This window comes from Cobetia sp. Ld8, assembly GCF_045066615.1.
GTDB lineage: Bacteria > Pseudomonadota > Gammaproteobacteria > Pseudomonadales > Halomonadaceae > Cobetia > Cobetia amphilecti.
Genome location: NZ_JBISHF010000009.1, coordinates 112,059 through 168,717, shown reverse-complemented (window position 1 = coordinate 168,717; position 56,659 = coordinate 112,059). Strand labels below are relative to the sequence as shown.

Here is a 56,659-nt window from a genome sequence, read left to right as displayed (position 1 = left end):
GACAGGGAGTGGGGTATGGCAGCACCCGTCGAATGGTGGGCAGGCAATCATAGCGTCACCGACCCGATCACCTATGTTCCGGTGACGCGGGTGCATCGCCGTGTGGTGGCATGGGGCGCGGCACTGGCCGTCCATGCCGTCATCGGCTGGTGGTTGCTGGGCAGCGGCCTGCTGACGCCGCCCGAGGTGCCGTCGATGCCAAAGCCCGTGATGCTCGATGTGACGCTGGTCAGTCAGGCCAGCGCCACTGCCGTCGACTCGCAGGTGGTGGCCGAGCAGGGCCAGCAGGCCAGTGGCAGCGGGCGCGAGGCAGCGGTGCAGGCCGGGCCAACCAATCAGGCGCCCCCGCAGCCTGGTGAGCAGAGTGCGTCCGAGGCCAGCGAGCCGGCCGTGGCGGAAGCCCAGACCCCGGCCACGCAGGCGCTGGTGCTGCCGGAGCGCATCCCCGAGGTCATCGCGACCCAGCAGGCGTCGCCACAGCAGGTGACGCGTTCCGAACTGCTGCCGGATACGCCGGACAACGAACAGCAGGCCAGCGAGCAGGACGTTCAGCGAATCCAGGCCTCCGGCCAGTCGCGTGAGGTGGTGGGTGACACCGCCTCACGCAAGGCGGCGCGTGCCTCGGCCCGCGCGCGCTATATCAATGACTGGACCGGCACGGTACAAGCATTCGGCAACCAGCACTATCCGGCACCTGCTCATCTGAGCGGCGAGCTGCGGATTCGCGCCGTCGTGCTGCCCAGCGGTCAGCTTGAGTTCGCGGAAGTGTTACAATCCTCGGGACATGCTGAACTCGACCAGGCGGCTCTGGATACGGTCTACGGCGCGGCTCCTTATGCGCCCTTTGATGAAAGTCTCAAGGGGATGAGCCAGCTGACCATCACCCGCATCTGGCGATTCGGCCCCGGCAACGATTCTGGCGCGCCCTGACGCCTCGGGAGGACCATGCAAAGTCTGCGAGACTATTTCCTGCTGGCGATGCCGCATCTCGATGATGACAATTTTTCCGGCTCGCTCAGTTACCTCTGTGATCATGATGACAAGGGCACCCTCGGTGTCATCGTCAACAAGCCGATCAAGCTGACCATGCGCGGTCTGTTCGAGCAGCTCGAGATCGCTGCTGACAGCTGTGAGCGCCTCGATGAGGTGGTCTATTACGGCGGCCCCGTCCACAAGGACCGCGGCTTCATCCTGCATCGCGGCAAGGCCAGCGAGTGGGATTCCAGCCTGCAGGTGACCGACGAACTGGCGCTGACCACCTCGTTGGACATCCTGAAGGCGATAGCCGGCAACGAAGGCCCTGATGACTTCATGGTCTGCCTCGGCTGCGCTGGCTGGGAGCCGGACCAGCTCACCAACGAGCTGAAGGAGAACAGCTGGCTGATCGTCGAAGGCGACAGCGGCATTCTCTTCGATGCCGACAGCGAGTCCCGTCTCGAAGCGGCTGCCAGCAAGCTGGGCGTCGACATGAATCTGATGTCGCGGGAGATCGGGCATGGCTGAGCGGCAAGTCAGCCGTACTGCGCTGGCATTCGACTTCGGCACGCGCCGCATCGGTGTCGCGGTGGGTACCGAGATGCTCGGCACCGCGACGCCCCTGGTGCCGCTGCATGTGCGGGACGGCATTCCGGACTGGAATGTCGTCAATCGCCTGATCGAGGAATGGCAGCCCGACCTGTTCGTGGTCGGCCTGCCCCTCGAGCTGGACGGCAGCGAGACACTGATGTGCAGCCGAGCCCGCAAGTTCGGCAAGCGCCTGTATGGCCGCTACGGCAAGCCGCTGGAAATGTGGGACGAGCGTGGCTCCACCAAGGCGGCCAAGGGCTTGGCGCGCGAGCGCGGCCACCGCGGCAATTATCGCGATGATGGCGTGGACGGCCTCGCCGCTCAGCTGATTCTCGAGAGCTGGTTTGCAAGCCAGCGAGGCGAGGGCGACCTTGTCGGTTACTGAATACTCCACCCGCTTCCTTTCCGGAAGCGGGTTTTTTTTGTCTGTTTGCCGCCATTCGGCAGGGAAGATAGGAAGCGATATCCATGCAAGAGTCTGAGATGCACGAAGAACATGAGGCACTGCCAGAGGTCGAGGCACTGCTCGAGGCCATGACCGAGGAGCTCGAATTGCTGTTCGAGCGCCGTGAAATCGACCGTGAACGTCTGATTCCGGTCGGCATTCATACCGGCGGTGTCTGGGTCGCCCAGGCACTGCGTGAGCGGCTGGGGCTGGAAGAGCCCCTCGCGACACTGGATATCGGTTTCTGGCGCGACGACTTCGGCCACAAGGGCCTGCCGGATGGCGGCCAGGGGTCACAGCTGCCGGATATCGAGAATCGCGATCTGCTGCTGGTGGACGACGTGCTGATGAGCGGACGTACCGTGCGCGCGGCGCTCAATGAGCTGTTCGACTATGGCCGTCCGCGCCGCGTGCTGCTGGCCTGCCTGGTAGAGCTGCCGGGGCGTGAGCTGCCGGTGCAGCCTGACGCCCTGGGCGCCAACCTGGCGCTGGCGCCCGGCAAGCGCATCAAGCTGGAAGGCCCCGACAACCTGCGCCTGACACTGGTCGATACCGGCGAGGTGACGGCATGAACCTGTTTGATCTCTCGCAGGCCAGCGCGGATGTGCGGGCTGCCTCGCCGGCTCAGGTCCAGCTGGATGAGCAGGGCCGGCTGCGCCACTTTCTGGATATCGAAGGCCTGCCGCGCAGCGTGCTGACCGAGATTCTCGATACCGCCGATCACTTCCGTGGCATCGGCGATGCCGAGGTCAAGAAGGTGCCGTTGCTGCGCGGGCGCACGGTGGCCAACCTGTTCTTCGAGAACTCGACCCGCACGCGTGCCACCTTCGAGCTGGCTGCCAAGCGTCTGTCGGCGGATGTGCTCAATCTGGACATCAAGACCTCGTCGGCCGCCAAGGGCGAGTCGCTGATGGATACCCTGGTCAATCTCGAGGCCATGCAGGCGGACGCCTTCGTGGTGCGTCATGGCGACTCCGGCGCGGCGCACTTCATCGCCAGTCAGATCACGCCGCATGTGGCGATCATCAATGCCGGCGACGGTCGTCATGCGCACCCGACCCAGGCGATGCTCGACATGCTGACCATTCGCCGCCACAAGGGCGAGTTCGCCAATCTGCGCGTCGCGATCGTCGGTGACATCCTGCATTCACGCGTCGCTCGCTCGCAGATTCAGGCGCTCAATACGCTGGGCGCAGCGGAGGTGCGGGTGGTCGCGCCGCAGACGCTGCTGCCCATCGGGGTCGAGACGCTGGGCTGCCAGGTTTTCACTGAGCTGGCAGCAGGGCTGAAGGATGTCGATGTCGTCATCATGCTGCGCCTGCAGAAGGAGCGCATGGATGGCGCGCTGCTGCCCTCGGAATCGGAATACTATCGCCGCTATGGCCTGACCCGCGAAAGCCTGGCACACGCGCACCCTGACGCCGTGGTGATGCATCCGGGGCCGATCAACCGGGGAGTCGAGATCGAATCCGCCGTCGCGGATGGCCCGCGCTCGCTGATACTCGATCAGGTCACCAACGGCATCGCGGTGCGCATGGCGGTGCTGTCGATGGCGGTCTCCGGACAGATGAAGGCGCGCGCCGAGCGCAGGGGTGAACGTTCACGAGGAGCTGGCGCATGAAACGCAGCCTGATCAATGCACGGGTGATCGACCCGACCAACGGCCGCGATGGCCAGTACGACCTCCATCTCGACGGCGGTCGCCTGATCGCGATCGGCGAGGCGCCGGCGGACTTCAGCGCCGAGCAGCGCGATGATCTGGCGGGCAAGCTGGTCACGCCGGCCTTCATCGATCTTGGCGCGCACTTGCGTGACCCGGGTCCGCGCTACAAGGGCAGCCTGGTCAGTGAGTCGGCTGCCGCACTGGCGGGTGGCTACGCGACCATCCTGCCGCGGCCCGACACCAGCCCGGTGCTCGACAGCGCCTCGCATATTCGTACGCTGCTGGACCGTGCGCGTGATGTGGCGGGGGTGCGTCTCGCGCCGCTGGGGGCACTGACGCAGGGGCTGGAAGGTGATCTGCTCGCCAATATGGCCGCGCTCAAATCCGCAGGCTGTGTGGCACTGACCAACCTGCGCCAGCCGATACGCGATCTCGGCGTACTGCGACGCTGTCTGGAGTACGCGCGGACCTTTGATATCACCGTCGTGTTCCAGGCCCAGGAGGCCGCCTTGGCCGGGCAGGGCTGCGCCCATGAGGGCGCCATTGCCTCGCGTCTCGGATTGGCCGGCATTCCGGAATCAGCCGAAACGGTCGCTCTGACCCAGTGGCTGCTGTTGATCGAGCAGACCGGTGTACGGGCGCATGTGTCGCTGCTCTCCAGTGCACGGGCCGTGGAGCTGGTACGTGATGCCAAGGCCAGAGGGCTGGATATCAGCGCGGATGTGTCGATGGCGCAACTGCACTGGACCGATGAGCAGCTGGAAGGCTTCAACGCCAACTTCCATCTGGAGTCGCCACTGCGCAGCGCGGCAGACCGTGATGCGCTGCGGGCCGGTGTGGTCGATGGCACCATCGACGCCATCGTCAGTGATCATCTGCCCCATGAAGCCGCTGCCAAGAGCGCGCCCTTTGCAGTATCCGAGCCCGGCATGACCAGCCTGGAAACCATGCTGCCGCTGGGACTGGCGCTGGTGAAGGCCGAGCTGCTCAGCCTGCCTCGCCTGATCGAGACATTGACGTTCAGTGCCAGACGCTTCGGGCTCAAGGGCGGCATGCTGGAAGTGGGTGAGTACTGTGATCTGGCGGTGATCGATATGGAACAGGAATGGCGTGTCTCAAGCGAGACGCTGGTCAGTGCCGGCCATAACACGCCGCTGCTTGGCATGCTGTTGAACGGTCGCGTCGAAGAGGTGTTGCTGGGTGATTCCTGCTACGCCTAAGCAGTGTTTCACGTGGAACATGATGCTTGAGATATTTGGCTAAAGCGCGCCAACAGACTGATAGACAAGCGATTTTTTGGATGACGTATGGGGAGAAATTGGCTGCTTTATCGTAAAGCAGCCAATTTCTTTACCAGCCTATGGCGCAGAGTGACATCGCTGGGCTGCGCTCTTTGCTGCCGGCAGATGTTTCACGTGGAACAATGGCTTCAGGAGCGATTTGCAAGAGCCCATTGGCCACAGCGCCTTAAAGCGGCTGTGGCAATAGTGAGCAAGGCAGCTGGCCAGGCTGATCTGGCATGCAGAAAAATAGATTTGAACAACAAGGAGAGAAAACCATGCCGATGATTCGTGCGGAATTTCTGACTGGCAAGACACAGGAACAGAAGCGGGAGCTGGTGGAGGCGTTGACGCGCGAGACGGCTCGCGTGCTGGGTGTGCGTGAGCAGTCCGTCTGGGTAGTGCTGCAGGAAGTGGAGCCGGAAAACTGGGCCGTCGCTGGCACGCCATTGTCAGAGCGCTAAGAGAAGAAGTTTCAACTGGGCACTTGTTCTCAACTATCTGATTAAGAGGGTGTTTAGCGAGGAATCAAGATGTTCCACGTGAAACACGCCCTTGGTCTTGGCCCGGCATTGCCAGTATATGGGAAACCGGCTGAGGCATGACAGAGGGGAGTGGGACGCAAGGCGCGGCGATCAACGTGCCTGGTACTCCGGAACAAAAAACGCCGCAGCCATTTCTGGCTGCGGCGTTTTCATTTGCCTGCCCTCTGCTCCACGGCCATGAAGCAGAGTACGGACTCAGTTCTCGAAATCAGCTTCCGAGTAGAGGGTCCGGATACGCAGGGTATGGTCGACGGTCTTGAGCGCTTCGAGCGCTTTCTTGCCGTAGGCCTTGTCGACATCGATGACCACATAGCCGACCGTGTTGTTGGTCTGCAGGTACTGGCCAGAGATGTTGATGCCTTCCTCGGACAGCACCTGGTTGATGCGTGACAGCACGCCCGGGACGTTGTCGTGGATATGCAGCAGACGGTGCTTTTCCGGGTGCGCCGGCAGGGCGACTTCCGGGAAGTTGACCGAGCCGATGGTGGTACCGTTGTCGGAGTAGGTCACCAGCTTCTCGGCGACTTCGACACCGATGTTTTCCTGGGCTTCCATGGTGGAGCCACCGACGTGCGGCGTCAGGATGACATTGTCGAACTCGCGCAGCGGAGACACGAACTCTTCGCCGTTGCCTTTCGGCTCTACCGGGAAGACGTCGATGGCGGCGCCCAGCAGCTTGCCGCTGGAGAGGGCTTCGGCCAGGTCTTCGATGACGACGGTGGTGCCGCGTGCCGCATTGATGAAGACGCTGTTCTGCTTCATCAGCGCGAACTGCTGCTTGCCCATCATCCACTTGGTGGAGGGGATTTCCGGCACATGCAGGGTGACGATGTCAGCGCGCGCCAGCAGCTCTTCCAGGCTTGCCACCTGACGGGCATTGCCCATGCCGAGCTTGGTGACGGCATCGTAGTAGATGACGTCCAGGCCCAGGGATTCGCTGAGCACGGACAGCTGGGAGCCGATGCTGCCGTAGCCCACGATGCCCAGCGTCTTGCCGCGGACCTCATGGCTGTTCTTGGCGGATTTCATCCACTGGCCACGATGTGCCTTGGCGCTCTTCTCCGGCACGCCGCGCATCAGCATGATGGCTTCGGCCAGTACCAGCTCGGCGACCGAGCGAGTGTTGGAGTAGGGCGCGTTGAACACGGGAATACCGCGCTTCAGTGCGGCTTCCAGGTCGACCTGGTTGGTGCCGATGCAGAAGCAGCCGATGGCGGTGAGCTTCTCGGCAGCGGAGATCACGCGCTCGTTGAGCTGAGTGCGGGAACGAATACCGATGAAGTGCACATCGCGGATCTTCTCGATCAGTTCTTCCTCGGCCAGCGAGGTCTGAAGCAGTTCGATGTTGGTGTAACCCGCGTTGAGGAAATTATCCACGGCGGATTGGTGGACACCCTCGAGCAATAGAATCTTGATCTTGCTCTTGTCCAGGGACGTCTTGGCCATTGTCGGATCAACCCTCTCGCCGGTCATGCCGGCGTTTCTGTTCGTTTGGTCTTTTTCATGACCTGCTGGCGTGTCACACCTCAAGAAAATGCCAGAGAAACAGCGGGGCGTGCTGTCAACAGGGGAGCAAAGAATATCACAGCCGACGGGGCCTCCGGATGAAATGTCCGCGTGCCGGGCATGAAAAATTCACAGCACAGCCGTTTGATGTGACTCTTCCTGCGTGCGCAGGGGGTGGGCAGCGTCGTGAAGCCCTTCGGGTTATACTGGCGCTCCACACAGAGACACCGGGCCCGCCCGGTCGGATGAGCGAGAGCACCCATGGCCGAAAAGGAAGTGCCACAGGATTTCGCCGCCACCCTGGCCCGTCTTGAAGGGTTGGTGACGCGGCTCGAGGCTGGCGACATGTCGCTGGAAGCGTCACTGGGCGCTTTTGAAGAGGGCGTGAGCCTGGCGCGTGAGGCGCAGCAGCGGCTCGACAGCGCCGAGTTGCGCCTGCAGGCATTGGTGGAAGGCCCGGAGGGAGCGCTGACGCCCACGGCGTTTACGGCGCCCGATGCCGCAGGCAGCATGGCGGGTGAAGCGGACGAGGAGAAGGACTGGTGATGTCAGGTGGATTGAATACGCAAGTCACGCCGACTGCATCGCAGGCCAGCGAGCTGATCCGCTCTGGACAGGCGCGCAGTGAGGCCGTGCTTGAGGCGTTGTTGACTCCCGGCAGTGCGGCGGTGAGTGAGCGTCTCGAGGACGCCATGCGCTACAGCGTGCTGGGTGGCGGCAAGCGTCTGCGTCCCGTGCTGCTGTATGCGGTGGGTCGTGCCCTGGGCTGCGATGAAGAGGCCGCTGACCGCGCTGCGCTGGACGCGGCGGCAGCGGCGCTCGAATTGGTGCATGCCTATTCGCTGGTCCATGATGACCTGCCGGCCATGGACGATGACGACCTGCGGCGTGGCCGTCCCACCGTGCATCGCGCCTTCGATGAGGCGACCGCCATTCTCGCGGGCGATGCCCTGTTGACGCTCTCCTTCGAAGTGATGGCGACGACCGGCCATGTACGGACACCTGCCCTGGTGCGTACCCTGGCCGAGGCCTCCGGGCGGCGCGGCATGGTGGCCGGTCAGGCGCTGGATCTCGAGGCGGTCGGGCAGTTCCGTGAGGTAGAGGCGCTGTCACGCATGCATGCCTACAAGACCGGCGCGCTGATTCGCGCTGCGGTCCGTCTGGGTGGATTGGTGGCAGTCGACGAGCAGGATTCGCGTCTTGCTGCCCTGGAGCGCTACGCTTCGGCTATCGGCCTGGCCTTCCAGATCCAGGATGACATCCTGGACGTGACGGGCGACACCGCAACGCTTGGCAAGACGGCCGGTGCTGACGCTGCGCGCGACAAGCCGACCTATCCCTCGCTGCTTGGACTCGAAGGTGCTCAAGAGCGAGCAGGTCAGCTACTGCAAGAGGCCCTGGATGCCCTGGCACCGTTGGGAGAGGCCGCAGAGCCACTCGCGGTGCTGGCGCGCTACATGATCGAGCGAGACCACTGATTCCTGACGCCTATGAAGCTGTTTGACGAGATACCTCAGGCGCGCCCCGCGACGCCACTGCTCGATGCGGTCGAGACACCTCAAGCGCTGCGCGCCATGAGCGCGGCACAGCTGCGCCAATTGGCTGACGAACTGCGCGCCTACCTGCTTTACAGCGTCGGCTGTACCGGCGGGCACTTCGGTGCCGGGCTCGGTGTGGTCGAGCTGACCGTGGCCCTCCATCATGCGCTGGAAACGCCCCATGACCGTCTGGTGTGGGACGTGGGTCATCAGGCCTATCCGCACAAGATTCTGACCGGCCGTCGTGAAGCCATGTACAGCATGCGCCAGTACAACGGCCTGTCTGCCTTCCCCAAGCGTGCCGAGAGCGAGTTCGACACCTTCGGGGTGGGCCATTCCAGCACCTCGATCAGTGCGGCGCTGGGCATGGCGCTCGGCGCCCGCACGGCGGGTGAGTCACGGCGCGCCTGTGCGGTGATCGGCGATGGTGCCCTGACGGCTGGCATGGCGTTCGAGGCACTGGCGCATGCCGGGCACGTGAAGGCCAATATGCTGGTCGTGCTCAACGACAACGAGATGTCGATCTCCGAGAACGTCGGCGGCCTGGCAAGCTATCTGGCACGTATTCTGGCCAGCAAGCCGTATACCCAGATGCGCGCCAACGGCAAGCGACTGCTGTCGCCCTTGCCGGGTGCGCTGGAGCTTGCCAAGCGTACCGAAGAGCACATGAAGGGCTTCATCAGCCCGGCGACGCTGTTCGAGGAGATGGGCTTCAACTACATCGGCCCCATCGACGGCCATGACCTGCCGGCGCTGGTGCAGACGTTGCGCAACATGCGTGATCTGGATGGCCCGCAGTTCCTGCATGTGGTGACGCGCAAGGGCAAGGGCTTCCTGCCGGCGGAGCGTGACCCGATCGGCTATCACGCCATCACCAAGCTCGAGAAGGCCGCGCCTCAGGCAGCCGAGCAGGCGCCTGCCGTCACCGACGCGCCGGCTCCCAAGCCGCAGAAATACTGCAGCGTCTTCGGCAACTGGCTGTGTGACGCCGCCGCCGCGGATGCGCGCGTCATCGGCATCACGCCGGCCATGCGGGAAGGCTCGGATCTGGTGCGCTTCTCGAAGGAATATCCTGATCGCTACTACGATGTCGCCATCGCGGAGCAGCACGCGGTAACAGTGGCAGCGGGCATGGCCTGTGAAGGCATGAAGCCGGTGGTGGCGATCTATTCCACCTTCCTGCAGCGTGGCTATGATCAGCTGATCCACGATGTCGCGGTGCAGAAACTGGACGTGACCTTTGCCATCGATCGTGCCGGTCTGGTCGGTGAAGACGGCCCGACGCATCACGGCAGCCTGGACATGTCATTCCTGCGCTGCGTGCCGGAGCTGGTGTTGATGGCGCCGGCCGATGAAGCCGAGTGCCGTGGCATGCTGAGCGCGGCACTGGCCCACCCCGGGCCGGCTGCGGTGCGCTATCCGCGCGGTACCGGGCCGGGGGTGGCCACCGATGCCGACCTGACGCCAATGGCCATCGGTCAGGGGGAATATCGCCGTCGTATCAGCGGCAGCCCCGAGGTGCGTGTCGCCATCGTCGCCGTGGGCAGCATGAGCACGCCGGTGGCTGAGGTCGCCGAGGCGCTGGACGCGACCCACTTCAATCTGCGCTCCATCAAGCCGCTGGACCGCGAGGCACTGCTCGAGATCGCCGCGGAGCACGACCTGGTCGTGACCGTCGAAGAGAATGCCATCGCGGGTGGCGCGGGAGCCGGCGTGGCCGAGCTCTACCTGAACGCGGGACTGGCTCAGCCCATGTTGCTGCTGGGGCTGCCGGATGGCTTCGTCGAGCATGGCAAGCCGGTCGAGCTGCTGCGTGACTGCGGTCTGGATGCCGCCGGCATCCGCGCCAGTATCGAGGCTCGCCTCGGCAGCTGATCCTGGTGGCATGCAATACCGAAACGCCTGTGGATGACTCGAGAGTTCGAGTTGTCCACAGGCGTTTTTCGTTGCGTGACTGCCTGCGGCGGGACGGCGAAGGATGCATGGAAACTCCGCGACTTCCCGCCCATGCTGGATGACCATCAAGCCCTCTGCTCAAGCAGCCAGGGCCTGGCTGGCGCGAAAGCCTTCACCTGCGCCAGTCACCACCGCAACGCCACGGAGTGCGCCCGACCATGTTGACTCTCTACAGCTATCCGAATTCCCGCTCGCTGCGGGTCGCCTGGACGCTCGAGGAACTGGGGCTCGATTACCGGATTCATAGTCTGGATCTGAAGGCCGGTGAGGGGCACAGCCCTGAATACCTGGCCATTCATCCCGATGGCAAGGCACCAGCCCTGGTGGATGGTGAGCTGGCCCTGTTCGAGTCCAGTGCCATCTGTCGCTACCTGGCGGCGCGAGAAGGGCGCCTGCTGCCACAATCGCTGGCCGGGCAGGCACAGATGGATCAATGGCTCAGTTTCCTGACCACCGAGCTTGAGCAGCCGCTGTGGACATTGGCCAAGCACACCTTCGCGCTGCCGGAGGACCAGCGCTGTGATGCCATCAAGCAGACAGCCCAATGGGAATTCCAGCGTGCTCTCAAGGCACTTCAGCGCCGCTTCGGTGGTCAGGGCTGGCTGGTGGCCGAGGAATTCAGTGTCGCCGATATCTTCCTCGCCCAGACCCTCAGTTGGGCGCAGATGGCCGGGCAACCTCTGCCGGCCGTGCTTGAGCAATGGGGCGAAGAGGTGCGGGCGCGTCCTGCCTGCGAGCGGGGCCGCCAGCGCGAGCAACAGGCCGCCGAGGAGTGCCAGCAACACTGAGCCCTGTTGCCGGAAACGTCATCGAACGCCGCCACAGGCCAAGCTGACGGGCTGACCTGTCCTGCATGTACTGCAATGACGTCATGAAAGCGCGCTGAGAGCGCGCACACGCCACGAGGCGCCATCCTGATATCAGGGTGGCGCCTTTTTCGTTTCTGGGTCTCAGGGGCGCTTGCAGGGCGCCTGACGAGGTTGAGAGGTCGGCTTGCTCGTTCAGCGGCGTCAATCGTCTGGGGTGCGCCCCAGGTTGTCTGGTGGCGGGCTACGCAGTTCAGTTCGAGACAGGTCAGTTCGAGGCAGGGCGGCGCGAGGCAGGGCGGCGCGAGGCAGGCCCTCGATCGAGGGCGGGTTTCAGGCATTCGGTGGTGAATGATGCGCTGTTGATTCTTTTGCGTATCTATTAATGATTCGGTAGTTGGTCTCTTTCGTCATGATGGTCAAGTGTTGATCGTGGTGAGGGCGAGGGCAGCACTCATGCGATGTGAGTGGCGACATATCCGATGAAAATCATGGAGTTGAGAGGTTTATTAGATTTTCATGACATGATAGTGATCAAATCGAGAGCGATGATCGCATCTTTCCTATTTTGCGCATCACCAAATGATTCGATATGTGGTTTATTGCGGATCTTTTTGATAAGATGTTGATGAAAATCTCAATGGGAATAACAACTTATGTGGATCTGGCAGCAGCCTGACTGGCCACGGGGGCGGTTGGAGGTTATGCCCTTGATGGGGCAGTTGGCGGCGACCCAGGCGGTGATGTCACCGCTGGTCGCTCAGGGACAGAATCTCTATCCCCGACAACGCCTGCGTCTCGAGGCGACGCTCCTCAGCGAAGAGATGGAAGCCAGTGCCCAGCTGTCTGGCGTGGTGCTCGGGCGGGCGGCGTTGCGTGATGCGCTGTATCAGGCGCTGGGGCTGGAGTCCGGCCATCAGGAGTCACCGCGCGGGCCGGCGCCTGGCGTCGACGTCTTCGTGGATGTGACGCTGGAAGTCGTGCGCACGGCATTCCAGCCGCTGACCCGCCAACAGGTGCTCGAGTGGCATCGGCGTCTGGGGCCTTTCCTGCCGCGCAGCAGTGGTCAGCCTCTCGGGGCATGGCGCGAGGCGCGCTACGAAGCAGTCAGCGGTCGTTACGGTCTCAAGCGCTTGCGCTATCGCGCCCCGGCGGAGAACCCCGATGCGCTGGACCGGGAGCTGGATGTCTTCTGGCAGCGTCTGGCGACGGAAGAACCGGATGTGGATAACTCAGGGGTGTTGAATGCCCTGCAGCTGCATGCGCACTGGCAGGCGCTCGCACCGCTGGCCTTGGGCAACGGCTTGATCGGGCGCTTGCTGCTGATGCGCTGGCTGACACGAATCGATGCCCTGGCCGCGTTGCAGCAGCAGGGCGAGTTTGTCGGCAAGGCCGCCGAGCGCTGGGAGCCGGAAGCGCTGGAGCAACTCTGCTGGCGCCGCCAGGCGCTGTTCTCGGTAGTGCTCGAGCATCAGGATGAATTGCGCGAGCTGGAGCAGCGTTATCTCGGCAAGCCCCAGACCTCGGCCAGCGGCCATCAGCTGCCGCCGCAGCTGGACCGCGCGCTCAATGGTGAGGTGGAGGACGCACCGCCCGGTGACATGAATGTCTGGGCCGAGTGGTGGCTTTTGCGTCTGCGCGACGCCGGTCGTCGGACGGCCTTCCATTACCAGCGCGTCCAGCGCGCCGAGCGACTGTGGCTGGAGCACGCGCGTACGCCGCTGAATGCCCGCCAGCGTGAGCTGGTACTGACATTGTTGGAGCGAGATGACGAAGAGGGCGTGGGGCGCGCCGAATACCGCGCCCTGGTCGATACCTCCGACCCTACCGCCGCCCGCGATCTCGCCGACCTGACCGCCAAGCAGGTACTGGAAAGTTACGGTGTCGGGCGTGGCACCCGGTATCGCTTGCCGATCTTCACGGCCAAGGAATAGGGAAGAATCGAGTTCAGGAAGTTCGCAAATGAAAAGGCGGGAAGGGTCGTGATGACCCTTCCCGCCTTTTCATGGTACGTCCAGCCGAGCGGCTGTCACGCGTATCGCGGTCTCACACCGTATAAGGCAATACGCCGGTATAGATGGCGAAGAAGTGACAGGTGCTGCCACCGAGCACGAACAGGTGCCAGATGGCATGGTGGTAGCGCAGACGTGTCATCAGGAAGAAGATCACCCCCAGGGTGTAGGTGATGCCACCGGCGACCAGCAAGGTGAGGCCATTCTCGGAGAGGTGTTCTACCAGCATCGGTGAGGCGAACACGATCAGCCAGCCCATCAGCAGATAGACGGTGACGCGCAAGGCACTGAAGCGCTCGGGCCAGCGCAGTTTCAGGAAGATGCCGCCCAGTGCAAGGGACCAGATGATGGCGAACAGCGTCCAGCCGGTCGGCCCGCGCAGATTGACCAGCAGAAAGGGCGTATAGGTGCCGGCGATCAATAGATAGATCGCACAGTGGTCCAGCAACTGGAAAGCATGTTTCAAGCGGGGATGGCGGACGCCATGGTAGAGGGTCGAGGCGGCATACAGCACCACCAGTGTCAGGCCATAGAGGCTGACGCTGACGATCTTCCATGGGTCGGCGTCGGCGGCGAGGCTGGCCATCACGATCAGCACGACCATGCCGATGAGCCCCATGACGGCACCGACGCCATGGCTGGCGCTGTGCAGCCATTCCTCCAGCTGGGTATAGAGCGCTGGAGTCTCAGGGCTGTGCGCATCGCTATCGGCGTGCGCCTGTCGCGCTGACAGCGATGTGCGTGATCTGGATGAGCTTGAGTCGTTGCGCATGGCGGTATCTCCGGCGCGGGTTCTCCTCAAGCCTACTCCCTGCGAGGTGACGTCGTCATTTCACGCAGTGTCGGGTTGTCCAGCTTGCAATGAGCTTGCGACTTGAACAGCGCGATGCAAGCTCGACCTTTCCCGCGGCAGTCGGTCAGGCTCTCCTGCGGGTGACTCGTCCCCTTTACTCGCTGCGCTCGATATCCACGTCGCTGGCCTGGGTGAAGTCATCCAGCGCCATCATGTGGCCAAGCTTGCCGGCCTTGGTGGAGAGGTACTGCTCGTTGTGCGGATTCAGCCCCGTGGTGATCGGCTGGCGCTCGCTGATGGTCACGCCATCACGGGTCAGTGCATCGACCTTGCGCGGATTGTTGGTCATCAGCTTGAGCGTGCTGACACCTAGATGCTCCAGCATCGGGACGCAGATGTCGTAGCGACGCATATCGGCACCGAAGCCCAGACGTTCGTTGGCCTCGACGGTATCGGCGCCACCATCCTGCAGCTCGTAGGCACGAATCTTGTTGAGCAGACCGATACCACGCCCTTCCTGACGCAGATAGAGCAGCACGCCGCGGCCTTCGGCGGCAATGCGCTTGAGCGCTTCCTGCAGCTGATAGCCGCAGTCACAGCGCATCGAGAAGAGGGCGTCGCCGGTCAGGCACTCGGAATGCACGCGGCCCAGCACCGGCGCGCCGTCATCGATGTCGCCCAGAGTCAGGGCGATGTGGTCCTTGCCGGTGGTCTCATCCTCGAAACCGTGCATGGTGAAGGTCGCCCAGGGCGTTGGCAGCCGCGAGGCGGCGATGAATCGAATGGTCACTGTTCACCTCGAACGCCCGGACAATCGCCGGGCTGAAAAAGCGCGGGCATGCGGTGGTCCGGCAATGTCTCGATGAGTCGCTCGAGATACCGGCGGCCAGCATGCAGTCATTTGGCGAGTTTACCAGTCTGTGGCCGATGACTCATCGCTCTGTATGGAAAAGCGTTGTTGCCGCCACCACCACAATGGTCGGATGACGCCAGCAAAGGAACTATAAAGGCGGGGCGATTTGCCAATGCATTTGTTGCATCACCACGATGGGCGGGATTTTTCTCAGGCTCTGATAGAATGCCGAGACATTCCCCGAGCTGATGTGTGATTCCGATGACCTTGAAGAATGATCGCTTCCTGCGCGCGCTGGCCCGTCAGCCGGTCGACCGTACTCCCGTCTGGATGATGCGCCAGGCTGGCCGCTATCTGCCGGAATATCGCGAAGTCCGCGGTCAGGCCGGTGGCTTCATGGACCTGTGCATGGACACCGCGCGTGCCTGCGAGGTGACGCTGCAGCCGCTGGAGCGCTTCCCGCTGGATGCCGCCATCCTGTTCTCCGACATCCTGACCATCCCGGATGCCATGGGGCTGGGCCTTTACTTCGAGACTGGCGAAGGCCCGAAATTCCGCAAGACAGTGCGGACTGCCGAGGAAATCGCGGCGCTGAGCGTGCCGAATGTCGAGCGTGATCTCGATTACGTCATGCGTGCCGTGTCCACCATCCGCCGTGAACTGAACGGCCGCGTGCCGCTGATCGGTTTCTCCGGCAGCCCGTGGACACTGGCCACCTACATGGTCGAGGGCGGTTCCAGCAAGGACTTCCGTCATGTGAAAGGCCTGATGTATTCCAATCCGGAAGCCATGCATCAGTTGCTCGACACCCTGGCGCAGGCTGTCACCGACTACCTGAACGCCCAGATTGCCGCGGGTGCTCAGGCGGTGCAGATCTTCGATACCTGGGGCGGCACCCTGTCCACACCGGCCTATCTCGAGTTCTCGCTGCGTTACATGGAACAGATCGTCGCTGGCCTCAAGCCGGACAGCGAAGGCAACCGTGTGCCGGTGATCCTGTTCACCAAGAATGGTGGCCAGTGGCTCGAGCACATCGCTGCCACCGGCTGTGATGCCGTCGGCCTCGACTGGACCACCGAGATGTCCAATGCGCGTGAGCGTGTCGGCCATCGTGTGGCCCTGCAGGGCAACCTGGACCCGAATGCGCTGTTCGGCACGCCGGCCGCCATTCGTGCCGAAGTCGGGCGTATCCTCGACAGCTACGGCCAGGGCCCGGGCCACATCTTCAACCTCGGTCACGGCATCAGCCAGTTCACCGACCCGGGCAACGTCAATGCCCTGATGGACGCGCTGCACGAGCTGAGCCCGGCCTACCATCAGGATGACGCCGCCAATGCGACACCGGTCGCCCGCGGCTGATGGGAGAGCCCATCATGGTCTTCTCTGCTGTCACCCCTGTTGCTGCCTATAGAAGGTGGCAAGCAGCAGGGCAGCAAGCAGAAGGGCGCCGGCCAGCGGGGGTGTCAGCATGACGCCGGTCGAGCAGCGTCTCATCCCGCGCCGCGGTTGGGCCTTCGTGGCGCTGCTGTGCCTGTTGCTGATCCTGTTCGGCACGCTCTCCCCGGGCGTGCCGCACCCGGAGCAGACCTTCCCCTGGGACAAGCTGCAGCATTTCTCCGCCTTCGCGTTGCTGGCGCTGACCACACGGCTGGCGGGCTTGACCAGCTTGATCATCCTGCCGCTCCTGCTGCTGCTGGGCGTCGCCATCGAATGTCTGCAGCTGGCGATTCCCTATCGCGGCGCTGAGGTGCTGGATGCACTGGCGGACCTCGCCGGCATCCTCATCGGGCTGGGAGTGTTTCAGTGCGTCAGGCTGATTCTGCATCTGGTCCGCCTCGGGCCGGCTTCTCGCTGAGCCTCTCCCCCGGGCCGCGTGTCATCGATACGCGGCCTGTCTGAAATTGTCATGCATCAACACTTTCCACTCCGGCCGTCTTTGGCTATGGTGCAGCGCCTGCGCCATGTTGGCGCTTGCCCGGCATGTCGCGTATCACGACATCACGCCGCGTGGTCGTCATGCGGGCCGTGAACTGCCGGCCTGACGCTGGCGCAGTGCTGATTGGCGCAATTTCCGATGGCCATCGTGCCGTCTCTATCCATACCTTGATATCCCGTCTGTGATATCCAATGCGAGGGTCCCCCATGACCGAACGTCTCGATGGCTCCTGGTTTACCGAAATCTTCGATCGCCACGGCAGCGCCTTCTCGCTCAAGGTCAGCCACAAGCTGCATGACGAGCAGACCCCTTATCAGCACCTCGAAGTCTATGCCACCGAGACCTACGGCAACCTGATGGTGCTGGACGGCTGCGTGATGCTGACTGACCGTGACAACTTCCTCTATCACGAGATGATGTCGCACCCGGCGCTGTTCGCTCATGCAGACCCCAAGCGTGTCGTCATCATCGGCGGTGGCGATTGCGGCACCCTGCGTGAGGTGCTCAAGCACCCGGGCGTGGAGAAGGTCACCCAGATCGATATCGATCCGGCGGTCACGCGTGCCTCCGAGCAATTCTTCCCGGCGCTGGTCGAGTCCAATGACGACCCGCGTGCCGAGCTGCTGTTCGAGGATGGTGTCAAGTGGGTCGACAACTGCCCGGACGAGAGCATCGACGTGCTGATCGTCGATTCCACCGACCCGGTCGGCCCGGCGGAAGGTCTGTTCAAGACCGACTTCCTCAAGCGCTGCCATCGTATCCTCAAGCAGGGCGGCCTGATGGTGCAGCAGAGCGAGTCCCCGCTCTATCACACCGATTCCATCATCAAGGACCTGCGCAACGACATGGGCGAAGCGGGCTTTGATAGCGTCGCGACCTTGCCGTTCCCGCAGCCGGTGTATCCGTCCGGCTGGTGGAGCTGCACCCTGGCGGGCAAGAGCTGTGACGTGAAGTCATTCCGCGAGGAAGATGCCGCTGCCGCCACCTTCGCGCGTGACTTCTATACCGTCGAAGGCCATCGCGCCGCCCTGGTGCTGCCGCCCTTCATGCAGCGCCTGCTGGAGAAGTGATTTGCATGCACCTTGCAGTGGCAAGGGAGTCCCATCAGGCACGAAAACGTGCCTGACGGGATGAACAAGCGTTGAGTCAGGCAGACCGAGACATTGGTCGCAATCTGCCACTCGCGCCACATCGCTGCACCGCCAACGGCCGTTTCGCAATGAAACGGCCGTTTTTATTTTGCACCGATATGAGGCGAACTGGTCTCGCCATGAGCCTAACTGCGCGGCAATCGCGCGGAATGATCCGCCGCCCCACTCCGAGGCTTTGGCCTATATCACTGGGTTTTAGCGCTTTTTTCAGCGTTGAACGCAGCGGATCACGCGATAGGCGGAAATTGGAACGCGGCTTGCTATTGTCGGTAGGTGCCATGCAATGCATTGCACCACTTCTGACTCGAGGCTGATCGAGCGGACTCCAGACTTTCGCGAGGGAATCACGATGCATAACAACAAGAAGCCACTGCTGATCGCTAGCGCCGCTGTCCTGGCCGCCTCCATGGCGACAGGCGCCAGTGCCGCGACCCTGGATAGCGTCAAGGAAAAGGGCTTTGTCCAGTGTGGCGTCAGCACCGGCTTGCCGGGCTTCTCGGCACCGGATGACGCCGGTAACTGGCAGGGCCTCGATGTCGACGTCTGCCGCGGCGTCGCGGCAGCCGTGCTGGGCGATGCCAGCAAGGTGCGCTATGTACCGCTGACGGCCAAGGAGCGTTTCACCGCGCTGCAGTCCGGCGAGATTGATGTCCTGTCCCGCAACACCACCTGGACGGCGACCCGTGACACCTCACTGGGCCTCAACTTCGCTGGCGTGAACTATTACGACGGCCAGGGCTTCATGGTCAGCAAGGACCTGGGCGTCTCCAGTGCCAAGGAGCTGGACGGGGCAGCCGTCTGCATCCAGTCCGGCACCACCACCGAGCTCAACCTGGCGGACTACTTCCGCCTGAACGACATGTCCTTCGAGCCGGTCGTCTTCGATACCTCCGACCAGACCGTCAAGGGCTTCGAAGCCGGTCGTTGTGACGTCCTGACCTCCGACCAATCCCAGCTCTACGCGCTGCGTATCAAGCTCTCCGATCCGGCATCCGCGATGGTGCTGCCGGAAGTCATCTCCAAGGAACCGCTGGGCCCCGTCGTCCGTCAGGGCGATGACCAGTGGTTCAACATCGTCAAATGGACCCTGTTCGCCCAGATCAACGCCGAAGAGATGGGGCTGAGCTCCGACAACATCGAAGAGAAGAAGTCGGACACCAACCCGAACGTCGCGCGCCTGGTCGGTGCCGATGGCAACTACGGGGAAGCCATGGGGCTGCCGGCTGACTGGGCCTACCAGGTCATCAAGCAGGTCGGTAACTACGGTCAGATGTTCGAGCGCAACGTCGGTACCGGCTCCGCACTGGGTATCGAGCGTGGCTTGAATGCACTGTGGACCGATGGCGGCGTCCAGTACGCCCCGCCGGTTCGCTGATGCGCGGGCTCGCCCTTTACTGCGGGTGGGCCTTGCCCCTCATGACAGGCTGAGCAAGGACGCTGGCCAGGGGAAGTGAGCGTCTTGCTCCACTTCCTCTGGCCAGCGTCATGTGGGGCCTGGCAACAAGAGGCCCCGCCCAGAGGCTTAGCTTATGTGCCCCAGCCTGTGAGGCCCAGCCTGTTCCTCGTGACCCATTCATCGAGTGCCGAGAGATAACTGATCTGCCGTTCGATAGGACGGCAGGCGGAAGTCGCATAGCTTTCCGGCGGAGATTGCCTGTATGACACAACCTGCTTCTCGCCCGCCGGCCACGGTCAAGCCGCCATTCTGGCGTGACCCGGCCAAGCGGGCACTGATCTTCCAGCTATTGATGCTGGCAGGCGTGTTCGGTGTGTTGGCGATCATCGTCAGCAATACCCTGACCAACCTCGAAAGCCGGGGCATCACCACCGGCTTTGCCTTTCTGGACAACACCGCAGGCTTTGGCATCCTGCAGAGCCTGATCGACTATTCCGAGCAATCCACCTATGGCGATACCTTCATCGTCGGCCTGCTCAATACCTTGTTGATATCCGCACTGGGTGTCATCGCCGCGACCGTGATCGGCTTCGTCATGGGGGTCGCGCGTCTGTCCCCCAACTGGCTGATCTCACGGCTGGCGGCGGTCTATATCGAAGTCTTCCGCAACATCCCGCTGCTGCTGCAGATCTTCTTCTGGTATTTCGCCGTTCTGAGAACCCTGCCGAGTCCGCGTGGCTCGCTGTCGCTGGGCGAGGCGTTCTTCCTCAACGTGCGCGGTCTGTTCGTGCCGGCCCCCATCACCTCCAGCGGTTTCTCGGTGGTGATTGCGGTGTTCGTGCTGGCCGTCGTCGCCAGCGGCATCTTCAGCTACTGGAACCGCCAGCGTCAGGCCCGTACCGGTCAGCGCCTGCCGGCGGGCTGGATCTCGCTCGGTCTGATCATCGTGGCGCCACTGCTGGCCTACTTCGCGATGGGCATGCCGCTGAGCTGGGAGCTGCCGGAGCTCAAGGGCTTCAACTTCCGTGGCGGCATCACGGTCGTCCCCGAGTTCCTCGCCCTGTGGGTCGCGCTGTCGGTCTATACCGCAGCCTTCATCGCCGAGATCGTGCGTTCCGGCATCGAAGCGGTACCGCACGGCCAGACCGAAGCGTCACGGGCGCTGTCGCTGTCCGGTGGCATGACACTGCGTCTGGTGGTGGTGCCGCAGGCGCTGCGCGTCATCATCCCGCCGCTGACCAGCCAGTATCTGAACCTGATCAAGAACTCGTCGCTGGCCACGGCCATCGGCTATCCCGATCTGGTCTCGGTCTTCGCGGGTACCACGCTCAACCAGACCGGTCAGGCCATCGAGGTGATCGCCATGACGATGCTGGTCTATCTGACCATCAGTCTGCTGGTCTCCATGTTCATGAACTGGTTCAACGCCCGCATGGCGTTGGTCGAGCGCTGAGGGTCTGCCCATGTCGATTGAAAAGACCCTGTCACGGGTCACCGAGAAGATGATCGATTCCCGTCCGGCGCCGAGCGACAGCATCGGCGCGGTGGCCTGGTTGCGCAGCAATCTGTTCGCCGGACCGATCAATACGTTGTTCACGCTGTTCGCGCTGTATCTGGTCTATCTGCTGGTGGTGCCCAGCCTGCAGTGGGCGCTGATCGATGCCAGCTGGAGCGGCACCTCACGAGAGGACTGCACGGGGGAGGGCGCCTGCTGGGTCTTCATCAGTGCGCGTCTCGATCAGTTCATCTACGGCTTCTACCCGAGCGAGGAAACCTGGCGGGTCGATATCGTCTTCGCCGTCTTTGCGGCCCTGATCGCCTGGCTGGCGATTCCGAAGCTGCCGGCCAAGGGCTGGGTCGCCATCGTCAGCCTGGCGGTGTTCCCCTTCATCGCCTACTTCCTGCTGCATGGCGGCAGCTTCGGCCTCGAGATCGTCGGTACCCACGAGTGGGGCGGTCTGATGCTGACACTGGTGCTGGCGGTGGTGGGTATCGTGGCGGCACTGCCGCTGGGGATCCTGCTGGCGCTGGGGCGTCGCTCCGAGATGCCGATCGTGAAGAGCATCTGTGTGGTGTTCATCGAGTTCTGGCGCGGTGTGCCGCTCATCACGGTGCTGTTCATGGCCTCGGTGATGCTGCCGCTGTTCGTGCCTGGCGAGGTCAATCTCGACAAGCTGGTGCGCGCGCTGATCGGCATCACCCTGTTCCAGAGTGCCTACATGGCGGAAGTGGTGCGTGGTGGCCTGCAGGCGATCCCGAAGGGACAGACCGAGGCCGGCATGGCGCTGGGGCTGGGCTACTGGCGCAACATGGGGCTGATCGTGCTGCCCCAGGCGCTCAAGCTGATGATTCCCGGCATCGTGAACACCTTCATCGCCCTGTTCAAGGACACCTCGCTGGTACTGATCATCGGGCTCTTCGATCTGCTCGCCATCGTGCAGGCCGGTCTCGCCGACCCCAAATGGCTGGGCTACTCCATCGAGGGCTACGCCTTCGTGGCGCTGGTCTTCTGGGTCTTCTGCTTCAGCATGTCGCGCTACAGCCAGTATCTCGAGCGCCTGCTGCATACCGGTCACAAGAAGCGCTGATCACGGCGCCAAGGAATCTTCATCATGACAACGACAACATCCGCCTCGCAGGGCAACACCGGCGCCGATGAGCGCCCGATGATCGAGCTCAAGGGTCTCAACAAGTGGTACGGCGACTTCCACGTGCTGCGTGACATCAACCTGAGCGTGCGCAAGGGCGAACGTATCGTCATCTGTGGCCCTTCGGGGTCCGGCAAGTCGACGATGATCCGCTGCATCAATCATCTCGAGGAGCATCAGGAAGGCGATATCGTGGTCAACGGCATGCCGCTGACCCAGGACATCAAGCAGATCGAGGCGATCCGTCGCAACGTCGGCATGGTGTTCCAGCACTTCAACCTGTTCCCGCATCTGACGGTGCTCGAGAACTGCTGTCTGGCGCCGATCTGGGTGCAGAAGCGGCCGCGCCGCGAGGCGGAAGCCGAAGCCATGAAGTACCTGGAGCGCGTGCGCATCGCCGATCAGGCCCACAAGTTCCCCGGCCAGCTGTCCGGCGGCCAGCAGCAACGTGTCGCGATCGCGCGCTCGCTGTGCCTGAGCCCGGAGGTGATGCTGTTCGATGAGCCGACCTCGGCGCTGGACCCGGAGATGATCAAGGAAGTGTTGGATGTCATGGTCGAACTGGCCAATGAAGGCATGACCATGCTGTGCGTGACCCACGAGATGGGCTTCGCCAAGACCGTCGCCGACCGCGTCATCTTCATGGATCAAGGCCAGATCATCGAAGAGAACGCGCCGGAGCCGTTCTTCAACAATCCGCAGTCCGAGCGGACCCAGCTGTTCCTCAGCCAGATTCTGGGGCATTGAGGCCACGGACTGATCGGATGCTGTAAGCCGAAAAAGAAAACGCCCCGCGTGATTTCCATCACGCGGGGCGTTTCCGTGTGTGAGCCGAAAGGCAATCAGTGGGTGCTCACTATCAACTCATTCCGCTGAATAAAGAGGCTCGCCTAGAGGCTGGGCTCGGTGCGGCGTACTTCGCTGCTGTTGGTGTCTGGCAGCTCTTCATCGCTGCCCAGGCTTGGCTCCTGCGGCTTGGCCGCGGCCTTGGGCGAGGCAGCGGCAGGTGTATCGGCAGATGTCGCCGTCGCCGCTGTGGCAGCGGGGGCTTCTTCGCCTTCGCGCGGCCAGGTGACGCTGCGTGGCTTGCCGACCCAGCTGTCGTCATTGTCGTGCACCGCCGGACGGCGCGAGATGGAGCGCGTCACCAGCGCCGCGGCATCCAGGGTGTGGTTGCCCCCGCGAATGCTCAGCAGGTGATGCGGCGCCATCAGCAACTCGAACAGCAGGCGCGTCATCACGAAGGCCAGCAGGAAGCCGCCGACACCTTGCGCCAGTACCGGCCACTGCGCGACCAGCGAGTTGTCAGGCCCGATGGGCGTCAAGTGCTGCAGCGTCCAGCCGCAGGCAGCCGCCAGCAATCCCAGCTGCAGCATCAGGTGAGCGGTGACCAGCACGCGCCGGGGCAGCGGGCGGCGCATCAGGAGCAGATTGCGCATCGAAACTTCTCCGAGAAAAGACCACAGGATGAGGGGAGCGGTGGCAGACGGGCAGGCGGCACCCCGCGTTGGGCGGATGTTAGCACGCACTTCGCCATCGACGTCATGTCCGGGAGTCGCGACGCCAGTGTCGGTTCTGGCGACGATGGAGGAGCGTTGCATGTGGCTGGCGGGGTAAAGGAAAGGCCGGGCATGCCGATACAGAGAGCGGCACGTACCGATGATCACGCCGGTACACCGCATGCCTGCATGCCTTGCCACCGAGGGGCAGACCGACGCGCTCTGCGCTGGCGCCCCCGGCCCCCTTCCCGATGGATTTGAACCAAGGAGTGGCGATGTTTGCCTCGTTACGTGCGCGCATCACGTTAGCCTGTGTGGCGATAGTGCTGGTGGCGCTGGTGGTCGTCAGCAGCCTGAATGCCTGGACCACGTTCCGCAATACGCATGCCGATGAGAGCGACTACCAGCAACAGTTGCTGAGATCGAACGCCGCCCAGCTGAGCCAGTGGTTCAGCGTGCATATCAATGCGGTGAGCGGCATCGCGGCCAGTAGCCTCGAGAACTTCCCCGATGCCGCCTTGACCCAGGCGATGAGGCAGGGCGACTTCAGCAAGACCTATGTCGGCTTCCCGGATGGTCGCTTCCGTTATTTCGATGGGCGCCCGGGGCGGGCAGGTTATGACCCGCGCCAACGTGGCTGGTATCAGGCGGCGGTGGCGACCGGCAAGCCCGTCATCACGGCGCCCTATGTCGGTGCCACCAGTGGCGAACTGGAAATCAGCGTGGCGGCGCCGGTCTATCGCGGCTCACGGCTGGTCGCCGTGGTCAGTGGTGATCTGCCGCTGGCGTTCATCACCCGCACGGTCGCCGAACTCTCGCCGACGCCCAACAGCTTCGCCTTCCTGATCGACGATACCGGCACGCTGATCGCCCACCCGGATGATGCCCTGGTGCTCAAGCCGATGAGTGCACTCGCATCGGCGCTGACGCCCGAGACCCTGGCCAGCAGCAATCGCCTGGTGGCCGCTGGCCAGTCGGCACTGGTGGTCGATATCCAGCAGCGTGATTACCGCATGTTCAGTGCCGAGCTGGATTCGGCAGGGCTGGGAGACACCGGTTGGCGTCTGGCGCTGGCCCTGGATGTGGCCGACTCGGATGCACCGCTTTATGCCCAGCTGTGGACCACGCTGGCCATGACGCTGCTGGTGTTGCTGGGGGCGGCCGCCGTGATGTCGTGGATCGCCAGCCGCAGTCTGCGCGGCCTGGCACTGGTGCGTGATGCGCTGGTGGATATCGCTGCAGGCGAGGGCGATCTCACGCGGCGCATTCAAGTCAGCGGGCGTGATGAAGTCGCCGAGATCGGCAATGCCTTCAATCGCTTCGTCTCGACCCTCAATGGCGTGCTCAGCGAGATTCGTCTCGCCAGTGGTGCGGTGCAGACCGCCGCCGCCGAGATCAGCCAGGGCAGTCAGGATCTGTCGTCACGTACCGAGCAGGCGGCGGCCAATCTGCAGGAAACCTCGGCCTCGATGGAGCAGATTTCCGGCACCGTCGCCCAGTCCGCGGACTCCGCACATGAAGCTGACGGGCTGGCCAAGTCGGCCAGTGAGGTCGCGCGTCGCGGCGGCGAGGTGATCGGAGAGGTCGTCACCACCATGCAGGGCATCGATGACGACTCGCGCAAGATCACCGAGATCGTCAGTGTCATGGACTCCATCGCCTTCCAGACCAACCTGCTGGCATTGAATGCCTCCGTCGAGGCGGCACGCGCCGGCGAGCAGGGGCGTGGCTTCGCGGTGGTGGCCGGTGAGGTGCGTACCCTCGCCCAGCGCTCTTCCGAGGCCTCGCGGGAAATCGCCACGCTGATCAGCTCCGCCAACGAGCGCACGCGCAATGGTGCCGAACAGGTCAGGGTGGCCGGCAGCACCATGAACGAGATCGTCGCCAGCGTGATGCGTGTCAGTGAGGTGATCGGCGAGATCAGCCATGCCACCCAGGAGCAGAATCACGGTGTCGGACAGGTCTCCAGCGCCGTGGCCGAGCTGGACCAGGTGACACAGCAGAATGCGGCACTGGTGGAGGAATCCGCCGCGGCAGCGGATGCGCTCTCCGAGCAGTCGGCGCGTCTGGCCGAGATGGTGGGCCGCTTCCGTCTGGATGGCCCTGCGCAGCCGCCCGCAATGGCGCCGCGTAGCGCAGGCACCCTGTCCGCACAGGGCTCCAGTCCCCGTGCTGCCAGGCCCGTCGCATCGGAGGAGCTGGATTGGCAAGCCTGGTAAGGCCGTCAGCACGCGAGCCTGTCAGTCGCCAGTGACAGGCATCAGACGCCAGGGCCGCCCTTCGGGGCGGCCCTGGCGTTTTTGGTTATCTGCTTGCCTGTCGACCTTCAGGCGTCGGGCTGGCGGGGTGGTGTGCGGGAAATGAGCGGCAAGGGTTGAATGTGCGCAAGGGTGCCAGCATGTAGTCAATTGAAAGCGAAGCGATGATCGTCATTCTTCATCAACGACGCCTCACGAGAGACAGGGAGTGTGTAAATGGTTACTTACATCGTTGCTGCCGACGCCGCACGTGCACGTATCTTTGCCCGTGCCGCTGGCAAGGTCACCGAAGTGGAAAGCCTTGTACATCCTGAAAGCCGCCAGCATACCGGTGACCTGAGAACCGGTGGCAAGGGTGAATCCAGCGGCGGGCACGGTAGCCTGCATCAGACTGGCGATGATGGCGCGACCTCCGACAAGCATCAGGACTTCTTCGCCAAGGAAGTCGCGCAATACCTCAAGCAGACGGCCAATGACGGCAAGTTCGATCAGCTGATCATCGCCGCCGCGCCCAAGTTCCTGGGGGCGCTGCGCGACAAGCTCGACAAGCCGGTCGCCAAGATGGTGACGGAAACCGTCGACAAGGACCTCTCCCACGAGAGCGCTGATGAGATCAAGGCACGTTTCACCGGCCTGACTCACTGATCACTCCCCCGTCATCCAGAGACCAGGACGCCGCCAGCGGAAACGCTGGCGGCGTCTGTGTGTGAGTGCTCGCTATTCTTGTGAGCCTCATGACGTGAGGAGGTAGTGTCAGCAGGCTCGGTTGCTGAAGGCCGTGAATGTGCGAATCACGGCACCTGCGGCAGGATGATCTCGTCACTGCGTGAGGCGCTGCCGCTCAGGTTGCGGCAACCGGCGACGAATTCTCGCATCGCCTGGGTGATGAAGCGGTCACGATGGTGGACGAAGCGATAGGCGCGCGTCAGCTCCAGCCATGGAGTGGGCAGCTCGACGAGGCTGCCGCGCCGAAAGGCATCTCTCAGCGCGAGGCGCGAGATGCAGCCGATGCCGAGCCCCGCTTCCACGGCGCGCTTGATGGCTTCGGTATGTTCCAGCTCCAGCATGATGTCGAGGCGCTGGGAAACGCTGGTCGAAGGCCCGTCCAGATGTGGGCGCAATGCCTGCTCGAAGGTGCCGCGTGTGCCGGAGCCACGCTCGCGCATGATCCAGCGTGCCGCCAGCAGGCGCTCAAGCGTGACCTCGCCCTGTGCCAGCGGGTGTGACGGCGCACAGAAGATGCTCAGCCGATCACTGACCCAGTGGGTCGCCTCCAGCAGCGGATGCTCCACCTCGCCTTCCACGAGCCCGATGTCCAGTTCGAAGTGCACCAGCTTGTCGATCAGCTGATGGGTGTTGTGCACGTGCAGCTCGACGCGGCTGGCGGGGTGATGGTGCAGAAAGTCACCGATGATCTGTGGCGCCAGATAGTTGCCGATGGTCAGCGTCGCGCCGATCTCCAGCGAGCCGGTGGCGTCCTGCTGACCGAGCAGCTGCTCCAGCTCCTCGGCCTGGTCCAGCAGCGCGATCGCCTTGGGCAGCAGCTCACGCCCCAGACCATTGAGTCGCAGGCGCTTGCCATGGCGATCGAACAGGCGGCAATCGAACTGACGCTCCAGCTCGGCCAGTGCCGTGCTGGCCGCTGATTGCGACATGGCCAGACTGTCGGCGGCCAGCGAGACATTGTCATGCCGCGCGACCGCCACGAAGACGGCCAGCTGGCGAAGGCTGTAGCGCATTCGACCTCCCGGGGCATGCAGTGAAGGGGCAGAGATGAGGAGGCGAAAGTGAACGCAACGCAGGATTCGCCGTCAGAGCGGGCGAATCCTGCACGATCAAGGTTGAAATGCGATTCATTCGCAACCAATATTGGTAAACTAGATAACCTATATCCAGATAAACCATTTAACGCATAACCCTGCAGTGACTACAATCGCTGCATAGTTCATTGGGTCATAAGCTGTTATTTGTTTATGCCAATAAAGAATATCGAATTCGAGGGGCCACGCCCCGGGAGGCCATCAGGTGAGCAGTCTGACCACAACCGAAGTCATCGACGTCCATCACTGGAACGATTCGCTGTTCAGCTTCCGCACTCAGCGTGAAGACAGCCTGCGCTTCAAGAACGGCCAGTTCGTGATGATCGGCCTGGAAGTCGAAGGCAAGCCGCTGATGCGTGCCTACTCGATCGCCAGCCCGAACTACGAGGAGCACCTCGAGTTCTTCTCCATCAAGGTGCAGGACGGCCCGCTGACCTCACGCCTGCAGCACCTGCAGCCGGGCGATCAGATCATGGTCTCTCGCAAGCCGACAGGCACGCTGGTACTGGACGACCTGCTGCCGGGCGAGAACCTTTACCTGTTCTCCACCGGCACCGGTCTGGCGCCGTTCCTGAGCGTCATCCAGGACCCGGAAACCTATGAGCGCTATGACAAGATCATCCTGATGCACGGCGTGCGCCATGTCTCCGAGCTGGCCTATGCCGACATGATCGCGGAAGAGCTGCCCAAGCACGAGTATCTGGGCGAAGAGATCGCCGAGAAGCTGATCTACTACCCGACCGTGACGCGCGAGGAGTTCCGCAACCAGGGCCGCATCACGGATCTGGTCGAGAACGGCAAGCTGTTCGAGGACATCGGCCTGCCGCCGCTGGACCCGAAGCGTGACCGCGCCATGATCTGCGGCAGCCCGGCGATGCTCGACGACATCAGCGCCATGCTGGATGCGCGCGGCTTCGCCATCTCGCCGAAGATGGGCGTGCCGGGTGACTACGTGATCGAGCGTGCCTTCGTCGAGAAGTGATCCGTGCGCATCACGCATGAGCGACAAGTGCTGAAACGAAAAAACCGCAGGCCGATGGCCTGCGGTTTTTTGTGTGCTCATGTCACCCGTCGGGGCAGCACGTCAGTGCCAGGGGCTTGCGCCAGAGGCTCAGACGGCGTCCTTGCCGGTCTCGCCGGTACGGATGCGAATGACCTGCTCCAGCGGCGAGACGAAGATCTTGCCGTCGCCGATCTTGCCGGTGTTGGCGACATTGGTGATCGCCTCGATCACGGAATCGATCATGGCGTCATCCACTGCGACTTCCAGCTTCACCTTGGGAAGGAAGTCGACCACGTACTCGGCACCCCGATACAGCTCGGTGTGGCCCTTCTGGCGGCCGAATCCCTTGACCTCGGTCACGGTGATACCCTGCACGCCAATCTCCGACAGGGATTCGCGCACGTCGTCGAGCTTGAATGGCTTGATGATGGCAGTGACCAGTTTCATCGTGTCTCTCCTTGGGTGATGGTGCGGGTAACGAGGCCTGCTCGTCACGCCGGTCTCTGACTCAAGCATACACCGCTTATCCAGTCAGGAAAAAAGACTCCCGCCAGGTGGCGGGAGTCTTGATGCTGCAGGTGCTGTCGCGTCCAGGCTTACTTGCGGCTGGAGGTGAATTCCGGATAGGCCTCCATACCACATTCGGCCAGATCCACACCTTCGTACTCTTCTTCCTCGCTGACGCGAATCCCCATGATGGCCTTGATGATCAGCCACACCACGAAGCTTGCGATGAACACCCAGGCGAAGATGGAGGCAGCGCCCAGCAGCTGTGCGGAGAAGGTGGCATCGTCATTGGTCAGCGGTACGGCCAGCAGACCCCAGAGACCGACCACACCGTGCACGGAGATGGCGCCGACCGGATCATCGATCTTCAGCTTGTCGAGACCGACGATGGAGAACACGACCAGCAGACCGCCGACGGCGCCGATCAGGGTGGCAGCACCGACGCTCGGTGCCAGCGGGCCAGCGGTGATGGCGACCAGGCCAGCCAGTGCGCCGTTGAGGGCCATGGTCAGGTCAGCCTTGCGGAACCACAGACGGGCGAGGATCAGCGCGGCGATGACACCACCACAGGCAGCGGCATTGGTGTTGACGAAGACCTGAGCGACCGCGTTGGCCTCATCGATGTTGGACAGCACCAGCTCGGAGCCGCCGTTGAAGCCCAGCCATCCCAGCCACAGGATGAAGGTACCCAGCGTGGCCAGCGGCAGGTTGGCGCCCGGGATGGCATTGATCTCGCCATTCTTGCCGTACTTGCCCTTGCGAGCGCCCAGCAGCAGCACGCCTGCCAGGGCGGCTGAAGCGCCGGCCATGTGCACGATGCCGGAGCCGGCGAAGTCGCTGAAGCCCGCTGCGCTCAGGAAGCCGCCACCCCAGGTCCAGTAACCCTGCACCGGATAGATGACGCCGGTCATGACCACGGCGAAGGCCAGGAAGGCCCACAGCTTCATGCGCTCGGCGACCGCACCGGAGACGATGGACATGGCGGTAGCCACGAACACCACCTGGAAGAAGAAGTCGGAACGTGCGCTGTAGTAGATGTCGCCACCGGAAGCGAGCGCTTCCTCTGCGGTATTCTCGGCACCGATCAGGAAGCCCAGGCTCGGCAGGAAGCCGCCTTCGGCGCTCGAGTACATGATGTGGTAACCGACGACCATGTACATGGTGCAGGCGATGGCGAACAGCGCCACGTTCTTGGTCAGGATCTCGGTGGTGTTCTTGGCGCGGACCAGACCGGCCTCGAGCATGGCAAAGCCGGCTGCCATCCATAGCACCAGGGCGCCACAGACCAGGAAGTAGAAGGTATCAAGTGCGTACTTGACCTCGATGATCTCGTTCATGCGGGGTTCTCCTTGTTATTGTGCGCGGGGCTCAGACAGCGTCGGCGCCGCGTTCACCGGTGCGGATACGGATGACATCGTCCAGCGGAGTGACGAACAGCTTGCCGTCGCCGATCTTGCCGCTGTTGGCCGCCTGGGTGATGGCGTCCAGTACCGATTCCACACTGCTGTCATCGACAGCCACTTCAATCTTGACCTTGGGAAGGAAGTCGACGACGTACTCGGCACCGCGATACAGCTCGGTGTGCCCCTTCTGACGTCCGAAGCCCTTCACTTCGGTGACGGTAATCCCCTGCACGCCGTTGTCGGCCAGTGCTTCTCGCACGTCGTCCAACTTGAAGGGTTTGATGATGGCGGTGATCAGTTTCATGTGCTGCCCCCGTTCGCTACCGGAATGATCATTCTTGTTAAGCATGGCCAGTCAGATGAGCTGGCGGCCTGTTCCTGACAAGTGCATCGCACGAGATGTGCCATGCGGCTGAAAATCCTTGTAACTCATCTGGTTATCGCAGGATGGCTGACAGTCTTTCGGCCTGTGCAAAGATGGCTGAATCCGAAGGTCACCTGGCATGCACCGTAATGGTGCTGTTTCTGCGCCTTTGGGTGTGGGGGCAAGTGCTAATGTGGTGCAGGTGTGTGCCTGCCGATGAGGATTGTCTGGTGCAGGACGATGCGGGGCATGCACCCGACTCCAGGGTTGCGTATCCTTGCAGCAGGACACGACGGCCCCATGTACAGGGGTGTCATCATTTTCTGACCGGCAGTCCGCACGACGCGGCCGCCGGCCCGCAACGGCTGAGGTGCAGCATGTTCAAGAATGACGTCATCGGGCGTATGGCCCAGCAGATCGGTGAGCGCCTGCAAGATGCCTCGCATGGCCCGGAAGAGCTGCAGAAGTCCGTGCAAGGGGTGATGCGCGGTGCCTTCGACCGCATGGAACTGGTCTCGCGTGAAGACTTCGACATCATGATGGATGTGCTGACGCGTACGCGCAGCCGCGTCGAGTCGCTGGAAAAGCAGGTCATCGCCCTCGAGGCACTGCTGGAAAAACAGGGGCTGGTGGCGGGCAATGCACCGGCTGCCGAGGCCGCCACGCCAGTGGATGACGAGGGGGAAGCCGCGGTGGCGAAGCGTGAAGCCGCCAGTCATGCCGCGGAAATCGAGCGCCAGCGCGACGCCTGATTCCCTCAGGTGACGGCTGAACCAAAACCGCCACGCCCTTTCGGGGCGTGGCGGTTTTTTGCGTCATGGGCGCCGCTGATTCTGAGGGGCGGCCTCAGGCAGTCTGGGGACGAGTGCCCAGCATCCAGCGCACCAGACCTACCACTGAGGCGATGATCCAGAAGATCTCGATCACGAAGCTGGCGAGGTTGAAATTGATGCACAGGCTGATCAACAGCAGGATCGCCCCGCTCAGATTCATCAAGTTGTAGGTCAGGCTGCGGGCATCGAGTCTGCCGATCTGCAGCAGGAAGAAGGCGCCGACGACCAGAGTGGTGCCTAGCATGCCGATCACATCCGCCAGGGATGCCAGCGGGGCAAGCATGTCTTGCATGGGTAGTGCTCCTGAAACAAGCCGAAGTCGTCCTGAATGGCTGGCCCTTTCCTTGGGTTGGACGATTCTCTGCCGCGCAGCGGCGGCGTTCCGTGAGACAGCTTGGCGGTCCTCCCGGCAAGGCCGGGACAACCGATCAAATATACAGCAGTCCCCGTCCGGCGGCACTCTTGTGGCTCTCTCGAGGGCGCTATCTCCCCTGTATGAGCACTTTCTTGGTGCAGGCAGGTATCGAGTCGGCCCCACACCATGCCCATGTGGCGAATGGTGGCGCTGAAATGCGCCAAAACAGGCGCTTTTGCGTGGAAAGTGCTGCCAAAACCGCTATTTTTAACTCGCCGCGTGCGTTTGTCGGCAATGCTGGCAGCATAAGCGTCATGCCGGCGAGCGATCCGCATCGTCAGCACCCGGGCGCGTCGCGGCGCGTGAAGCTGAAATGGCAGCCGCAGTCGCAGATGCAGGGCACCAGACGCTCTCAATCACCAGACAGCAATAAGCCGTCACCCAGCGCCAGGTCCTCAGGCACCAATCCCCCGCCTCAACGACCCGATGCTCGTGCAAAGTCCTCGAACGCAGCGCATGCGCCGTCGCTGATCTCTCCCTGACAGGCGCCTCATGAGCTCTTCTGGCTCAACCTGATCTCTGACATGGCTTTCATCACTCGACTGAGTCGATCGTCCAAGCACCCTGCCTGCAGTTATTGAGTTTAATTTCTGTTGGTTGGTGATTGTGGGTTGAGGTCGGGCTGTGGGCGTACTGGTCTGACGTTGGCTCGCTTGATCATCGATGGTATCAGTGGCTTGAGTGATGAAGTTTTGAGCGCTCAAAAAATGTCCACACGCAATGATTATGTAATATTATCCACATCCTGTCTGTTTGTTACGTATCCAGTAATTGCGTAAGCCTGAGGCGTAAAGAAATTTACGTTATAGGCGCAAGAATCGTCACCTGAACACGTATTTCCAGGCGGCGCATGGCAGTGTCGTAGTGGTGTGCGAAGCCTTGCGGCAATTGTCGAGCGCCCGAGCGTTGAGGCGCTCGCCTTCTGGGGAGTATGAGGTTTGCCATGCTGGGAGGGTTGGCAGCGGTGTGTGCCTTCGCGCTCATGGCAGGCCAGTGCCTGCTCCGATTGCGCCGTGCAACTGAGAGGCGGCATCACGCAGGGAAGGCTCATGTCATTGGCAATGTTGCGCACGCGCGCGTCACTTGGTCTCGAGGCACCGGAAGTTCAGGTCGAGGTACACCTTTCCAACGGCTTGCCGGGGCTGTCCATCGTCGGCTTGCCGGAAGCGGCGGTGAAGGAGAGTCGCGAGCGGGTGCGCAGTGCGCTGCTCAATGCCGGCTTCGAGTTTCCGGCGCGCCGTATCACCCTCAATCTGGCGCCAGCGGATCTCCCCAAGGAAGGCGGGCGCTTCGATCTGCCCATTGCGCTGGGGATTCTGGTCGCCTCCGGGCAGATACCGGAAGAGGCTGTGGCAGCGATGGAGTGCCTCGGCGAGCTGGCGCTGGATGGCAGCATCCGCGCCGTGACCGGCGTGCTGCCAGCCGCGCTCTGCTGTCGCAAGGCGGGGCGGACGCTGGTGGTGCCGCGCGGCAATGCCGACGAGGCGGCGCTCGCCGAGGAGTTGGAAGTACTGGCGGTGGGTCATCTGCTGGAGCTGGTGGCTCACCTGCTGGGGCGCGAGCGCCTCACGCCACATGTGTGTTCGATCATTCCCCAGGCGCGCCTGCCGGAGCCCGACCTGAGCGAGGTGCGTGGCCAGCATCAGGCACGCAGGGCATTGGAGATCGCCGCGGCCGGCGGCCACAACCTGTTGTTCGCTGGTCCGCCGGGCACCGGCAAGACGATGCTGGCCAGTCGCCTGTCCGGCATCTTGCCGCCACTGGGCGAAGGGGAAGCGCTGGAAGTCGCGGCGGTGCGCTCGGTATGTGGTCTGCCGATCATGGAGCGCTGGGGTCAGCGGCCATTCCGCGCCCCGCACCACACGGCCAGTGGGGTCGCGTTGGTGGGCGGTGGCTGTCATTTCCAACAATTGTTGCGACTAAACAATAATTACTGCGACAATCTCTATGTTGAGTTTACATAGAGCACGCCCTTGTGACCGTTTCTCTCAAACAATGCAGAACCTTTAGCTTTCAAGATGGCACCCTTAAAGACGAAACTGAGCGCTTGGTCGTTTGGTGGTACGGGCCTATCTTCAAAAATATCCGCTCACAAAGCGTCCCTAAAATTTATGTATTTTTAAGACCTATTGATCAGGAGAACAAATTAGGAGATGTGATTAAGCGAACGACGGTCTTAACGCATGTCGGGCTATTGAGAATCGGCTCCGTCTGGGAAAAGGGCGTGAGCAACTCCCGCATCGCATTTGAGGAGAAAACATTCCCTGTTTCGTTCTCTCCGGGCGGCTGGCGGATTGTCTCCTTAGACGACTTACACAAAGCAGGGCGCAGCCTCTATACCTCCTTTCATGAGGCAAGCTATTTACCGCTGGACAGAAAACACAAATCGTACCTGATTGAATTTTACCTCCCAGGTGGCAAACATCTGCTCATCCCTTGCACCGAATTTTTTGCACGCGTTTACGGTCGATCATCTGAAATCAAGCGGGTGCTCGCCACTTACCCTTGGGAAGAAGTAAAAGAGCGTCTTTATCGACCGCTTAACGCGCCTGCATCCCCAGGTACGTGGCCTGTCAAATTTACGTATCGTGTTCATAAACACGATGCTATTTTGCTCGCGCATATGCTGTACGATCCCTATGCTGAACAGGCTGCCAGAAGCATTTACTCACAGATTGAAGCCCGCTTCCCCGCAGATAGGATACTTTTTGAGGTCACGCCTTGGTTCCAGGGCAGCGGGGAAATCTCTGTTTCTGGCGTTCCGATTGATGGTGGCAACACATTTCTAGGATTGCAGATATTAGGCTGTACGCAGCCCGACGGTGCCACGATCCACCGCGAAAGAGAGAAGTCAACGACAGTACCAGCCACCGATGGCGATGATGCTCCCACTCAATTTCCCTATCATCAGCTTCAAGACATCCCCGATGTCATTGACCTGACGGATGATGAAGAGCCCGACCATGGCTCTTCTTGGCTAGACCTTCCTGAGGACGAATTCGTTATTTTAGGTAAGCCTCGCGCTGTCTTGGATAAACGATATACTCGAAAAAATGTGCCCGATACACGAGGCGTCCCCGTTCCGGGTGACGAAACCATTTTCTCCACTGGGGAGCCACATGGATCAGGAAAAGGGGTCGGACAGGCCTCTATTCATGCTCCTATTACACTGGAATCACAGGGCTTTCTACGTGATATGTGGAATGCGCTTCTCTATTTACAATCGGCCTATCCCGCAACGATTCGTGGCGTTAGCTGGTTTACCTTTGAAGACGGCTTTAGCACTTCCCCCGACCCTCGGTTGATCAGCCTCGAACCTTTCGAAATAGACGAGGAGGTGAAAACGACAGTCGCTAATTGGGTTTACATTGATACTCAGACCAAGCTACCTCGCGGGGTGCTCGTCATTAGGGTGCATGTGTTAGATCAAACACTCTATCTCATGGAGATTCAACGACGCCCTCCAAAACCCAGAGCTGGCGGTAGCGAGGAGGCATCCAAGCCTCCTTCCTATAAAGGTTTGGTCTTCACGCTGAGCCACCAAGGCAGCTTCGAGCAGTGGTTACGCCAAGTGCTGTCTAACGTGCGGCACGTAGAAGGTGTTGTCCAAAAACTAGTTCGTCACTGCCCAGGATTCGCCGATACGTTTAAGCACCCTAAATCCAAAAAGGAACAGATACCCTGCGAAGCCTCTGTGTTAAATGCTTTTAGCAAGGTCAGTATTGGTCGCAGTGACTTAGCGTAGGTACTATTTGTAACCTTATAAGTAGGCGGTATCTGTTTTGTCGGTAAGAGCAACCAGTACACACCGTGTGCAGGTTGCTCTTCTGACGGAGAACCGATACGGCCATCCCTTCAGTGACGGGCGAGAATCTTCGCTGCGATGGGCGAAGTGATCATTTGAATCACGGCAAAAAAAGCGGCTGGAATCGCGATTTCTGATGGCAAACCGGAAGCAGCGACAAACGCTGCGGCAATGCTGAATTCCTTTTTACTGACCGTGAAAAGATAGGTAATCACCTCTTTGCGATCAGAGGTGAGTAACCGTGAGGACATACCTACCAGGTAGCCAATCAAATTGAGGCACAGGGCCGCGCCCGCAATCACAAACGCATACCAGCCATAGCCAATGATCGTGGTGGCATTCGGCCCGACCACGGCGAGTAGGATCAGCAGATACAGAATTGACCCTATCCCTGCATACGCTGAATCATGCCGTGCAAAGAAAGCCGAAAACTTTGTCCGCAAGCTGACCCCAATCACGGTAGGAACAAGCACGATTAGTGTTAATTCAAGAATAATTGAACCAAGCGGCACGTCCAACTGGAGGCCGGTGAGCCATAAAAACAGGAAGGGGACAATGAACGGACATAACGCGGTGTTGACTGCGTTGAAAACAGCGGCAAGCGCCACATTGCCTTTCGCCATCAGTACCAAAAGAGGAGAGGACACATCCGTCGGCAGAGTGCCGAGCAAGATTTGGCCAGCAGCCAGTGGGCCGCTTCCAAAAAATAGACGGCCCGTTAGCCACCCGGCAATCGACATCGGCCCATAGACCAGCCCCAATGCCAACAACTGCCGTGACGGCTTACGGAACACGATGCGCACTGCATGCGCATCGAATGTGAGGCTGATGATCAACATCAGTAATGCCAGTAATGGCCCAATCGCGAACTCAAGCATTATTCCGGTGGCCGGAAAGAGTAAGCCTACCCCCGCGACGACGATTACAAACCAGACAAGGTGCGCCTCGACAAAATAAATGAATCTACTCATGGTGGATTGGACGTTACCGGTTGAAGTGGATTGAGCCCCGCACCTAAAACATGATCACTTCGGCCCAGCACGCCATGACTTGCTTGGGAGCAAGGGACGCTCTTCCCAATCCAGCGATGCAAATAGACAATGCTCAAGGGTTGAAGCTTTAGTTGCTAGAGGTTTTATAGTACCAAGAACAGATAATTCGAGAGAAGGTAACAGATGGGACATCATCATGATCATCCTCACATTGATCCTGCCTCTGGCGACCGGCGCGTCAGCATCTCCATATGGGCCAATGGGCTCTTAACCATCGCTCAAATCGTCGGTGGCATTATGGCGGGAAGCTTATCGCTGATCGCTGATGCGTTACATAACTTTTCAGACATGGCAGCGTTAGTCATTGCTTTTTCCGCTCGTAAAATCGCCAGACGGCCCGCCGATGCGCATATGACCTTTGGCTATGGCCGCATCGAGATAGTGGCAGCACTCATCAATTACACCACCCTCATTATTGTCGGCGTCTACCTGATTTACGAAGGCGCTATGCGGATGATCGATCCCCCTGAGATAGAGGGATGGACGATCGTGATTATTGGTGGCGTCGCGCTCGTCGTCGATGCCCTTACCGCCATGCTCACGTGGTCAATGCAAAAAGAGAGTGTCAATATCCGCGCCCTTTTTCTGCATAACTTATCGGATGCGTTTGCCTCCATCGCTGTGATTATCGGTGGTTCGCTTATTTTACTGTACGACATGCGCTGGGTAGACCCCGCCATCACGATAGGGATTGCGCTATATATTCTTTACCTTGCCTTCTCTGAAATTGGTGGCCCTATCCGTACGCTAATGCTGGGGTCTCCCCCGGAAATTGACGGGCAGGCAGTCGTTGATACCGTCCGAAATATCGAGGGAGTCCAGGATATTCACCATGTGCATCTATGGCAGATGCAGGAAAACATGGCAGCCCTTGACTGCCACGTGGTTCTGACAGAAACCGGCTGGCAGCAGCTTGAATCCGTCAAAGCAGAGATCAAGGAGCAGCTTAAAATGCGCTTCAGTATTGCTCATTCTAGCCTAGAGTTTGAGCATAGTGATCACGCGCATCAAAATGCCAATCTATATGGGCACGAGTGACAGACCGAGGCCGACTCCCGGCTCAGGTAGGTAGCGATCGACTTACTCCCATAGCGATTGGCTTATTTTTCAACCCTACTTTTCCACCCCATCGTTGAGACAGAGAGAGAAACATGTTCAAAAAAGCGTCTTTTATATTAGCTGGTACGTTAATGCTGACCGCTGCAATCGTCGCCGTATCGAAGCCTGCCCTCTTAGACATGCAAGCTCAGGCAGCAAAAGAGAGCGGTGTCCAGGCCGAGGACTCCTTGGTGCGTCCACACTCCCCCATCTTGGGACGAGAAGACGCGCCGGTGACGATTGTGGAATTCTTCGATCCGGCTTGCGAAGCCTGCCGTGCCTTCTACCCACTGACAAAAAGTATTCTGGAAACCTACCCAGAAAAAGTGCGGCTCATCGTGCGCTACACTCCTTTCCACGGCGACGTATCGGACAAGGCCATTCGGGTATTAGAAGTTGCTCGTCGTCAGGGCGTCTTTGAACCGGTACTGGAGAGGCTGCTGGCTCGCCAGGATCAATGGGCTTCACATGGCAGTTTTGATGAATCCGCCATCCTCGATATCGCGAGCCAAGGAGGCCTTGATTTAGCGGCTGCCGAAGAGCAACTGACTTCTGCTGAGGTGCAGGCGGTGATTGACCAAGACATGGCGGATGTCAGAGCCAATCAGATTCGCCAAACACCCACCTTTTTTGTCAATGGCGAGCCTTTAGACCCCTTTGGTATGCAAGAGCTGATTGATGCCGTCGAGAGTGAAGTAGCGGAGATCTCTGGGGAAGGGGATGGCCAGTGATGCAGCGCTGGTGGTTATTAGGCTTGGTGGGCTTTTACCCCTTGCTAGCCGAAGCCAATTGGCAAACGCATCTGCCATTGCCGCCGTCTGAACTTAGCCCTGTCAAGTTACAGGCGGCTAGCGAGCAAGAAGGCACATTACCGCTCGATAGCGTTGATACCCTAACCTTTGGGCGTGATGTCGTCATTGATACCACCCTCTACGAGGCCTTGGCTGCAGAAGGTGTCCCAACGCGTTTCGCCACTAAACTGGAAACACTGCTCAGCGAGTTTATCGAAGCGCCGTTGGAGTTTTCTGGCAGTGAACGTATTCAATTAGTGTGGGAGGAAGATCGACGCCAGGACGGCACCCGTGTTGGGCCACCACGCCTCAGTTATGCCGCTCTGCCTGATCAGGCAGAGCCCTTGGAGGTCATTTGGCCGGTCACCCAAAAGGGGGACGTAGCTCTTTTCAAAAGCGACACCCTGCTAGGCACGTTGCGGTTGCCCGTGCTTAGTGCCCGCTTAACGTCTCGCTTTGGGAATCGGCGACATCCTGTGTATGGAGGGATGCGTCCTCATAATGGAATTGACTTGGCTGCGCCGACAGGAACGCCGGTCATTGCCACCGCACCTGGGCGCGTATCCTTTATGGGTCGCCAAGGGGGATATGGGCAGGTGATCGAGGTGGAGCACGACACAGGGGCAATCAGTCGCTACACACACCTTAGCCGATTTTCCCCACAGTTAGTGGTTGGGAATTTAGTCAATGCGGGAGAGTCGCTCGGAGAGGTAGGTGCCTCTGGGGTCGCCACGGGGCCCAACCTGCATTACGAAGTGAGAGTCAATAACCAGCCTGTTGACCCCCTTGGTCAAGGTCAACGCATCATGCTAGGCGAACAGCCGACTCAAAGTGAATATCAAGCGTCACTTTACGAGGCAAGAGATCGCTTAGAACAAGCTATCGGTACGGCGTCACTTTATGACTTGATCTCGTTTAACGAGCCGTAACCACTCGTGCTTAACAACGTTGCATGGGGGTTAGTAACGTGAAAGTGCGCTTGTCTCGTTATGGAACCCAAGCCGTGTAATCACTCATCTATCACAACACAGGTAATCGGTATGGAAGAGGTTTCTCCCGTCACCATGGGGGTATTGGCAAGCCTTGCGGCGGGCTTGATGACGGCTGTAGGGGCGCTTCCTGTCTTGTTTACCAAAACACCGAATCGTGGTGTTCGCGATTTAGCGTTGGGGTTCGCCGCTGGTGTCATGCTAGCGGCCTCTTTCTTCTCACTGATCATACCCTCCTTAGAAGCCTCGGAGCTGCGTTATGGCGGTAGCGTTGTGCCGGCTGCCATTGCTTGTGCGGCCATTTTGCTAGGGATTGGAATGGTCGCACTACTGAACGAGCTCTTACCTCATGAGCACTTCGAATAGGGGCGAGAAGGGCCAGAGGCTGCCTCACTACGCCGTATCTGGTTGTTTATTATTGCCATTACGATACACAACCTGCCAGAAGGGCTGGCCGTTGGCGTGGCCTTTGGCGCAGGGGGAAGCGAAGGAGGCATGCCGCTAGCGATTGGCATTGGACTTCAGAATGCCCCAGAAGGACTGGCCGTAGCAGTATCACTGCTAAGCGTGGGCTATTCACGTTGGCGGTCATGGACGATTGCCGCCCTTACGGGGCTTGTTGAGCCGTTGGGTGGCTTATTAGGCGCTGGAGTCATCAGCATGTCACAAGCGCTACTGCCCTGGGGGTTGGCCTTTGCAGTGGGGGCGATGTTGTATGTGATCAGTCATGAGATTATTCCCGAAACTCATCGTAGCGGGCACCAAAAAAAGGCCACGCTGGGCCTCTCCATCGGATTGGTGCTCATGCTGTTTTTGGATGTCTCGCTGGGCTAACCATGGGGCGTGGGGCGTAGCGTTAGTGCTAACCCAAGTCGTGAGCCCCTCCATGCGAGTTTTCAGTGATACAGAGCTGATGATCACTAATGACCTCAATGATTCGACAGCTTTCCACTTTGCCACCGGCACACTGCGTGACCATCCGTTGAAGCTCCTCACGCAGTGCGGAGAGTCGTTGAAGGCGAGACTCCACTTGCTTTAGGTGATGCGTGGCGATGGCATCGACTTCTTGGCAAGGCATATCAGGTTGATCTGACATGGCCAAAAGCTCTCGCACTGACTCCACCGAAAAGCCAAAGTCTCGGGCATGACGAATAAAGGTCAAACGCCGCACAGCGTCGTCTCCATAGCGGCGCTGTCCTCCGCCGGTTCGGGTCGCATCGCGCAGCAACCCAATACGCTCGTAATAACGAACTGTTTCAGGTTTGCAATCAGCTCGTCGTGCTAACTCACCAATGCTGATACTTTGGCCGATCATCGACATGGTAAAACTCCTTAGGCAGGGCTTGAAGCTGTAGTTGCTACAAGGTTTACACTTCAAAACCATAGCCCATTGGCAGGAGAGGCACCATGAAAACATCGACGCCGACAACAGCGCCTACCGTCTTGACGCTGCGTGTTGAAGGCATGGACTGCGGCGGTTGTGAGCGCAAGGTTGTGTCGGCGCTAGAGCGGCTGGACGGCATTGAGGAAGTCACAGCAAGCTCGGTCACGGGATCGGTGAAGATTCACCACCGCGATCAGGGTGGCCCCTCTCAACAGACCATTGAGGGCATCCTGAACGAACTAGGCTATCAAGTGACTTCCCCTGCAGGCCAAACACGCGCATCTGATGCTTCATCCCCTTGGTGGCAAACCGCTAAAGGGCGCTTGGTCATTATCACAGGCAATCTGCTGATCGTAGCCTTCGCGCTTCGTTTAGCATGGCCTGCGCTGGGTAATGTGCCGTTCATTCTGGCCACGCTGGTCGGCTTAATGCCCATTGCGCAGAGTGCCTGGGGCGCCCTCAAAATGCGCAACCCCTTTACTATCGAAATGCTGATGTGCATCGCTGCGCTTGGTGCATTGGCTATCGATGCTGCTGCTGAAGCCGCGATGGTCGTATTCTTGTTCGCCGTAGGTGAGCTACTCGAAGGGGTAGCTGCGTCACGGGCGCGCCGCAGTATCTCAGCCTTGGCAAATTTAACACCCTCAACGGCAAGGCTGATGGACAATGGCCATCTGCGTGACGTCTCGGCGGAGTCACTTAAACTCGGTCAGCGTGTGCTGGTGCGGCCCGGTGATCGCGTTCCTTGCGATGGACGTATCCTGGTGGGCACGTCCGACCTTGATGAGTCGCCGGTAAACGGCGAGTCCATCCCCCGTTCGCGCTCGCCTGGTGATGACATTTTTGCTGGCACAGTGAATCTTGATGCCGCCCTGGAGGTGGAGGTAACACGAGGCGCTGATGACAATACAATCGCACGCGTTATTCGCCTGGTTGAAGAAGCACAAGCCGCCAAGGCACCCATAGCACGCTTTATTGATCGTTTTGCGTATTACTATATGCCCGCCGTCGTCTTACTCGCCCTACTGATGGCGATAGTGCCACCGCTGGTATCGACCATGGCATGGTCGGAGTCGATTTACCGTGCGTTAGCATTGCTGTTAATCGCATGCCCCTGCGCGTTGGTCATTTCCACCCCAGCCGCCATCGCCGCCGGTCTCTCGGCGGGCGCTCGGCGCGGCCTACTGATCAAAGGGGGAGCCGTTCTTGAACAGTTAGGTAAGCTTCGCTTGGTGGCATTAGACAAAACGGGCACCCTCACTGCGGGTACCCCAAGAGTCACAGATGTGGAGTCTTGGATTGCTGAGGAAGACGATAACAGCGTATTGCGGCTCGCCGCCGCAATAGAGCGGGATTCCAGTCACCCTATCGCCACGGCTATCGTTGAGCATGCTCGACAGTCGGGCATCAACCTCCCCACCGTCACCGGCAGCCGCGCTCTGGCGGGGCGCGGTGTTTCCGGCCAGGTGGAGGGTCGCGAGCTGAGCTTAATGACGCCTCGCCACCTTCACGAGCAGGTCATCCTTGAGGAAAGTCTCAGTGCTCGGATTGTCGCGTTAGAAGAAGCCGGTAAGAGCCTCGCTCTCCTCGTCGAAGGCGAGCATTTGTTGGGCTTGATCGCGGTTCGCGATGAGCCACGCGAAGATGCCATTGAAGGCCTAGCGGCGCTATCCCGTTTAGGCGTACAGGCGGTCATGCTCAGCGGTGATAATGCCCGCACCGTCGCTGCCACGGGGGGGCGCTTAGGCATTGAAGCGTACGGCGAACTAATGCCTGAAGACAAGGCAGCGTATGTTCGAGACTGGCAAGCGGCAGGCCGTGGCCCCGTCGGTAAAGTAGGCGATGGCATCAACGATGCACCGGCACTCGCGGCAGCCGATGTCGGTATCGCGATGGGAGGCGGCACGGATGTGGCGTTGGAAACCGCCGATGCAGCCTTGCTCAAGAACCGCGTTACCGGCATCGCTGAGCTGATAGACCTCTCTCGTGCCACGCTACGCAATGTGAAAACCAACGTTGTTCTCGCGCTCGGCTTAAAAGCCATTTTCCTGGTCACCACAGCTCTGGGTATTACCGGCATGTGGATTGCGGTGATGGCCGATACCGGTGCTACCGTCCTGGTGACGTTGAACGCCATGCGACTGCTGGGTTACCGCTTTTCGCCCAGTACCGCAATGACAGGCCTGTCACAAGGAAAAGTAACCTCATGAGAACAGTGCAACACGATAGCCCTTCACGTCGCTGGCCATGGTTCATATTAGCTTGCGTGATGGCTCTAGCCGATCAACTGGTCAAGGAAATTGTGCATGCCCAGATGTCGTTTGGCCAAGTCATTCCGCTAACGCCGTTTTTTAACTGGGTTTATACCGGGAATACAGGAGCCGCTTTCAGCTTTCTCGCAGAAGCAGGGGGGTGGCAGCGCTACCTCTTTCTAGGTTTAGCGTTGGTGGTCGCCATTGTATTGATGGTGCAGCTATGCAAACCCCTGCCGCGTTTGGAAGCCTGTGCGTACAGTCTGATTCTTGGCGGCGCGCTCGGTAATACCGTTGATCGCTTAGCGCGAGGGTACGTCGTCGACTATCTGGACATTTACTGGGGCGAATGGCATTGGCCCGCCTTTAACATGGCCGATATCGCGCTATTTGCCGGTGTATTGATGTTCGCGGTGGCGTTATGGCGTGAAAGTCCTGTTTTTAAGCGCTCTGAGTAACGCTATGGATGTGGTCGATCAAGATAAAGAATATACGCTTTTTGCTGGGCGACTCTCACCAATAATCGATTGCGTTGTAGCGCTCGCCGCTGGGGTACTGACCACCTTGAGTGCCGCCCCCTTTTCCCTATGGTGGCTTGGCCCAGTGGCCGTGGCACTGGTCTATTGGAAGATACAGTCGCTAACGCCCGTCATGGCCACCCTGCGTGGGTGGTGCTATGGGGTAGGCCTGTTCGGTTCAGGCACGTCGTGGGTCTTCGTTGCTATTCACGATTTCAGTGGCACCGGGGCCTTGGTGGCGATGTTCCTCACCACTCTTTTTGTCAGCGTCCTGGCGCTCTTCTTTGCAGTCCCCTTTGGGCTCTATCGACGCATCACGGGGCCACGGTTCGCCTTTCTTAGCTTTGCCGGTATGTGGGTGGTGAGCGAATGGCTACGCACCTGGTTGCTCACCGGCTTCCCCTGGTTATTGTTAGGCACCTCTCAGATAGATTCTCCACTAGCCCCATGGGCACCCGTTGGTGGTGTGTACTTGCTGTCACTTATGACCGCGCTGACAGGTACGTTAGGGGTAGAGGTACTGCGTCGCCGCTGGAGTTGCCTTGTCCCAATGGCCGCCTTGTGGGTCGTTCCATTCTTATTGCCCGCCCAATGGACAACCCCGGCTGGCAAGCCCATCCGGGTGGCATTGCTGCAAGGGAATCTTGACCAACGCATTAAGTGGACTGCCCAAGGGCAGCGCGAGGCGGTCAATATCTACACAACAATGACACAAGAGCAAGCAAGGGACATCGATCTCATCGTTTGGCCCGAGGCAGCCCTTCCCATGCTTGAGCAGGAAGCACAGCGAATACTGGAGCAAGTAGCGTCCGACCTGGGGCCTAACACCGCCTTGTTGACCGGCATTTTGCAACGCGACAGTGAAGGGCGCTCTTATAACAGCGTCATAGGGCTAAATGATGTGCAAGGCGAATACCAAAAAGCGCATTTAGTACCCTTTGGCGAGTATTTGCCATTCCAAAGCCTCCTCGCTGACACCCTTGCTTTTTTCGACTTGCCAACACCCCGGCTGACCCCTGGTTCAGACGTACAGGCTCCGTTACACGTGGCTGGCACTACCATTGGCACTGCCATCTGTTACGAGATCATTTTCGCCGATCATGTCGCCCAACAGGCGCGTAATGCCGAGCTGCTATTAACGGTTTCCAACGATACGTGGTTTGGGCGTTCCATTGGCCCACACCAACATCTTCAAATGGCGCGTTTACGTGCCTTAGAAAATGGTCGTCACCTACTTCGAGCTACCAGTAATGGCGTGACGGCCATCATCGATTCACAAGGTCACGTCACAGCCCGTGCCCCACAGTTTGAACAGGCCAGTTTAACTGGCGAGGTGACCCCGATGCAGGGCCTAACTCCTTTCACACGCACCGGTAGTGGCCCCGCTTGGATACTCGCTGCCTTGCTGACACTGCTCGGGTTACAACTGAACTTATCTCGATCAAAAAACGACGCATTAGATGAAAAATGAACCTAGCGATACTCCTGGCAAAGAACGCAGTAATACTTAAGAGATTCCTCCCATGGCCAATGCAGATCGGCTTCATCGTGAGTGTGGTGGTTTCGTTTCTGGCATGGCCCACTGTCGCCATGGAGACACAACCCGACACAACCCGACACGACCCAGGAGACGGAATGGCCCAAAGGGCATTACCCGCTACCAGAGGAAGGTAATATTATCGGAGAGGCTGACACCTTTATCGTAAAGGATTACGACGATACCTTGATAGATATTGCCAGGCGTCACAACCTTGGCTATTTGGAGATGATCCGTGCAAACCCAGAGGTTAGCATCTGGGTTCCAGGGGTGGGCACGGAAGTGACTATTCCGGGACGTTTTATTCTGCCGAATGTGGAGCGTACTGGGATCGTTATCAATATCGCCGAGCTGCGGCTTTACTACTACCCAGATGTCAAAAACGGTGAGACACCGCGTGTTGAGACCTATCCTATTGGCATTGGTCGCGAAGGGTTTGATACTCCTCTAGGCGTGACCGAGACCACCATGAACATTAAAAACCCCGCGTGGTACCCGCCTGAGTCGGTAAAACGCGAAGCGGAAGCACGCGGTGAAACCGCGCCCAGCGTTGTGCCACCCGGCCCCGATAACCCGCTAGGAGACCATGCCATCATCCTAGGCTTCGATGGCTATTTGATTCACGGCACCAACCAGCCCGATGGCATTGGCATGCGCGCAAGCCGAGGCTGTATCCGCATGTTACCCAAAGACATCGAATCTATATTTGACCGCATTCCACCCGGCACCCAAGTCAACATCATCAATCAGTCGATCAAGATAGGTTGGGAAGGCGGTCAGCCGCTGATTCAAGCCTTTCCGCCGCTTGGAGAAGAAGAGCACAGTATGACCGCACTCACAGAGACCATGACACGCCTAAACCAATACAATGTCGATAACGTAAACCTCGATTACGAGCAGCTCAGCGATGTCCTGTCACTCTCTAACGGGCTTATAACCCCCCTACATCCAAATCAGGAACAGGAACAGGAACAGGAACCACAGCGCCACAGCCCAGAAGAGAAGTCTATCAAGGCATTTATGAAGACCTGGATCTGATGTCATCTCAACGGTCATGACACGCCTTCTGGCACACCGTTGAGCCCTGGTATATAGGTAGAGAGCCATAGCCCCGTCCAAACGGCGGGGCGACATTCGCGCGGAGCCCTCCAAGTGACTGCGCGCTATCAGTGTCTTAGCACTCAATATCCAGAGGCAGCCAGTAGGTAACGTCACTCATTACCACCTGTATCCCGTCTGTCGTCCGCTCTACGGTCTGTTGTCGAAGCATTTTCTGCGTTACTTTTGTGTCATGGAAATACTCCATGGCAGCAACGATCCATGCCTCCCTCCAGGCCTCTCCTTGATCAGCACACCGGGCCATCGTCATCAGGGTGCGGGCTAGTGTTTCTTTTCGCCGCTTTCTTGCCCGTTTTACATCCACCCGAGGAGCCAACGTGGTGGCATGTTGGCGATTCAAGAAATTAGTAAACCCCGTCACCGAGGCTGCTTGTCCAGGCACCGCCTGCAAATAGTTGTCCACATCGCCCTGTTGAGGCAGTCGCTGCCCCTCCCGGTCAGTAGCGAGTAGCAATGCGGCTGCCGCTCTTAGTGCAAGTCGTGCGGAGGTGTGGGACGTTTTGCCCGCCTCTATACGGGTTTCTAATTGCTGCCAATAAGCATGCAGCGCTTTTTCTGATAAAGAAGCGGACGGCATAGACCTGAGACACGCTTTGATACGTCGTTTCTCTGAGTCGATCTTCTTTGCTTGGTGATCCGGCTCTACCCCTTGCTCTTCATGCAGCCATCGCATAAGAAGTCTTACACGCCGCAACCCCTCCGCCCCGAAGTGATGAAGCAGCTCCGAATAGCTCGGTATCCGTGACCATGCCTGGTCGATCTCAAGGAAGAACGAGAAGAAATGATTGATCTTGAGGGCAGCCTTATGCGGCCCTGTGGTACGAATCAGCCATTCACCAAATTCCCCAAAGGCCTCACTTAACGCTTGGGTAGTGATACCGGCTTGGCCAATGGTGATGCGTTTACGGCATGTTCGCGTCCAATAGCAGGGCTCACAGGCATCGCCTCGACCCGCTGGCATGGGATTGCCACACAATGGACAGGCAATTTTCCCTTGCTCATAACAGACGTTGCACAATGCGTCACCGCTGGATGTCATGACCAATAAGCGATGTCGACGACACGCGGAACAGGTACCGTGATCTGCCGTCGCACAGCGTGGACATAAGCGATGATCATGCCCCATACGCGTCACTCGGGTAAGACGTTGAGAGGGTTCCCCACACTCCTCGCAGGACTCTGACTCTCTGAAATAGGGAGCGCAGGCGATACAGACAGGGCCGTAGGGAGTGACCTTGCCGATGTTGTAGTCTGAACTGGCTTTTCCACATCGTGCACACGGTTTGTCGACTTCGCACTGACGACAGACGGCGTCTGGGTCATTCTTAGGCAAACGAGCTAACTCACCACATCGTGGGCACATCCGCTGCTTAAACTCACGAGCATAGCAAGTTGAGCAGTAACCATGCCCCTTATGGCGTCGCCACAATTTGGAGACTTCTCGACCACACTCATCGCAGTCTACCGTTTTGTGTTGCTTCAAGAGGTTGGCTCCGCTTTCATTCTCCGTTTTAAACGCGCCCATGAGGCTCTCACTGCGCGTTCCGACATGGGGCGATGAGCCGGTAGAGCACGGCGGCGATGCGGCCCATGAGGGTGATGAGATAACCGTGATAACAACGGCAACAATATAACGGGGGGTGACTTTCGGGAATCATGAAGCGCACTCGTTTTGACATTACAAGCGACCAGAGCGCTAAACGTTTCTTCAAGGCCTATACTTAGCAAACGCTCCACCGCCGCTAATAAAGCACAACGCTCGTTGACAGGCAGAAGCTCAAACGCCAACCCAGACACAGGCATTCGGCTATCCGTAATCGAAATGCCCAATGTTAGAAGCGCATCTGCGAGGGGTGACGCAGGCCGCCGACTTGCACGCCGAACAACGCCAACAAAGAAAGTCACCATAGAAAACCAATCGGCGGGTGCGATAGGGGCCTCCCTAAACGTCACGTTGCTTCTTGTTAAAGCACGATCAGCCATCACTTGGAAACTGAACGCTTCTGGTAAAGGCGACGTGCATACCGCCTTTCTAAAATCGTTATAACACCGGCTGCACTGAGCTAAATGTTGATCTTCTGCTGACAGGCGATGAGGCTCTATAGGGGCCTTGCATACCGGGCACTCATCTATCAGTTGCACCCCATGAAAGCGGCACCCAGTGTGCCAAGCGAATCGCCAGTGTCGGCGCAAGTAGGGGGCTGAGTCCTCTGCCAAACACAATGCACAAATCTGTTGTCCTCCATGGCGAGTTCGATTTCGGCTACCAAGGGCTAACAACCAGGGCCAAGTCCGCGTTTCCGGTAATGAGTAACCGGCCACTTTCTCACAATCGTCCCGCATCCCAGCTTTCTGAAACTCAGCGGACGATATCCCCGATGCATTGACTAATGGGCGCATTCTTACGAGGGGAATTTCCCTATCAATATCCCTTGTCCATATACGCCATGTTGGCCAGATAGCCCCGGTGAGCGACAAAGGATCACACCCCTGTCTCAACGCCGCCCGTACCAGCCATGAAGAAAGCGACTCTTCAGGCAACAGAGGCACACTCAGCGCCCAAGGCATTACAGCATCACCTCCCTAATGCCACGGGTAGGTCGCACCCATGATTTACTCTGAATAATTTTCTCATCGATACGTTCAGCCCCGGACAAAATAGCGGCATTGGCACACTCAATCAGCAGCCGGTGCAGGTCGCCAAAATTGCCGCCAGAGATCGCGTGAAGCTGGGTCGCCAATTGTGGCTCATGCAGTTGGGAAGGATGTTTGAGCGGTAATATCTTCTCAAAGCCAGCGAGCAGCTTCTGAAACTCCTGATTGAGCTCCCACTTCGGTAATGCAACCACATCAAAGCGACTCGCATGCTGCGGATCTGAATGCAGTACACGCACAGCATCCTGCGTACCCACACCAACGATGGGAATCATTAACTCATTGCATAGGAGCTTAATGGCATTCATCGTTTCGCGCTGCTTGACGGCACCACCGGTTAACAGTGAGTGGAACTCATCAATGATCAACAAGCGGGTATGGCAAGCCCGCAGTTGATGAATCACTTGGTAGCGCAGCTTAGGTACCGGGTCTGAAGGCCGATAGGGAGCCCAAAAGCTCTCTAACACTGCGATATACAGACTTTTCTCATCGGCACTCGGTGGGGCTTGAGTGACGATCACTGGTTTCACCGGTTCTACGTCTTCATTCACGTAGCCCTCACCGTACTGTTTACGAAACCGTTGAACGATGGTTGTCTTTCCGTTGTTGGAGTCACCCACGAGCAAGAGGTTAGGCATACGAGGACGACTAGGCTTCTCCATCAGCCCACGCATGACCTCAATGACACGATTGGCCAATGGATACCCCAACCATCGCGGTTGATCCATAAACTCCATTCGCTCTCTAGCGGACAGCCCCAAGACATGACGAAGATCAGGATGAAGGTGTGTGCTCATGATATGTCCCAGTTCACATCGATATCACCCGATAAGAGACCATCTTCCTGAGTGGGTGACTCTTGGGGGGCCGCGGTTGAGGGCGCATGTAAAAGGGGATCTGCAGGCGTCACCTTCTTCTCATGCTCTTTACGTCGTTGTGCCTGACGGCGACTTCGCTTGGTACGTGCTTGCGACTCCTCCACATGAGTTCGCAGTTCACTAATAGCGCGTAGGATTTCAGACTCATTGACCGAACTCCTGCCTTCCTGGCGAAGGCGCGCTTTGGCCTGGGCATGCTCCCAAACACTCATCGAGGGGAGGGCGAGATTTGCAAAGGGCACGCGAAAATAGTGCCCGAGCTCCGGGTCTTTGAACCAAACGACGCTAATGTCACGAGGGTCACGCCGAAACACAAAGGTGCGTTTCTTGCTTGGCGTATCTGGATCTTTGGCATTGATCCATGGCCTTAGCGCCTCATCGTAATAGTTCATGCCATCGATGGTCACACCAAAGGTCTGGATCGTGCGCTGAAAGCTGGGCAAAAAATCGAGCAATACAGAAAGTCTATCAGCAGGCCGTGGCGCTAAGCCAACTCCCTGCACGTCAGCATTGCCAAACACACCGATTTCCCATTTCCGCACCGGTGACATACCAATTCCAGAATGAAGACGCTGGTGGTAAACCTTACAAATCAACGTCACCAGCCACTCTTCAAACTCGCTTTTCGTCATGGCCGCGTGCTTCTCTGGATCGTACCCCTCTTTCTCTTTAATGGAGGAGAAGGTCGTCCCAGGCAGGTTATGGATTTCTTTGAGAATAGAGCCCAGCACCCGCTCAATATGGCCACCATAACGAGGCTGCTTAACAGGCCGAAACTCAAGGTTGATCCCATAGGCTAGGCATGAGCGCCGAAACGTCTCTGAGCGAAAATCTGGGCCGTTATCGACATGAATCGTGGCGGGTGTGCCCCATACCGGCCACTCAGCCTCCACATTATGCAGTAGCAACCACTCATCTTTAGGAAGCATGGAGTGCGCCACACACATGCCGACAGATGTTTCAGAGGGCGGGTCAAACGACAAGTAATACCCCGTGACCACACGGGTAAACACGTCCATGGCCAACGTAATCCATGGGCGACCAATCGGCTTGCGATACACGTCATCGACCAAAATAATATCGGCAGGCGTGTGGTCAATCTGCATGACCGCTAGCGGATAGTCAGCATTGGGAAACTTCCCGGCTGCTGGCTGGAACTTGTTAATGGCTTTGTCTCTAAAACCATGGCCACGCAACCGGTCACGCTCTGGGATATCACGCAGACGAGCACGAACGGTACCAGGGCTCGGCGGGTCGATGCGCCGTTCATGGCAACGCCGCATCACTTCCTGTACCGCCTTTTGTGCGGACGGACGCTGCAGCGTCAAATACACCTCTTTGATGACTTCCTGAATCACTGCCTCGGCATGCGCGGGAATACGCGACTTTCCCTTCTTCCACCCTGGCTTTTGAGGAATCAATGCGAGCACCGAGCCCGTCGCTTTATACCGCTTTAACCAACGGTAAATCGTAGCCGTATCAACCCCCGTTTGTTTCGCACGCTCCTCCGCTGCATCCCGCCCCACCGTACGGCGATCCACCAAGGGCTTAATGATCGAAAAGCGATGCTCGGCCTCTTGCCAATCGGCATCCCCAATCTCGGATATATCCTGATCAGGGAGCACAGACCCGCTATTGAGAGGCGCTAGTTCTTTGATGCGAAGCGGGCAACTACGCCCGGACTCAACGGCAATGCCAATGACTGTCTCAAAATCAAGCACCTGGGAAATTCGGTAAACGGTGCCATCTTTCTGAACCTGCTCACCCACCATGATCTGCAAGTGTTGGCGTGTTTGAGCGACGCCGCTATTGGGCTCAGTTGTGTTGCCACGATGATTATTCATAATCGGGTACCCACACCTCTGATAGAGGACTGAAAGATTGAGCCATATCGCAATCTAGCTGTCGGGTCGCCAGCAGATGCCATAAATGCGCAATCCCCTCTGCCCGATAAATATCGCCCATGAAGTGCCGAGACAGCAGGTAATCCAAAGTCGCCACCCCCATCTCCCTCACGGTGTTGAGGACTGCCTGGCTTTCGACAGAAGGAAACACCATCCGCTTATAGCGCGCTAGGAAGGTAATGTTGTCCAAGGTCTTATCACGAATGCGGCTTTCATCATGAATGCGAAACGCCCAGCCCTCGTTGTTGGCATGCCGTATCGCCGCCTTCCATTTAGGCGACCATTCACGCCAATGTGCTTGCCACTTTTCCCGTGGTTTGACCTCCACCAGGAGAGGTTTTGGGTAATCCCTGTAATGACGGTTACCGAGACGGTAATACACCAAATAGTCAGGTGTGTAGGTGTAGCGCCTACCGGTCACGGGATGATGAAACGGGATCTCGCACGGCTGGGAAATCACACCAAGGACGCTCACATCAAAGTCAGCCTTGATGAGGAAATCACGTTCGAGCGTCGACTCGAACGCAATAGACTCCTCCCCGCGAAAGGCATAGTAGCCAGACACACTTCGTCGCGTAGGGCCGATTTTACGAACGGATGTAGGCAGTGGCATGGGCAGTCGCACCAAATGTTGAATAAAACAAGGCCTGTCGCATCAATTGCTATTAATTCTGTCGCACTCAATCCTGTACAGACTACCATAATAGCCCGATATTACGCGCTGAGGGTCGCATCAATTGCTGAAAATGACAGTGGCTCCAAGCCGCGCCCGGGCGAGGTGTCGCTGGCGCATCATGGCGTGCTGTTTCTGGATGAGCTGGCGGAGTTCGACCGTGGCGTGCTGGAAGTGATGCGCGAGCCGCTGGAAAGTGGCCGTATCCTGATCTCACGCGCCAGCCATCAACGCCGTTTCCCGGCGCGCTTCCAGCTGGTCGCAGCGATGAACCCCTGCCCCTGCGGCTATCTTGGCGACAGCCGCCGCAATTGCAGCTGCACCCCAGCGCAGATCCAGCGCTATCAGGCACGTCTGTCCGGCCCGTTGCTGGACCGCATCGACCTGCAGGTCGAGGTGCCGGGCCTGCCCGCCGAGGAGCTGACATCCGCCACCCCCGGCGAGGCCTCGGCCGGCGTGCGCGAACGAGTGCTGGCCGCTCGCGCGCGCCAATTGGCACGCGGCGGCCTGAATGCCCATCTGGATACCCACGCGCTGGAAGCCGCCTGTCAGCTGGAAGACGGCGAGCGCCAGTGGCTGGCCGGCGTGCTGTCACGCCTCAATCTCTCGGCGCGCGCCTATCACCGGGTGCTGCGTGTCGCGCTGACACTGAGTGATCTGATCGACCAGGACGGCGTGCAGCGGCCGCAGCTGATGGAGGCCATCGGCTATCGCCAGCTGGACCGCATGATGGGCAGGGACCCGGCTCGCCCGGGCACCGGTGCCCAGCAGCGCAGCGCCTGATGCCGGCGGATCAGGATGTCAGCGCTGCACGGGCTCAGTAGGAAGGTCTGTCCGCGCCGGGAATGCCTGTACGAATCAGGCGTGAGAAGTCGCCGTCCGGATGCTCGTCGGCGGCGATGGCGGCGGGATTGATCAGGCTGCTGGCCTTGAGTTCCGCGAAGGGCGCAGCGTCACTCAGGGCGTCCTGGTCCGCGACATATTCCGGCAGATAGCCGGAGAGCAGCAGACGGTAGTCCAGCGGCAGGCCGTCGGTCAGGCGCGTCATCATCGCGTAGACGAGGGTGGTGCAGTTGCTGGTGGCAGTGTTGTAGAAGCGTGGCTGAGTGCGCAATGTCTCGGCTTCGTCGACGTAGGCCAGCAACAGCTCGCGGATCATCTCGCGCGGCATCTGCACCCGATAGAGGTGTACCTGTTCGCCGCGCATGTTGCTGCGCACGCGGATGATGTCGCGTTCGTCGGCGGCGATCACCGCCAGTTCGTACTGCTTGAACATGCCGCCGAGGGTCGAGAACTGCTCGGTGCGCTCCTTGCGGATCTCTACCGAGAAGGCCAGATAGCGGCCATCGGCAAAGCCGAAGCTGACCAGTGTGTGGGCGATCTGCGGCCCCATCCAGTGACTGGTCAGCAGGTCCACCGAGGTCAGCTCCTCCAGCGGATAGTCGCGGCTTTCCCAGCGCGGCGTGTAATCCTCGGCGCTGTGCCACACGAAGTTGCGTACCTGCTCGAGATGCAGCACTTCACCCTGCGTGGCAGCCTCGGCCCTGGCGCTTGCCGGCGATGCCTCGTCCCGTGCTGGCGTGACCACCTGCCCCTCGACCAGATGCGCCACCTCCGGTGCCCAGTCGCGGTCGGCCTGTGGCGTGATGCTGGCCCACCAGGCAAGACTTGCGACCAGCAGCATCAGGTAGCTGCCCATCAGCCGCCAGCGAATCGCGCTGGCCTGCGGCCACCACAGGGCAATCACGCACACGAGCCCCAGCACCGCTGCGAGAGCAGCCACGGTGGTGCGCAGCCCTTCCGGCCCCGGCAGGCGGAACCACAGTGCGGGCACCAGCCAGAGGCTCGCGCCCACCACGGCGAGGCTGCTCAAGGCGCGGGCCGCGAGGCTGACCAGAGTCATCGCGAGGCCCTCACGATAAATCGTTCATGAACGGCGCTCTTCGGCGATGGCTTGCTCGAGACGCGCGAGACGGCCCGGCACCAGACTGTCTTCGAGTGTCGAGATGCGCAGGATGTGGCCAAGCGAAGGATGCGGAGAGCGAGTGATCAGCACGCCTTGAGCCATCAATTGCTGCTGCACCTGTGCTGCCAGTTCGGCGCTCTTGAGGCGCACGCAGAGGAAGTTGGTCGCGCTGGGCAGCACTTCCGCGCCCAGCGAGCGCAGGTGCTCGGCGAGACGATCGCGACAGTCGATCACACCGGCGACGTGCGCTGCCGCCTCTTCAGGGTGCGCCAGCAGCAGCTCACCTGCCGCCATTGCCGGGGCGCTGACCGCGAAGTGAATCCGCACCTTGGTCAGCATGGCGACATCGTCAGGCTCGGCGATCATGAAGCCGAGACGCAGGCCCGCCAGCCCATAGGCCTTGGAGAAGGTACGCAGGCGGAAGGTGCGTGCCATCGGCGCATGGTCGGCGTGGGCGGCGTCCGGGCGGAAGTCGTGATAGGCCTCGTCCAGCAGCAGGCTGCAGTTCTCCGGCAGGGCGTCGCGCAGGGCGCGCACATCGGCGTCAGAATGCAGGTGGCCGCTGGGGTTATCGGGGTTGGCGAGATAGACGACGCGGGCATCATGCTGCCTTGCCGCGGCGAGCAGCGCCGCGAGGTCCGGTGCCAGTCGCGACGATGAGGCGTCATCGGCCGTGGCGAAGCTCTCGCTGTAGGGCACCTCGATGACCTCGGCACCCAGCCCGCGGGCGAAGTACGCCAGGGTCGGATAGGTGCCGGCGCTGGTGATCACGCGCTCCCCCGCACAGACGGTGGCGCGCATCACCAGTGCCAGCAGGCTGTCGGCACCGGCGTCGACCAGCAGGTTCTCGTACGCGACTCCCAGGCGCTCAGCCAGTTGCTGGCGCAGTTGCCATGCATCGGCGTCGGCATAGCTGCGGCTCAGGTCGGCCAGGGCAGTGCCCAGCGCGCCGCCCAGCGTGTGGTGGGGCATGTCGAGCCCTTCGTTGGAGCCATACTGATACGGCAGCGCGTGTCCCAGTCTGCGTTCCAGCGCCTTGATGCCGGGGAACGGGTTATGCGGCCCATCCTGATAGAGGTGGGCAAGAAAGCGACGGGGACTGGCGGTGGTCATGTTGGCTCCGGAAAAGCAGAAAACGGTAAAGGGTGTATCAGAGGTGGCGGGGACCTCGGCGCAGCTGGGCGCAAGACTCTGGGCTCAAGACCTGGAGCTCAGGGCGCGGGGTGATTGCGCGCCAGCGACTCGAGGGCCGCCTGGTCGAAGGCGCCGCTCAGGGTGAAGGTGCGCGTCTCATTGCGCTCGGCACTGGCGCTGCGGACCAGCGTCAGCTGCAGCTGGTACGGCTGCAGCGTGCGGTCTGACAGGGTCAGTGCGGCGCCGCTGGCCTCGAGAGTGGTCTCGAGACGCCACTGGCGGCTGTCGACGGCGGGGCGGTCAGTGCTCCAGTTGAGCACCTGAGGCCCGTTCTTGAGCGCCAGCAGTGCGCGGGTCAGCGCCTCGTTCAGCGCGCCCGGGTTGGCCTGCAGCGTGGCATCCACCTCGGGCGGCGCGAGCAGCAATACCTGTTGCTCGAGCGGGGGTGTCCAGGGCTGCTCGGCGATCAGACGCGCCGCGCTCTGGCCGAGACCATAGATGGGGTCGCGTTCGGCACGCGGCACCTGGTCCAGGCTCATGCAGCCCGCCAGCGTGGAGAGTAGCAGGGTCGCGGCCAGCATGCGCAGGCGATGCATGGCCATCATGCCGTGCGCCCCTGCTGCGGCAGGTCTGACGGGCGCTGCGACAGGGCATCGAGGAAGGCGTCCAGCTCGGCAAACAGCTCCTGACGAATCGGCTCGGCTTCAT

Annotated in this window: 51 protein-coding genes and 3 pseudogenes (1 of these 54 running past the window's edge); 34 read left to right on the top strand and 20 right to left on the bottom strand. The window is 60.1% G+C overall.

Annotation, left to right across the window (positions count from 1 at the left end):
* The first annotated feature begins 15 nt into the window (after window positions 1–15).
* The 7 genes from ACJJV2_RS16955 (at window position 16) to ACJJV2_RS16925 (ending at window position 5,418) form a co-directional block, all read left to right on the top strand.
* Complete coding sequence (locus tag ACJJV2_RS16955; RefSeq protein ID WP_405282324.1) at window positions 16–930, top strand: TonB family protein; 915 nt, start codon at window positions 16–18, stop codon at window positions 928–930.
* A gap of 15 nt (window positions 931–945) precedes the next feature.
* Window positions 946–1,503: a YqgE/AlgH family protein gene (locus ACJJV2_RS16950; protein WP_043331610.1), complete on the top strand. Its 558-nt coding sequence runs from the start codon at window positions 946–948 to the stop codon at window positions 1,501–1,503.
* Complete coding sequence (gene ruvX / locus ACJJV2_RS16945; protein ID WP_054556397.1) at window positions 1,496–1,951, top strand: Holliday junction resolvase RuvX; 456 nt, start codon at window positions 1,496–1,498, stop codon at window positions 1,949–1,951. The genes ACJJV2_RS16950 and ruvX overlap by 8 nt, the downstream gene beginning before the upstream one ends.
* A gap of 98 nt (window positions 1,952–2,049) precedes the next feature.
* On the top strand, window positions 2,050–2,583 hold the full coding sequence (pyrR, locus tag ACJJV2_RS16940) for a bifunctional pyr operon transcriptional regulator/uracil phosphoribosyltransferase PyrR (RefSeq protein ID WP_405282323.1): 534 nt from the start codon (window positions 2,050–2,052) through the stop codon (window positions 2,581–2,583).
* Complete coding sequence (locus ACJJV2_RS16935) at window positions 2,580–3,632, top strand: aspartate carbamoyltransferase catalytic subunit (RefSeq protein ID WP_052384301.1); 1,053 nt, start codon at window positions 2,580–2,582, stop codon at window positions 3,630–3,632. The genes pyrR and ACJJV2_RS16935 overlap by 4 nt, the downstream gene beginning before the upstream one ends.
* Window positions 3,629–4,894, top strand: coding sequence for a dihydroorotase (locus ACJJV2_RS16930; protein ID WP_405282322.1), 1,266 nt, complete (start codon window positions 3,629–3,631; stop codon window positions 4,892–4,894). Before ACJJV2_RS16935 ends, ACJJV2_RS16930 begins: the two co-directional genes overlap by 4 nt.
* A gap of 338 nt (window positions 4,895–5,232) precedes the next feature.
* Window positions 5,233–5,418, top strand: a complete 186-nt coding sequence (locus ACJJV2_RS16925) for a tautomerase family protein (RefSeq protein ID WP_043331603.1) — start codon at window positions 5,233–5,235, stop codon at window positions 5,416–5,418.
* 276 nt (window positions 5,419–5,694) lie between these two features.
* Here ACJJV2_RS16925 and serA read toward each other — a convergent pair whose 3' ends face one another.
* Window positions 5,695–6,945 carry a phosphoglycerate dehydrogenase gene (gene serA, locus ACJJV2_RS16920; protein ID WP_043331602.1) on the bottom strand — a complete coding sequence of 417 codons (1,251 nt, stop codon included), beginning with the start codon at window positions 6,943–6,945 and terminating at the stop codon, window positions 5,695–5,697.
* Window positions 6,946–7,266: 321 nt separating this feature from the next.
* On the opposite strand from serA, the gene xseB reads away from it, so the two are divergent.
* From xseB to ACJJV2_RS16895, 5 genes are all read left to right on the top strand, one after another.
* Window positions 7,267–7,551: an exodeoxyribonuclease VII small subunit gene (gene xseB, locus ACJJV2_RS16915; RefSeq protein WP_043331600.1), complete on the top strand. Its 285-nt coding sequence runs from the start codon at window positions 7,267–7,269 to the stop codon at window positions 7,549–7,551.
* The gene (locus tag ACJJV2_RS16910; RefSeq protein ID WP_054556401.1) at window positions 7,551–8,483 is read left to right on the top strand and encodes a polyprenyl synthetase family protein; all 933 of its coding nucleotides are present in this window, start codon (window positions 7,551–7,553) and stop codon (window positions 8,481–8,483) included. Before xseB ends, ACJJV2_RS16910 begins: the two co-directional genes overlap by 1 nt.
* A gap of 12 nt (window positions 8,484–8,495) precedes the next feature.
* Window positions 8,496–10,418: a 1-deoxy-D-xylulose-5-phosphate synthase gene (gene dxs / locus ACJJV2_RS16905; protein ID WP_405282321.1), complete on the top strand. Its 1,923-nt coding sequence runs from the start codon at window positions 8,496–8,498 to the stop codon at window positions 10,416–10,418.
* 239 nt (window positions 10,419–10,657) lie between these two features.
* Complete coding sequence (locus tag ACJJV2_RS16900; protein ID WP_405282320.1) at window positions 10,658–11,287, top strand: glutathione S-transferase family protein; 630 nt, start codon at window positions 10,658–10,660, stop codon at window positions 11,285–11,287.
* A gap of 674 nt (window positions 11,288–11,961) precedes the next feature.
* Window positions 11,962–13,239 (top strand): DUF4172 domain-containing protein, encoded by a 1,278-nt coding sequence (locus ACJJV2_RS16895; protein WP_405282319.1) that lies wholly within the window; start codon window positions 11,962–11,964, stop codon window positions 13,237–13,239.
* A gap of 112 nt (window positions 13,240–13,351) precedes the next feature.
* On the opposite strand, the gene ACJJV2_RS16890 is transcribed toward ACJJV2_RS16895, so the two are convergent.
* Together ACJJV2_RS16890 and ribA are read right to left on the bottom strand one after the other, a co-directional pair.
* A complete protein-coding gene (locus ACJJV2_RS16890; RefSeq protein WP_405282318.1) occupies window positions 13,352–14,089 on the bottom strand; it encodes a hemolysin III family protein in 738 nt (245 codons plus the stop codon).
* Between the two features lie 175 nt (window positions 14,090–14,264).
* Window positions 14,265–14,900: a GTP cyclohydrolase II gene (gene ribA, locus ACJJV2_RS16885; RefSeq protein ID WP_405282317.1), complete on the bottom strand. Its 636-nt coding sequence runs from the start codon at window positions 14,898–14,900 to the stop codon at window positions 14,265–14,267.
* 324 nt (window positions 14,901–15,224) lie between these two features.
* On the opposite strand from ribA, the gene hemE reads away from it, so the two are divergent.
* The 7 genes from hemE (at window position 15,225) to ACJJV2_RS16850 (ending at window position 22,841) form a co-directional block, all read left to right on the top strand.
* A complete protein-coding gene (gene hemE, locus ACJJV2_RS16880) occupies window positions 15,225–16,322 on the top strand; it encodes a uroporphyrinogen decarboxylase (RefSeq protein WP_043331592.1) in 1,098 nt (365 codons plus the stop codon).
* Window positions 16,323–16,431: 109 nt separating this feature from the next.
* Window positions 16,432–16,818, top strand: a complete 387-nt coding sequence (locus ACJJV2_RS16875) for a VanZ family protein (RefSeq protein WP_215823670.1) — start codon at window positions 16,432–16,434, stop codon at window positions 16,816–16,818.
* A gap of 287 nt (window positions 16,819–17,105) precedes the next feature.
* Window positions 17,106–17,969, top strand: a complete 864-nt coding sequence (gene speE / locus ACJJV2_RS16870) for a polyamine aminopropyltransferase (protein WP_153635023.1) — start codon at window positions 17,106–17,108, stop codon at window positions 17,967–17,969.
* Between the two features lie 430 nt (window positions 17,970–18,399).
* A complete protein-coding gene (locus tag ACJJV2_RS16865) occupies window positions 18,400–19,425 on the top strand; it encodes an amino acid ABC transporter substrate-binding protein (RefSeq protein WP_153635024.1) in 1,026 nt (341 codons plus the stop codon).
* Between the two features lie 283 nt (window positions 19,426–19,708).
* Window positions 19,709–20,899 carry an amino acid ABC transporter permease gene (locus tag ACJJV2_RS16860; protein ID WP_043331589.1) on the top strand — a complete coding sequence of 397 codons (1,191 nt, stop codon included), beginning with the start codon at window positions 19,709–19,711 and terminating at the stop codon, window positions 20,897–20,899.
* Window positions 20,900–20,909: 10 nt separating this feature from the next.
* Complete coding sequence (locus ACJJV2_RS16855; RefSeq protein ID WP_043331588.1) at window positions 20,910–22,034, top strand: amino acid ABC transporter permease; 1,125 nt, start codon at window positions 20,910–20,912, stop codon at window positions 22,032–22,034.
* A 78-nt stretch (window positions 22,035–22,112) separates the two neighbouring features.
* Window positions 22,113–22,841: an amino acid ABC transporter ATP-binding protein gene (locus ACJJV2_RS16850; RefSeq protein WP_043331784.1), complete on the top strand. Its 729-nt coding sequence runs from the start codon at window positions 22,113–22,115 to the stop codon at window positions 22,839–22,841.
* Between the two features lie 143 nt (window positions 22,842–22,984).
* On the opposite strand, the gene ACJJV2_RS16845 is transcribed toward ACJJV2_RS16850, so the two are convergent.
* Window positions 22,985–23,533: a hypothetical protein gene (locus tag ACJJV2_RS16845; RefSeq protein ID WP_303568565.1), complete on the bottom strand. Its 549-nt coding sequence runs from the start codon at window positions 23,531–23,533 to the stop codon at window positions 22,985–22,987.
* Window positions 23,534–23,868: 335 nt separating this feature from the next.
* On the opposite strand from ACJJV2_RS16845, the gene ACJJV2_RS16840 reads away from it, so the two are divergent.
* Entirely contained in the window at window positions 23,869–25,812 is a 1,944-nt protein-coding gene (locus tag ACJJV2_RS16840) for a methyl-accepting chemotaxis protein (RefSeq protein WP_405282316.1), read from the top strand.
* A gap of 255 nt (window positions 25,813–26,067) precedes the next feature.
* Window positions 26,068–26,496: a host attachment protein gene (locus tag ACJJV2_RS16835; protein WP_405282315.1), complete on the top strand. Its 429-nt coding sequence runs from the start codon at window positions 26,068–26,070 to the stop codon at window positions 26,494–26,496.
* Window positions 26,497–26,642: 146 nt separating this feature from the next.
* Here ACJJV2_RS16835 and ACJJV2_RS16830 read toward each other — a convergent pair whose 3' ends face one another.
* Entirely contained in the window at window positions 26,643–27,590 is a 948-nt protein-coding gene (locus ACJJV2_RS16830) for a LysR family transcriptional regulator (RefSeq protein ID WP_107335730.1), read from the bottom strand.
* Window positions 27,591–27,876: 286 nt separating this feature from the next.
* On the opposite strand from ACJJV2_RS16830, the gene ACJJV2_RS16825 reads away from it, so the two are divergent.
* On the top strand, window positions 27,877–28,653 hold the full coding sequence (locus ACJJV2_RS16825) for a ferredoxin--NADP reductase (RefSeq protein WP_043331585.1): 777 nt from the start codon (window positions 27,877–27,879) through the stop codon (window positions 28,651–28,653).
* A gap of 129 nt (window positions 28,654–28,782) precedes the next feature.
* Here the strand turns inward: ACJJV2_RS16825 and glnK are convergent, their stop codons facing one another.
* The 3 genes from glnK to ACJJV2_RS16810 all read right to left on the bottom strand — a co-directional run bounded on the left by glnK (window position 28,783) and on the right by ACJJV2_RS16810 (window position 30,888).
* Window positions 28,783–29,121 (bottom strand): P-II family nitrogen regulator, encoded by a 339-nt coding sequence (gene glnK, locus ACJJV2_RS16820; RefSeq protein WP_024951507.1) that lies wholly within the window; start codon window positions 29,119–29,121, stop codon window positions 28,783–28,785.
* Between the two features lie 149 nt (window positions 29,122–29,270).
* Entirely contained in the window at window positions 29,271–30,518 is a 1,248-nt protein-coding gene (locus tag ACJJV2_RS16815) for an ammonium transporter (protein WP_043331583.1), read from the bottom strand.
* A 31-nt stretch (window positions 30,519–30,549) separates the two neighbouring features.
* Entirely contained in the window at window positions 30,550–30,888 is a 339-nt protein-coding gene (locus tag ACJJV2_RS16810; RefSeq protein ID WP_043331582.1) for a P-II family nitrogen regulator, read from the bottom strand.
* 437 nt (window positions 30,889–31,325) lie between these two features.
* Between ACJJV2_RS16810 and ACJJV2_RS16805 the strand changes: the two genes are divergently transcribed.
* Window positions 31,326–31,700, top strand: coding sequence for an accessory factor UbiK family protein (locus ACJJV2_RS16805; RefSeq protein WP_216061132.1), 375 nt, complete (start codon window positions 31,326–31,328; stop codon window positions 31,698–31,700).
* A gap of 94 nt (window positions 31,701–31,794) precedes the next feature.
* Here the strand turns inward: ACJJV2_RS16805 and ACJJV2_RS16800 are convergent, their stop codons facing one another.
* A complete protein-coding gene (locus ACJJV2_RS16800; protein WP_043331581.1) occupies window positions 31,795–32,073 on the bottom strand; it encodes a hypothetical protein in 279 nt (92 codons plus the stop codon).
* A gap of 1,172 nt (window positions 32,074–33,245) precedes the next feature.
* Here ACJJV2_RS16800 and ACJJV2_RS16795 point away from each other — a divergent pair.
* A pseudogene (locus ACJJV2_RS16795) lies at window positions 33,246–34,091 on the top strand (YifB family Mg chelatase-like AAA ATPase); the annotation flags it as partial.
* Window positions 34,092–34,171: 80 nt separating this feature from the next.
* The gene (locus ACJJV2_RS16790) at window positions 34,172–35,941 is read left to right on the top strand and encodes a hypothetical protein (protein ID WP_225347467.1); all 1,770 of its coding nucleotides are present in this window, start codon (window positions 34,172–34,174) and stop codon (window positions 35,939–35,941) included.
* Between the two features lie 110 nt (window positions 35,942–36,051).
* Here the strand turns inward: ACJJV2_RS16790 and ACJJV2_RS16785 are convergent, their stop codons facing one another.
* Window positions 36,052–36,972, bottom strand: coding sequence for a bile acid:sodium symporter family protein (locus ACJJV2_RS16785; protein ID WP_175088977.1), 921 nt, complete (start codon window positions 36,970–36,972; stop codon window positions 36,052–36,054).
* 204 nt (window positions 36,973–37,176) lie between these two features.
* Between ACJJV2_RS16785 and ACJJV2_RS16780 the strand changes: the two genes are divergently transcribed.
* The 4 genes and pseudogenes from ACJJV2_RS16780 to ACJJV2_RS16765 all read left to right on the top strand — a co-directional run bounded on the left by ACJJV2_RS16780 (window position 37,177) and on the right by ACJJV2_RS16765 (window position 40,765).
* Window positions 37,177–38,091 (top strand): cation diffusion facilitator family transporter, encoded by a 915-nt coding sequence (locus ACJJV2_RS16780; protein WP_225347468.1) that lies wholly within the window; start codon window positions 37,177–37,179, stop codon window positions 38,089–38,091.
* Between the two features lie 113 nt (window positions 38,092–38,204).
* Window positions 38,205–38,882 (top strand): thioredoxin domain-containing protein, encoded by a 678-nt coding sequence (locus tag ACJJV2_RS16775; RefSeq protein ID WP_175088979.1) that lies wholly within the window; start codon window positions 38,205–38,207, stop codon window positions 38,880–38,882.
* Window positions 38,882–39,871: a M23 family metallopeptidase gene (locus ACJJV2_RS16770; RefSeq protein ID WP_175088980.1), complete on the top strand. Its 990-nt coding sequence runs from the start codon at window positions 38,882–38,884 to the stop codon at window positions 39,869–39,871. The genes ACJJV2_RS16775 and ACJJV2_RS16770 overlap by 1 nt, the downstream gene beginning before the upstream one ends.
* Window positions 39,872–39,982: 111 nt before the next feature.
* A pseudogene (locus tag ACJJV2_RS16765) lies at window positions 39,983–40,765 on the top strand (ZIP family metal transporter).
* A gap of 28 nt (window positions 40,766–40,793) precedes the next feature.
* Here the strand turns inward: ACJJV2_RS16765 and ACJJV2_RS16760 are convergent.
* Entirely contained in the window at window positions 40,794–41,252 is a 459-nt protein-coding gene (locus ACJJV2_RS16760; protein WP_175088981.1) for a helix-turn-helix domain-containing protein, read from the bottom strand.
* 86 nt (window positions 41,253–41,338) lie between these two features.
* Between ACJJV2_RS16760 and ACJJV2_RS16755 the strand changes: the two genes are divergently transcribed.
* The 4 genes from ACJJV2_RS16755 to ACJJV2_RS16740 all read left to right on the top strand — a co-directional run bounded on the left by ACJJV2_RS16755 (window position 41,339) and on the right by ACJJV2_RS16740 (window position 46,660).
* On the top strand, window positions 41,339–43,525 hold the full coding sequence (locus ACJJV2_RS16755) for a heavy metal translocating P-type ATPase (RefSeq protein ID WP_225347469.1): 2,187 nt from the start codon (window positions 41,339–41,341) through the stop codon (window positions 43,523–43,525).
* On the top strand, window positions 43,522–44,025 hold the full coding sequence (gene lspA, locus ACJJV2_RS16750) for a signal peptidase II (RefSeq protein ID WP_175088983.1): 504 nt from the start codon (window positions 43,522–43,524) through the stop codon (window positions 44,023–44,025). Before ACJJV2_RS16755 ends, lspA begins: the two co-directional genes overlap by 4 nt.
* Before the next feature lie 4 nt (window positions 44,026–44,029).
* Entirely contained in the window at window positions 44,030–45,556 is a 1,527-nt protein-coding gene (lnt, locus tag ACJJV2_RS16745; RefSeq protein ID WP_175088984.1) for an apolipoprotein N-acyltransferase, read from the top strand.
* Window positions 45,557–45,808: 252 nt separating this feature from the next.
* Entirely contained in the window at window positions 45,809–46,660 is an 852-nt protein-coding gene (locus ACJJV2_RS16740; protein ID WP_317292472.1) for a L,D-transpeptidase family protein, read from the top strand.
* Between the two features lie 136 nt (window positions 46,661–46,796).
* On the opposite strand, the gene ACJJV2_RS16735 is transcribed toward ACJJV2_RS16740, so the two are convergent.
* The 5 genes from ACJJV2_RS16735 to ACJJV2_RS16715 form a co-directional block, all read right to left on the bottom strand.
* Window positions 46,797–47,780, bottom strand: coding sequence for a hypothetical protein (locus tag ACJJV2_RS16735; protein WP_225347471.1), 984 nt, complete (start codon window positions 47,778–47,780; stop codon window positions 46,797–46,799).
* 440 nt (window positions 47,781–48,220) lie between these two features.
* Window positions 48,221–49,309, bottom strand: a complete 1,089-nt coding sequence (locus tag ACJJV2_RS16730) for a TniQ family protein (protein ID WP_175088986.1) — start codon at window positions 49,307–49,309, stop codon at window positions 48,221–48,223.
* On the bottom strand, window positions 49,309–50,193 hold the full coding sequence (locus ACJJV2_RS16725; RefSeq protein ID WP_175088987.1) for a TniB family NTP-binding protein: 885 nt from the start codon (window positions 50,191–50,193) through the stop codon (window positions 49,309–49,311). Before ACJJV2_RS16725 ends, ACJJV2_RS16730 begins: the two co-directional genes overlap by 1 nt.
* Window positions 50,190–52,118 (bottom strand): Mu transposase C-terminal domain-containing protein, encoded by a 1,929-nt coding sequence (locus tag ACJJV2_RS16720; protein WP_175088988.1) that lies wholly within the window; start codon window positions 52,116–52,118, stop codon window positions 50,190–50,192. The genes ACJJV2_RS16725 and ACJJV2_RS16720 overlap by 4 nt, the downstream gene beginning before the upstream one ends.
* Entirely contained in the window at window positions 52,111–52,743 is a 633-nt protein-coding gene (locus ACJJV2_RS16715; RefSeq protein ID WP_225347472.1) for a TnsA endonuclease N-terminal domain-containing protein, read from the bottom strand. The genes ACJJV2_RS16720 and ACJJV2_RS16715 overlap by 8 nt, the downstream gene beginning before the upstream one ends.
* 189 nt (window positions 52,744–52,932) lie before the next feature.
* Here ACJJV2_RS16715 and ACJJV2_RS16710 point away from each other — a divergent pair.
* Window positions 52,933–53,634: pseudogene (locus ACJJV2_RS16710) on the top strand (ATP-binding protein); the annotation flags it as partial.
* A 34-nt stretch (window positions 53,635–53,668) separates the two neighbouring features.
* Here the strand turns inward: ACJJV2_RS16710 and ACJJV2_RS16705 are convergent.
* From ACJJV2_RS16705 to ACJJV2_RS16690, 4 genes are all read right to left on the bottom strand, one after another.
* Complete coding sequence (locus tag ACJJV2_RS16705) at window positions 53,669–54,754, bottom strand: DUF4105 domain-containing protein (protein WP_405282314.1); 1,086 nt, start codon at window positions 54,752–54,754, stop codon at window positions 53,669–53,671.
* Window positions 54,755–54,778: 24 nt separating this feature from the next.
* Entirely contained in the window at window positions 54,779–55,930 is a 1,152-nt protein-coding gene (locus ACJJV2_RS16700; RefSeq protein WP_213114154.1) for a histidinol-phosphate transaminase, read from the bottom strand.
* 98 nt (window positions 55,931–56,028) lie between these two features.
* Window positions 56,029–56,556 (bottom strand): hypothetical protein, encoded by a 528-nt coding sequence (locus ACJJV2_RS16695; protein WP_279838831.1) that lies wholly within the window; start codon window positions 56,554–56,556, stop codon window positions 56,029–56,031.
* On the bottom strand, window positions 56,553–56,659 hold the 3' end of the coding sequence (locus ACJJV2_RS16690) for an alpha/beta hydrolase (protein WP_404325657.1). The gene runs 886 nt beyond the window's last position; only the last 107 of its 993 coding nucleotides appear in the window; the start codon falls outside the window, past its right edge; its stop codon occupies window positions 56,553–56,555. Before ACJJV2_RS16690 ends, ACJJV2_RS16695 begins: the two co-directional genes overlap by 4 nt.

What these genes read in the sequence shown, in the direction of transcription:
- ACJJV2_RS16955 (WP_405282324.1), top strand. Translation starts at nt 16, where the DNA reads ATGGCAGCACCCGTCGAATGGTGGGCAGGCAATCATAGCGTCACCGAC.
- ACJJV2_RS16950 (WP_043331610.1), top strand. Translation starts at nt 946, where the DNA reads ATGCAAAGTCTGCGAGACTATTTCCTGCTGGCGATGCCGCATCTCGAT.
- ruvX (WP_054556397.1), top strand. Translation starts at nt 1,496, where the DNA reads ATGGCTGAGCGGCAAGTCAGCCGTACTGCGCTGGCATTCGACTTCGGC.
- pyrR (WP_405282323.1), top strand. Translation starts at nt 2,050, where the DNA reads ATGCACGAAGAACATGAGGCACTGCCAGAGGTCGAGGCACTGCTCGAG.
- ACJJV2_RS16935 (WP_052384301.1), top strand. Translation starts at nt 2,580, where the DNA reads ATGAACCTGTTTGATCTCTCGCAGGCCAGCGCGGATGTGCGGGCTGCC.
- ACJJV2_RS16930 (WP_405282322.1), top strand. Translation starts at nt 3,629, where the DNA reads ATGAAACGCAGCCTGATCAATGCACGGGTGATCGACCCGACCAACGGC.
- ACJJV2_RS16925 (WP_043331603.1), top strand. Translation starts at nt 5,233, where the DNA reads ATGCCGATGATTCGTGCGGAATTTCTGACTGGCAAGACACAGGAACAG.
- serA (WP_043331602.1), bottom strand. Translation starts at nt 6,945, where the DNA reads ATGGCCAAGACGTCCCTGGACAAGAGCAAGATCAAGATTCTATTGCTC.
- xseB (WP_043331600.1), top strand. Translation starts at nt 7,267, where the DNA reads ATGGCCGAAAAGGAAGTGCCACAGGATTTCGCCGCCACCCTGGCCCGT.
- ACJJV2_RS16910 (WP_054556401.1), top strand. Translation starts at nt 7,551, where the DNA reads ATGTCAGGTGGATTGAATACGCAAGTCACGCCGACTGCATCGCAGGCC.
- dxs (WP_405282321.1), top strand. Translation starts at nt 8,496, where the DNA reads ATGAAGCTGTTTGACGAGATACCTCAGGCGCGCCCCGCGACGCCACTG.
- ACJJV2_RS16900 (WP_405282320.1), top strand. Translation starts at nt 10,658, where the DNA reads ATGTTGACTCTCTACAGCTATCCGAATTCCCGCTCGCTGCGGGTCGCC.
- ACJJV2_RS16895 (WP_405282319.1), top strand. Translation starts at nt 11,962, where the DNA reads ATGTGGATCTGGCAGCAGCCTGACTGGCCACGGGGGCGGTTGGAGGTT.
- ACJJV2_RS16890 (WP_405282318.1), bottom strand. Translation starts at nt 14,089, where the DNA reads ATGCGCAACGACTCAAGCTCATCCAGATCACGCACATCGCTGTCAGCG.
- hemE (WP_043331592.1), top strand. Translation starts at nt 15,225, where the DNA reads ATGACCTTGAAGAATGATCGCTTCCTGCGCGCGCTGGCCCGTCAGCCG.
- ACJJV2_RS16875 (WP_215823670.1), top strand. Translation starts at nt 16,432, where the DNA reads ATGACGCCGGTCGAGCAGCGTCTCATCCCGCGCCGCGGTTGGGCCTTC.
- speE (WP_153635023.1), top strand. Translation starts at nt 17,106, where the DNA reads ATGACCGAACGTCTCGATGGCTCCTGGTTTACCGAAATCTTCGATCGC.
- ACJJV2_RS16865 (WP_153635024.1), top strand. Translation starts at nt 18,400, where the DNA reads ATGCATAACAACAAGAAGCCACTGCTGATCGCTAGCGCCGCTGTCCTG.
- ACJJV2_RS16860 (WP_043331589.1), top strand. Translation starts at nt 19,709, where the DNA reads ATGACACAACCTGCTTCTCGCCCGCCGGCCACGGTCAAGCCGCCATTC.
- ACJJV2_RS16855 (WP_043331588.1), top strand. Translation starts at nt 20,910, where the DNA reads ATGTCGATTGAAAAGACCCTGTCACGGGTCACCGAGAAGATGATCGAT.
- ACJJV2_RS16850 (WP_043331784.1), top strand. Translation starts at nt 22,113, where the DNA reads ATGATCGAGCTCAAGGGTCTCAACAAGTGGTACGGCGACTTCCACGTG.
- ACJJV2_RS16845 (WP_303568565.1), bottom strand. Translation starts at nt 23,533, where the DNA reads ATGCGCAATCTGCTCCTGATGCGCCGCCCGCTGCCCCGGCGCGTGCTG.
- ACJJV2_RS16840 (WP_405282316.1), top strand. Translation starts at nt 23,869, where the DNA reads ATGTTTGCCTCGTTACGTGCGCGCATCACGTTAGCCTGTGTGGCGATA.
- ACJJV2_RS16835 (WP_405282315.1), top strand. Translation starts at nt 26,068, where the DNA reads ATGGTTACTTACATCGTTGCTGCCGACGCCGCACGTGCACGTATCTTT.
- ACJJV2_RS16830 (WP_107335730.1), bottom strand. Translation starts at nt 27,590, where the DNA reads ATGCGCTACAGCCTTCGCCAGCTGGCCGTCTTCGTGGCGGTCGCGCGG.
- glnK (WP_024951507.1), bottom strand. Translation starts at nt 29,121, where the DNA reads ATGAAACTGGTCACTGCCATCATCAAGCCATTCAAGCTCGACGACGTG.
- ACJJV2_RS16815 (WP_043331583.1), bottom strand. Translation starts at nt 30,518, where the DNA reads ATGAACGAGATCATCGAGGTCAAGTACGCACTTGATACCTTCTACTTC.
- ACJJV2_RS16810 (WP_043331582.1), bottom strand. Translation starts at nt 30,888, where the DNA reads ATGAAACTGATCACCGCCATCATCAAACCCTTCAAGTTGGACGACGTG.
- ACJJV2_RS16805 (WP_216061132.1), top strand. Translation starts at nt 31,326, where the DNA reads ATGTTCAAGAATGACGTCATCGGGCGTATGGCCCAGCAGATCGGTGAG.
- ACJJV2_RS16800 (WP_043331581.1), bottom strand. Translation starts at nt 32,073, where the DNA reads ATGCAAGACATGCTTGCCCCGCTGGCATCCCTGGCGGATGTGATCGGC.
- ACJJV2_RS16785 (WP_175088977.1), bottom strand. Translation starts at nt 36,972, where the DNA reads ATGAGTAGATTCATTTATTTTGTCGAGGCGCACCTTGTCTGGTTTGTA.
- ACJJV2_RS16780 (WP_225347468.1), top strand. Translation starts at nt 37,177, where the DNA reads ATGGGACATCATCATGATCATCCTCACATTGATCCTGCCTCTGGCGAC.
- ACJJV2_RS16775 (WP_175088979.1), top strand. Translation starts at nt 38,205, where the DNA reads ATGTTCAAAAAAGCGTCTTTTATATTAGCTGGTACGTTAATGCTGACC.
- ACJJV2_RS16770 (WP_175088980.1), top strand. Translation starts at nt 38,882, where the DNA reads ATGCAGCGCTGGTGGTTATTAGGCTTGGTGGGCTTTTACCCCTTGCTA.
- ACJJV2_RS16760 (WP_175088981.1), bottom strand. Translation starts at nt 41,252, where the DNA reads ATGTCGATGATCGGCCAAAGTATCAGCATTGGTGAGTTAGCACGACGA.
- ACJJV2_RS16755 (WP_225347469.1), top strand. Translation starts at nt 41,339, where the DNA reads ATGAAAACATCGACGCCGACAACAGCGCCTACCGTCTTGACGCTGCGT.
- lspA (WP_175088983.1), top strand. Translation starts at nt 43,522, where the DNA reads ATGAGAACAGTGCAACACGATAGCCCTTCACGTCGCTGGCCATGGTTC.
- lnt (WP_175088984.1), top strand. Translation starts at nt 44,030, where the DNA reads ATGGATGTGGTCGATCAAGATAAAGAATATACGCTTTTTGCTGGGCGA.
- ACJJV2_RS16735 (WP_225347471.1), bottom strand. Translation starts at nt 47,780, where the DNA reads ATGACATCCAGCGGTGACGCATTGTGCAACGTCTGTTATGAGCAAGGG.
- ACJJV2_RS16730 (WP_175088986.1), bottom strand. Translation starts at nt 49,309, where the DNA reads ATGCCTTGGGCGCTGAGTGTGCCTCTGTTGCCTGAAGAGTCGCTTTCT.
- ACJJV2_RS16725 (WP_175088987.1), bottom strand. Translation starts at nt 50,193, where the DNA reads ATGAGCACACACCTTCATCCTGATCTTCGTCATGTCTTGGGGCTGTCC.
- ACJJV2_RS16720 (WP_175088988.1), bottom strand. Translation starts at nt 52,118, where the DNA reads ATGAATAATCATCGTGGCAACACAACTGAGCCCAATAGCGGCGTCGCT.
- ACJJV2_RS16705 (WP_405282314.1), bottom strand. Translation starts at nt 54,754, where the DNA reads ATGACTCTGGTCAGCCTCGCGGCCCGCGCCTTGAGCAGCCTCGCCGTG.
- ACJJV2_RS16700 (WP_213114154.1), bottom strand. Translation starts at nt 55,930, where the DNA reads ATGACCACCGCCAGTCCCCGTCGCTTTCTTGCCCACCTCTATCAGGAT.
- ACJJV2_RS16695 (WP_279838831.1), bottom strand. Translation starts at nt 56,556, where the DNA reads ATGATGGCCATGCATCGCCTGCGCATGCTGGCCGCGACCCTGCTACTC.